This window comes from Bradyrhizobium sp. (assembly GCF_027307225.1).
Classification (GTDB): domain Bacteria; phylum Pseudomonadota; class Alphaproteobacteria; order Rhizobiales; family Xanthobacteraceae; genus Bradyrhizobium.
The window spans coordinates 1-45582 of sequence record NZ_DAHUXJ010000067.1 but is presented as its reverse complement, the minus strand read 5'-3'; the positions used below and the strand labels follow the sequence as shown (position 1 = coordinate 45582).

Below are 45582 nucleotides of genomic sequence, written 5' to 3'. Positions count from 1 at the left end.
AGAGGGCTAACCCGGCAGCAATATCCATGGCATGACCAGGCTGGCGGAACCGTCCACGCTTTCCGGCTCCTCCGAAACTCAACAACGAAGGCGACAGATCACGAGCTACAAAAATACGACATCTTCATCCGCTACGGACAGTCGTGGTTTTCTGATGTCCGGACGCGGCGGAGACACGACATGACCTATGACGGTTTTCAGATCGAGGCTTTTGAGGCCGGCAGGGGCCTCTGGCACGCCCGGATCAGGCGCGAGGACGATCAACCCGTCGTCATCGACGGCGTTTCATTCCCCGAGCTTGAGGCCGGCTTCGCCTGGTCCGATGCGGAAGCGGCCATCGCCGACGCAAAAACCCGCGTCGACTACCTCAACCGGCGGTTCGTCACGTCAGAGAAAAGGCGGGAGACCGCTCATGTATGAATCCCAAACCAGCTCATCCGCCGGCGTACGCTCCAGCTGCCCGGACTGCGACGGTACGCTTCGGGTGCTGCGCGTGATCGGTGGCCGCGCAGGCGCCGAATACTGGACGATGCGATGCACCCGCTGCGGCGGGATTCACCTCGACATCGTCAACGGTCCAGCGCCGACGCCGGCTGCGTAAAGATCGGCCAACGCGGCCTCAACTGGTGAACGTTCGCGCGATCGCGGATCGCGCCTCGTCCTGGATTTGCCGCAAGTGCGCCTCGCTGCGGAAGCTCTCCGCATAGATCTTGTAGACCTCTTCGGTACCGGAGGGGCGCGCCGCGAACCAGCCGTTGTCGGCCACGACCTTGATGCCGCCGAACGGCTGGTTGTTGCCCGGCGCCGCCGACAGCACCGCCGTAACCCTCTCGCCGCCCAGTTCCTTCATGCCAAGTTTCTCAGCCGTCAGCGTCTTGAAGACGCTTTTTTGCTGCGCGGACGCCGGCGCATCGATCCGCGCATAGAAGGGCTTGCCGAGTTCGGTCGTCAGCGTGTCGAACAACTGGCTGGGATCGCGCCCGGTCCGCGCCGTGATCTCGGCGGCGAGCAGGCCCATGATCAGGCCGTCCTTGTCCGTGGTCCACACCGAGCCATCCTTGCGCAGGAACGAGGCGCCCGCGCTCTCCTCGCCGGCAAAGCCGAATCCGCCGCTGACGAGGCCATCGACGAACCATTTGAATCCAACCGGCGTCTCCACCACCTTGCGGCCGATCTTGCCGGCGACGCGGTCGATGATCGCGCTGGATACAATGGTCTTGCCGATCGCGCTGTCCTGGCGCCATTGCGGACGATGTTCGAACAGGAACGCAATCGAAGCCGCCAGAAAATGATTCGGATTCATCAAGCCGCTGGAGCGGGTGACGATGCCGTGGCGGTCGGCGTCGGTGTCGTTGGCAAAGGCGACATCGAACTTGTCGCGCATGTTGATGAGCTGCGCCATCGCATAAGGCGAGGAACAATCCATCCTGATCTTGCCGTCCCAATCCAGCGTCATGAAACGGAAGGTCGGGTCGACCTCGTCGCGGATCAGCGTCGCATTCAGCCGATAGCGCTCGATGATCGGCCCCCAATAGCGCACCGCCGCGCTGCCAAGCGGATCGATGCCGATCTTCACGCCGGATGAGCGGATCGCCTCCATGTCGAGAATATCGGCGAGATTGGCGACATAGGGCGTGACGTAGTCGTAGCGATGCACGTTAGCTGCCTTGCGCGCGCGCTCGTAAGGCATCCGCTTCACGCGATCCAGATTGTTCTCGAGATAGCGGTTGGCGGCGCGCTCGATCGCGCCGGTGACGTCGGTGTCGGCCGGTCCGCCATTTGGAGGATTGTATTTGAAGCCGCCGTCTTCCGGCGGATTGTGCGAGGGCGTGACCACGACACCGTCGGCGAGGCCGCCCTGGCGGCCCTTGTTGTAGGTGAGGATCGCGTGCGAAACCGCCGGCGTCGGCGTGTAGCCGTCGTGGGCGTCGATCATCACCGTGACGCGGTTGGCGGCGAACACTTCCAGCGCGCTGGCGAGCGCCGGCTCGGCGAGCGCATGGGTGTCGATGCCGATGAACAGCGGTCCGGTGAGGTTTTTCTCGGCTCTGTAATCGCAGACAGCCTGACTGACCGAAAGAATATGCGCCTCGTTGAAGGCAAGGTTGAACGAGGAGCCGCGATGGCCCGAGGTGCCGAACGCGACCCGTTGCGTTGCGACCTTCGGATCGGGCTTGCCCACGAAATAGGCCGTCACCAGCCGCGGAATATTGGCGAGCTGTGATGCCGGAACGGGTTTTCCCGCGAGCGGGTGGTTATCGGGCATTTGGGGTCCTTGAGAGTTCTCGACCTTATTGAGCATTCGCCGCCATCTGTCATCGTCATTCCGGGATGGTGCGCAAGCACCAGACCCGGAATCTCGAGATTCCGGGCTCGATGCTTCGCATCGCCCCGGAATGACAGCTTTGGAATTGTCACTGCCACGGCATCTCCTGACAACTGCTGACAACGCAACCGGCCATCGTGCAGGCGGTTCCTCAAACGCAACCGGCCCTTTTCTCAGACCCGGACTCGTCCCATATTCGCCCCATGGCGAAGACTCCCAATTCCCCGAAAAAGCCCGGCAAATCTCCCAAGTCCAAGGCGCCCAATTCCAGGACGCCCAATTCCAAGGCTTCGAGGCCCGAGGTGCAGCCGATCGGTCCCGCGCTGGCCGACCTGCTCAATCCCGCGATCAACCGCGGCGAAAGCGGCATCGGCTCCTCGACCGGCTTGCAGCCGCCGCCGGATAATTCCTGGGATCGCCGCGCCGGGGGCGAGGCCGCCGCGCATCGCGCCCGCGCATCGACCAAGGGATTCGAGGAAGCTCCGCAGCGCGAATTCGCGCCCGCCAATTATGGCACCTCCGCAACCATTCCCACGCTCGACCCCGAACTGGCGCGGCAGCTTGGCCTGCCGACCGCCGAAGACGACGAGGAAGCGCTCGCTCGCCCGCCGCGCAGCAAGATGGAGGCGCTCGGCGTCAAGGCGACCGCAGAAGCGCTGGAATCGCTGATCCGCGACGGCCGGCCCGAGTTTCGCGGCGAAGACGGCGGCACCAAGATATGGACGCCGCATCGTCCGCCGCGTCCCGAAAAATCCGAAGGCGGCGTGCGCTTCGAGATCAAGTCGGACTATGAGCCAAGGGGCGACCAGCCGACGGCGATCGCCGAACTGGTCGAAGGCATCCAGCGCAACGACCGCACGCAGGTGCTGCTCGGGGTTACCGGCTCGGGCAAGACCTATACCATGGCGAAAGTGATCGAGGCGACGCAGCGCCCGGCGCTGATCCTCGCGCCCAACAAGACGCTGGCCGCACAGCTCTACGGCGAGTTCAAGAACTTCTTCCCCGACAACGCGGTGGAATATTTCGTTTCCTATTACGACTACTACCAGCCGGAAGCCTACGTCCCGCGCACCGACACCTATATCGAGAAGGATTCCTCGATCAACGAGCAGATCGACCGCATGCGCCATTCGGCGACGCGCGCGCTGCTGGAGCGTGACGACGTCATCATTGTCGCCTCCGTCTCCTGCATCTACGGTATCGGCTCGGTCGAGACCTATACCGCGATGACGTTCGCGCTGAAGAAGGGCGAGCGCATCGACCAGCGGCAGCTGATCGCCGACCTCGTCGCGCTGCAGTACAAGCGCACCTCGGCCGATTTCTCCCGCGGCACTTTCCGCGTCCGCGGCGATGTCATTGATATATTCCCCGCGCACTACGAGGACCGCGCCTGGCGCGTGAACCTGTTCGGCGACACCGTCGAAAATATCGAGGAGTTCGATCCGCTCACCGGCCACAAGCAGGACGAGCTCGAATTCATCAAGATCTACGCCAACTCGCACTATGTGACGCCGCGGCCAACGCTGGTGCAGGCAATCAAGTCGATCAAGGGCGAGTTGAAGCTGCGGCTCGACCAGCTCAACAACCAAGGGCGCCTCCTGGAAGCGCAACGGCTCGAGCAGCGCACCACCTTCGATCTGGAAATGATGGAAGCCACCGGAAGCTGCGCCGGCATCGAGAACTATTCGCGCTATCTCACCGGACGCCGCCCCGGCGAGCCGCCGCCGACGCTGTTCGAATATGTGCCGGACAACGCGCTCGTCTTCGCCGACGAAAGTCACGTTTCGATTCCGCAGATCGGCGGCATGTTCCGCGGCGACTTCCGACGCAAGGCGACGCTGGCCGAATATGGCTTCCGCCTGCCCTCTTGCATGGACAACCGTCCCTTGCGCTTCGAGGAATGGGACATGATGCGCCCGCAGTCGGTCGCGGTGTCGGCGACGCCCAGCGGCTGGGAGCTGAACGAATCCGGCGGCGTGTTCGTCGAGCAGGTGATTCGCCCCACCGGCTTGATTGATCCGCCGGTGGATATCAGGCCGGCGCGCACGCAGGTCGACGACCTCGTCGGCGAAGTGCGCGCCACCGCGCAGAAGGGCTATCGCTCGCTGGTCACGGTCTTGACCAAACGCATGGCGGAAGACCTCACCGAATATCTGCACGAGCAGGGAATCCGCGTGCGCTATATGCATTCGGACATAGACACCATCGAGCGCATCGAGATCATCCGCGATCTTCGCCTCGGCGCGTTCGACGCGCTGGTCGGCATCAACCTGTTGCGCGAGGGCCTCGACATCCCCGAATGCGCGCTGGTCGCGATCCTCGACGCCGACAAGGAGGGCTTTCTGCGCAGCGAGACCTCGCTGATCCAGACCATCGGCCGCGCCGCGCGCAATGTCGACGGCCGCGTGGTGCTTTATGCCGACCAGATTACGGGCTCGATGGAGCGCGCGATGGCGGAGACCAACCGCCGCCGCGAGAAGCAGGTCGAGTACAACACCGCCCACGGCATCACGCCGGAGAGCGTGAAGAAATCGATCGGCGACATCCTCAACTCGGTGTACGAGCGCGACCATGTGCTGGTCGAAATCGGCGACGGCGGCATGGCCGACGACGTGATCTCGATCGGGCACAATTTCGAAGCCGTGCTGTCCGATCTGGAGACGCGGATGCGGGAGGCCGCAGCCGACCTGAATTTCGAGGAGGCCGCGCGCCTGCGCGACGAGGTCAAACGCCTGCGCGCCACCGAGATGGCCGTGGTCGACGATCCTACCATCAAGCAGCGCGGCGTCGCGACCAAAGCCGGCGCCTATGCCGGCGCGAAGAAATACGGCGAGGCGGCGAACCTGCCGGCGAGCGCGATGAAGAAGCGCGGCGGACCTTCCTCACGCGCTGGTGCCTCTTCTCCCTCCCCCTTGCGGGGAGGGTCGACCGCTGAAAGCGGTCGGGGTGGGGGTTCATCTCGTGTCCACAAACCGCATCTCGACGAAATGCACGGCCCGGAGTCGCTGCCCTATCGCGCGGGCCGCGCGCTGCCCGAAAAGCCGTTCGGTGGTGACAGCCGCGTCATCCAGCCGACGGACTCGCGCCAGTCCGGCCCCGAGTTCGGCCCCTCCCCGCGCTCGACCGGCGGCGCGCCGGGAAAACGGGGCGGGTGGAAGAAGAGGTAACATTCCGAGACAGCCCGATCAGGCTGCCGCCCGTGAGCGGCGGAACCATTCGTCGAAACCGATGCGCCCGAGACGCGCTTCGCCCAACGGCACGAGCGAGCGCTGCTCGACCCGGCCGCCCCAGTACAGGGCCGCAGCGTCGCGAACGACCTCACGCGGATCGCCTGTAGCCTTCAGATAGCGCGCGATGACTTCGTTGAAGGGTGCTCGTTCCGGGCCGGCGATCTCGACAGTGCCGCTACGCGGCGGCGCGAGCGCCACATCGGCAACGATCTCGGCAACGTCGTCGGCCGCGATAGGCTGGAACAGGCCGGGCGCGACCCTGACCACGTTTCCATCGGCACTCGAAGCGGCGATGGCACCGAGGAATTCCAGAAACTGGGTGGCGCGGATGATGGTGTAGGGAATGCCGGAAGCTTCTATCAGTTTCTCTTGCGCAACCTTGGCGCGGAAGTAGCCATTTTCAGGCGTCCGGTCGGCTCCGACGATGGAGAGCGCGACATGATGCCGGACGCCCGCTGCAGACTCGGCAGCGGCAAGGTTGCGGCCGGAGGTCTCGAAGAACTTCAGCACAGCCTCGTCATCGAACGAGGGCGAATTGGCGAGGTCGACCACCACCTGCGCGGCGGCCATCGCCTCGTTGAGCCCCTCGCCGGTGATCGTGTTGATCCCGTTTTTGGGCGAGGCGGCGATGACCTCGTGGCCACCCTGGCACAGAATAGCGACGGCCTTCGAACCGATCAGACCAGTGCCGCCGATCACGACGATCTTCATGGTGGACCTCCATTTTCGATGACTGGAATCCCAGATTAACGGGAAATCTTCAAATGGGTTCGAATGCTCGTAAGAAAAAGCCGCCATAATGCGGCATGGATGTCGTCGATGAGTCAGCAATGCTGATGTGGGACGGACCCCGACGGGCCATTCGCTATCACGCCAATCGCGCATTGCCCGAAAAGCCGTTCGGTGGTGACACCCGCGTCATCCAGCCGACGGACTCTCGTCAGTCCGGACCCGAGTTCGGCCCCTCCCCGCGCTCGACCGGCGGCGCACCGGGAAAACGGGGCGGGTGGAAGAGAAGAGGTAAGCAACCGGCGCTAGCAATCTGAGCAGGTTTGGCTACGCTGCCTCAATGAAACTCGGCTTCGAAGAATCCCAAGCTGCTTATTCTAGCGGCTCGCAAAGCGCCCGCACATGGACCGAAGCTTGGGTCAAGGCGCAGGCCTATTGTCCGCAGTGCGGCAATACAAAAATGTCCCAATTTCCTAACAACAGTCCGGTTGCCGATTTTCTCTGTTCGACATGCAACGAGGAATTCGAGCTGAAGAGCCAGAAGGGGAAGTTCGGACCAAAGGTTGCTGATGGGGCCTACAAGACGAAATGCGAGCGTCTGACCGCAAGCAATAATCCAAACCTGCTGTTGATGAACTACAACCTGCAATCTCTCGCCGTCGTAAATCTTTTCATCGTTCCAAAGCATTTCTTTGTTCGCGACATCATAGAACGGCGCAAACCGCTCGCAGCAACCGCCCGCCGCGCTGGTTGGATCGGATCAAACATTTTGATCGGCAAGGTCCCCAATGCCGGCAAAATTCACATCGTTCAGAACGGTGTCGTTCGTCCGAAGGAAACTGTTCTTCAGGATTGGCAAAAAACGCTCTTTCTGAGAGACGAATCCCTTGAGGTGCGCGGCTGGCTACTCGATGTCATGAAATGCGTGGAGTCTTTGGGCAAGCGCGAATTCACGCTTGAAGACGTTTATGAATTTGAGCGGCACCTTGGTGATCTCTATCCCGGAAACCAGAACGTCAAACCCAAGATACGTCAACAGCTTCAATATTTGCGCGATCGGGGATTCATCGAATTCGTGTCTCGTGGTAATTATCGGTTGCGATCTTAGGAGACCCGCATGGCCTGGTTTCTCAACATCTACCGATGCGCCCGCTGCAAGCGAATATGGACCGACGAATGGTCTTGCACGTGCGACGACGACTGCCCGCATTGCGGCGCGAGACATATGTCGCCCTGCCACAGCGAGGACATGACCGAATTTATTATGCAAGATGGCGATGGGTTTGTCGTTATTCGCTCACCTGAAACAGCCGAGCATGATGCCGACTATCGTGAGTTGGGCCGTTTTCCAACGCGAGAGAAGGCGGAAGAATTTCTGTCTTCGGTGGAAGCTTGATAAGCCGTCCGAGGCGCGAGTGAAACGAAGCCAGCCCGGAATGACAGCGACTCCTCTTGTCGCGTTCCCCGGATGCTGCGCAGCGCGTCAGCGGTGCGCTGCTAAGCCGGGGCCCATCTTTCGACAAACCACGGGTCCCCGGATCTGCGGCGCACCACACCGGACGATGCTTCGCATCGCCGGGAGAGTGCTGCGCCGCGTCCGGGACACGAGACCCCATCAACAACGCGGCTGATTGGGCGGACACCGCTTCGGCGGCGGCGGCTTGGGAGGCGCCGGCCGTGGAGCGGCGCGCGGAGGCGGCGCGGGCCTTGGTGGCGGCGCCGGTCGTGCCATCGGTTGCGGCCGCGGAGGCGGAGCAGCCCGCGGCGGAGGCGGCGCAGGACGTGCAGCCGGCTGCGGCCGCGGCGGTGGAGCAGCCCGCGGCGGAGGCGGTGCCGGCCGCGCTGCGGGTTGAGGCCGCGGCGGAGATGGCGCGGCATGCGGCGGCGGAGCAGCGTGCGGCGGCGGCGCATGCCGAAGCTCCGGCTTCGGCGGCGGAGATGGCGCATGCTGAACTTGCGGCGGCGTCGACGTGGGCCGCGACGGCGCTGCTGCGGCAGGCGGAGTGCCAGGCCGCGCCGGCGGCGTTGCGCCGGGCAGTGGCCCGCGTCGCTCATGCTCCTGCGCGTTAGGCGGCGTCGGCTGGCCTTGCGCCACCGGCGGCCGGCCCGGCGCACCAGGCGCAGGCGCGGCGCGCTCCTCACGCAGATTCGGCTGGCCTGGCTGCGGCGTTGTCGTGAGGCGGTTCGGGGCAGCACCTGGCGGAGGCGGCGGCGCGCCCTTCGCGCCGGGAACGGGCAGCGCGTTGGCTTTCGGCAATTCGTTGGCCTTGGGTAATTCCTTGGGCAATTCCTTGGGCGATTCCTTGGGCAATTGCTGCGCGGGCTGATTGGCGCCCGGAGGTCCTGGCGGAACATGAGCACCAGGCGGAAGATTCGCAGGCGTCACATTGGCAGGCCTCACAACCCCCGGCGCCCTTGGATTGATCGCGGCGCTGGGCGGCGGCGGCAGCTTGCCCTGCTGAATCAGCGCCGCACGATGCGCGACCTGCGGCGGCAAGGTGGGGCCGAGCGTCGTCGGCGCAGGCGTAGCCGTCCTCCGCGGGCCAGCCGCGGCCGCGACCGCAGCCGGTGTCGGCGCGGGATTGTTGATCACCGTGTTGATGACGGTGGTGTTGTGGATGTTGTTGTAGATGATGTTGTTCGGCGGCGGCGCGACATAGGCCGGAGGCGCGCAATAGACCGGCATCGGCACGAAGGCCGGGCGAGGGAGGGCGAATAATCCAATCCCAACTCCCACCCCGATCCCCACGACAACGATCGGCGGCGGCAACACCACGAAATCCGGCGGCGGCGGCGGCAGGAAGTATACCGGGGGCGGAGGCGGCGGTGCGAAATCGAAGCCGGGATCGCCGAAATCGAGCACCGGGCGATCGACATAGGCATATTCGTCCGGCGGCGGGGGCGGTATGTCGTAGTCCATCATGGGAAATGACGGCGGCGGTTCGAGCGCAGCCGACAGGATCTCGAGACGACGCCGCGCATCCCATGCGTGAGGTCCATCCGGATAGCGGCGCAGATAGGTCCAATAGGCATCTGGCGTATCGGCGAGATAGGTGCGGCGCCAGGTGATCGCCTCGCGCCGCGCGGCCAGGATCGCTCTCACGCGCCTGGCCAGGGAGTCGCGGGGATAGGCTGCAAGAAAATCCTCATAGCCCTGGAAGGTGTCGCGCGCGACCGCCGCGCTGAATGCTTCCTGCGCGCCGAGATCGCGCATCGGCTTGTCGCGGATGGCCGCAACTTGATCCGGCGGGCCCTGCACCGGCGGCGCATCCGGCGCCCGGTCGAAGAAGGCGAAAGAAAGCTGCGGATCGAGCTTCTGCGCGTTCCAGGGAATCTGCGCGCCCTTGCTGTTTTCGCTGACGCGCAGGCGCACGCGATCGAACACGTCGGGCAGCGACAATCCGCCGGTGCGGATCATTTCGGCGAGCGCTTGCGCATAGACCCCGTAATTGCCGGTGTCGTTGGGCGCGACCGTGCCCGGCGCCGCGTTGAAGGCCATCAGCATGTTCGGCGAAGGGTCCACCAGCGCGAGGCCGCCGGCGATCGGGTTGCCGCTTTCGATGAAGGGCTGCGCCCTCGCCGCATCGAGCACGATAACGGTGGCCTTCGTGGGAAAGGATGCCAGCTCGCGCGCATAGTCGCTGATCCGCAGGCCTTCGATCGGGATGTCGGTGTCGCGGGTGACCTTCGAATCGACCGGAATGAAATAGTTCTCGCCGGCGAGCTGCACGCCGTAGCCTGCGAGGTAGATCATCGCGACCGTGTTGGCGGGATCGGCCTGCACCTTCGCGACGAAATCACGGAAGCTGTTGCGCAAGGCGTCCGCATCGAGGTCCCGCGCCCCGATCACATCGAAGCCCGCGGCCTGCAGCGTCTGCGCGATCAGGCCGGCGTCGTTGGCGGCGGTGGCGAGCGGGGCTTTTTCGTAATTGCCATCGCCCACCACCAGCGCGACGCGCTTCTGCTGCGGCGGCTGCTGGGCAGCCGCGCGATCGGCAAGACCCGCCAATGCCGGCAAGCTGAGAGAAAGTGAAAACAGAAAGACCCTCGCCCATCGCATGATGTTTTCCCTCATCCTAAAAACGAAAGCAGCTTGAGCAGACGCTCGCTGAACATCGCCTGAACGGCTATCTTAAAGACCCATAAGAAGGCTGCCATCCGAACGTTCGCATGTGCTCATTATCGACAACGAAAGTCAAAAACGCCAATCCGGTCTTTGTCATTCCGGGACTGCGTTCCCCGGATGCTGCGCAGCGCGGCAGCGGTGCGCTGCTGACCCGGGGCCGATCGTCGTTGTTGCGAACCATCGCATGGCTCCCCGGATCCGCGCCGCGTCCGGGACACGAGGAGATTCCGCTTGACAGCATTTGCTTGCCACCACTGATTTGCCCGTCGTGCCAACATGTCGCAGGCGGGTTTGCTTGCGACGACGGGCAAATCACGGGCAATTTTCCGCGCATCCCGCGCCGTCAATGAGGGGCGTTTCGCGATCGTCACAAAACGTTGGCGTGGGATGCGATGGACGTGATGGCGCAACAGACGAATGCGCCGATCACGGACGGCGAAGTCGTGTGGGCCTGATATCCCGACGCCGATATCAAGCCGGCGTGATGCTCCGCATCAAGCCGGCGACGGAGGCAACAAAGCCGGTCTCCGGGGCGAGCACGAAGGAAACCGTTAAAACCAATCGCGCAGGGAATGCCGGATTGTCTCGGCGTACCTGTGGTGAATTGCTCGTACGCTTTTTATTTGCGTGCGAGGCCGCGGGCGCGGCGAGCGCCCGGCATTCCCTGCGCCCCCTGAATTTCCGGGGCGCGCTGACATCCAGCAAAAGCCCGGGCGTTTCACGCCGCGGGAAGGTGGAGGCATGGCTTGCGATATCATCCGCTGTCGGGAATCCAGCATGCGCGGCCGGTGGATTGCCCTAACCCATCTCACGCAATTGGAGGTACAACGTAACGGATTACCGAGTCGGGCCCAACACCGGCGGAGAAAAAAGATGATCAAAGACCTCAACAAAAAACGCGTCATCGAACTGTTTGAGACTTTTTATGCCGGCGATATCGAGGGCGCGCTCGCGCTTTGCAGCGATGACGTCGATTTTTTCTCCAACGCGCCGGTGGATATCCTGCCGCATCTCGGCCATCACCGCGGCAAGGATGACGTCCGCCAGATGTGGAAGACGGTGCACGAGCGCTATTCAAGCATGCGCAACGAGATGCCGTTCATCGTCGCCGAAGGCGATCGCGTCGCGGTTCATCTTCGCGCCTTCTTCGTCAAGCGGCTCAACGACCGCACCGTGCAGTTCGACGTGGCCGTTTTCCTGACGCTGCGCGACGGGAAAATCGTCAGGATTCGTGAAATCATCGACACGTTCGACCTGATCCAGCAGGTGGTCGAGCGGGATTTCATCGCGATGATCGCGGCCAGAGCCAGAGAGAACATCTAAGAGCCGGCTTGCAGGCTGTATTGAACCTCGCAGCCTGTTGTGGTGACCCAACAACGGGCCTGAGAGGCGATCGGCCTTGCGGCCGCCCTCCCCGCACGCCACATTTCGCCGCGGGTGAATATTCATCCTTGGTGGATGGCTGGCGGACAGGATCGATGATTCCGAGGGGCGCATACGGCTTGGCCGGGTTTCTTTTGCTTGCGGCCCTGTCCGGTCTGAACAGCCGGTCCGCCTGCGCCGGGCCCAAATCGGAGCCGAAATCTTTGGAAGATGTGCCTTTGCAGGCCCCTTCAAAGGTCTCGCCCTGGCCTGAAGGCACCGATCAATCGCAGCCGCAGGAGGCGAGCGATCCGCGGTCGGAGGAAGCGGCTGCGCCTGCGGCGGAAAGCCGGACGGCGCCGACCGGGAATACCGATATCGCCGATCTGGACATCGACTGGAGCCTGCTCGACGTCGACGCTTCCACCTTAATGACGACCCATCCGGCAAGGCTGCATCCGCCATCGCGCGCCGCGGCTTCCGGCGAGATGACCTGGTCCGCCCAGGAAAAGGAATATGGCTCGGCGGTTTCGGTCAAACAGCCGATTTCGCCATTTCTGAACACGCAAGTGGGCGCCGACATGACTGTCGTCCGCCAGCCGCAGACCCTTGCGGAGTTGCTGGCCGAGAAGGCCGGCAATGGCGGCAACGAGCCGCAGTCGTCGGGTACCGCGTGGGCGTCGGCCAGCGCGCCGGGCGTGGGCCCGATCTGGGACAAGACGACGGTCGAAGCAAGGATCAATCCCTCGCAGGACCGGGGCAGACTGGGCACCTCCTTGAGCAAATCGCTCGCGCTCAGCGAGCAATACTCGCTCACCCTTCAGAACGGCTACAACATGACCCAAGGGTTTGCGCCGACGCTGGGCGCGGCAGGCCGCTCGACCTATGGGACCGAGCAATCCGCGAAGTTTGGCATCACGGATACCGGTACCAGCTTTTCCGCCGGTCAAAGCCTTTCCACCGCCGACGACAGATGGCTCCGCAAGATCGGCGCCGAGCAGAAAATAGTCGGCGGCTTCAATATTTCGGCCTCGATCGCCGAAACCCCGCTCGGTATCCCCAACAAGAGCGTCGCCGCCGGCTTCAAGCAGAGCTGGTAGAGCGGCCACCGACTGGTCCAGCGAAAGCACCTTCATTGCCGCATATTGGCCGCGATGCGGTCAAAATCGGAAGCCCTGATGCCCCTGTCAACATCGATGTGCGGGGGACACCCGCGGCCGCGATCAACGCGAAACAGGGAAGCAGCCGATGAACGCCATTCGTTCTGAAAAGATTGAGTCGATCGACGAGGACAAGGACTCGGTCGCAGCCTCCGAGGTCGAGGCCGGCATCCGTGACTTTGTCCGCAACGACGTTGCGTACCTGCGTCGTCCAACACCGGCCGGAGGCGCCGAGGTGGCGCTCGATCAGACCGCCGAGACCACCGTTAACAGCGTCAACTCGCTGATCCAGCGGGTGGCAGGCACGTCGCTTGCGGAAATCGAGAACCTGATTTCGGAGCTCGAGGCGCTGCGCGACCTGCTGCATGCCGAAGGGCAGCGCGTTCAGCGCGAGATTTCGGGTTACGCCCAACTCAGCCAGGCGGCGATGAAATCGACCCGCATGATCGCCGACAACGTCGCGCAGTGGAAGCGCACCGCGGACGGACTGCGGCACAGCTGATTCGTCGGATACGAAACTTCGAGCCCGGCCCCTGCGGTCAGGCTCGAAGCCGGCACGGCGTGCGCGCTTTCAGCAGGCATGGTTAGCGGAGCCCGACCTATCGGGCCGCGACCTGCTCGGTCTCGAGCGAATAGGCCCCCTCGGCGTAGCCTTTCACCACCATCGTCGTGGTGAACATCACGGCGATCGTCACCGTCGCAAAGATAAAGCCCAATAATTTCAGTCCGCGGCGATCGGCCATGGCTTACCCCTCAAATCCCGCCCGTTGTTTGACAGGCACTGGTTCAAAATGCGTTAGCGGGGATTTGGTTTCAGCCTTTTTCAGATGCTCTTGTTCCGACGCGGCACGAACGCGATCGCCAGCAGCGAAAAAACGAGTTCGCCGCGCTGGTTGGTTCCGCTGTTGCGAGCTTCGAGGATTCCCCATTCCGGGCGGCTCGCGGAGGTGCGCAGCGCCTCAACCTCGCTGGCGAAGCTGATCGTGTCGCCGGCCAGCACCGGTTTGATCCAGCGCAGTTCGCGAAAGCCCGGGGAAGGCCCCCAGACCGCGACCTCCTCGCCGCGGGCGGTGGCTTCGCCGGCCCGACGCTGGCTATCTGCGATCAGCAATTTCATGCAGGCCGATCCGACATGCCATCCCGAGGCGGCCAGGCCGCCGAACAGCGAATTACGGCCCTCCTCTTCGGAGAGGTGAAAGCGCTGCGGATCGAACTTGGCCGCGAATTTCTTGATCGCTTCGACCGTGAACGTGAACGAACCGATTTCGCGCCGCTGGCCAACGCCAATGTCTTCGAAGAAATTCATCAGCCAACCTTCCCGGACACGGCTTCGCCGCGCCGCTCGACGATGATTGGCGATGTCATCTCGCACAATGCTTGTCCCGAGGCATTGCTCGCGACCGTCTTGAACATGACGATGCCGGTCGCCGGCCGGCTGCGCGAAACGCGCGCTTCCGTCACCTCGACATCGAGCACGATGTCGTCACCGGGCCGGAACGGCGCCAGCCACCGCAATTCGTTGACGCCGGGCGAGCCCAGCGATGCGGTGCGGCCGATAAAGCCGTCGAACATCATCCGCATGATGATCGAGCAAAGATGCCAGCCGGAGCCGGCAAGACCTTTCAACAGCGAACGCGACGCTGCTGCCTCGTCGAGGTGCATCGGCTGCGGGTCGAACTCGGCAGCGAATTCGCGAATTTCCTCGGCGCTGACGCGACGCGAACCGAAACGGCCTAAATGGCCGAGCTTAAAGTCTTCGAAAAACAGTCTGTTCATAGCGGGGGACATTTAGCGGGAAGCCCGATTGTGGCCGCACTTTACGGCAATCTCAACCCAATCCACGCGCATAGCTCGCCTTCGACTTGCCCGAACCTGCATTCGGAGCTAGCCATTTATTCAAAGAGACGGATCGCGCGAATCATTTCGATCTGCCGGAGCTAAACCGATGTTCGATTTTCAGGATCTGTTTCAGTGGGACCGTTTTATCACGCCCACCATCATCAAGACATTTTACTGGCTCGTCATTGCACTCATCTGTCTGTTTGGCATCTCCGGCATTTTCTCCGGTCTGGCCTCGATGGCGATCAGCCCGTTCGGAGGTTTCATCCAGTTACTGGCTTCGATCGCCAGCGTCATCGTCGGCATCATCTTCTCGCGCATCGTGGCGGAATTCGTGCTGATCGTATTCCGCATCAACGAGCATCTCGGCGCGATTCGCGATCAAGGCGCGGGACACTAATTACGGCGCGGATCGGCGGCAAGGCGATCGTTCCACAATCTCAGTTGTTGAACCTGAAATGCATCACGTCGCCGTCGGCGACGACATAGTCCTTGCCTTCCAGACGCAGTTTTCCGGCATCGCGGGCGCCGGCCTCGCCGCCCAGCGCGACATAGTCGGCATAGGCGATGGTTTCGGCGCGGATGAATCCCTTTTCGAAATCGGTGTGAATGACGCCAGCGGCCGCGGGCGCCTTGGTGCCGCGATGGATGGTCCAGGCACGCGCTTCCTTCGGACCCGCGGTGAAATAGGTAATGAGATCGAGCAGCTGATAGCCGGCGCGGATCAGCCGGTCGAGACCGGCCTCCTCGAGGCCCAGCGTGTCGAGGAAATCCTTGCGCTCCTCGCGCGACAAGGTCGCGATCTCGGACTCGATCTTGGCGGAGATCACGACGGCTACGGCGCCTTCCTGTTTCGCGCGCTCGAAAACCTGTTTCGAGAAGTTGTTGCCGTCTTTCGCCGATCCTTCCTCGACGTTGCAGACGTAGAGCACGGGCTTTGACGTCAACAGACCGAGCATATCGAAGGCCCGCTCCTCTTCCGACTTGCGCTCGAGCAACCGCGCCGGCTTGCCATCGCGCAATAGCACCAGCGCGCGATTGACGAGATCGAGTTGTTCCCTGGAGTCCTTGTCGTTTCCTTTCGCCTTCTTGGCGAGGCTATCGACGCGCTTCTCCAGGCTGTCGAGATCGGCCAGCATCAGCTCGGTCTCGATGGTGTCGATATCGGCCAGCGGCGCGATCTTGCCTTCGACATGGGTGATGTCGGAATCCTCGAAGCAGCGCACGACATGCGCAATCGCTTCGGTTTCACGAATGTTGGCAAGAAACTGGTTGCCGAGGCCCTCGCCCTGCGAGGCGCCGCGCACAAGGCCGGCGATGTCAACGAAGGTCAGCCGCGTCGGAATGATCTGCGCGGATTTGGCGATATCCGACAGTCTGTCGAGCCGCAGATCCGGCACCGCGACTTCGCCGACATTCGGCTCGATGGTGCAGAACGGATAGTTGGCCGCCTGCGCCGCCGCCGTCTCGGTCAGTGCATTGAACAGCGTCGACTTGCCGACATTGGGCAGCCCGACGATACCGCATTTAAATCCCACGTGCGCGTCCGTTCCTATTCATGCGGCCTGTGAAGACGATCCCAATAAGGCGCGTTGGTGCCAAATCCCCTGCGCTCCATTTCAAGATGAGTCTTATTTTGGAATTCCGACACGTTCATCAAGAGAAACTGAATATTGTCCGCAACAGTCTCGACGAGCGCTCTAACCCACGGCCACTCAACTTTCGGAAACTGTCTTAGTACAAATCTTTCTACCAATCTTTTGTCGCCAGGATGACCAACACCCAGACGCACACGCCAAAATTCATTTCCAAGACATTCAGAGATTGACCGCAATCCGTTGTGCCCTGCATTTCCGCCGCCAATCTTGACCCGTACCTTTCCGGCGGGAAGTTCGATTTCATCGTGGAATACCGTAATTACAGCGGGATCGATTTTAAGAAAGCTCGATGCCGCTTGAACAGCGCGCCCGGAGTCATTCATGTAAGTGAGTGGTCTAAGCAGGGCGATTTGTTCGCCGGCTATAGATCCCACAGAAAATTCGCCCTGATAAGCGGAGCGCCATGGCGGGAAGCCACAGCGCTTCGCTACCTGCTGCAAGACAACGAACCCAAGATTATGTCGCGTCAATTCGTACTCAGGACCGGGATTGCCGAGACCAACAAAGAGGCGCATGGCGCGGCATCCCGTCTCCTCTTACTTCTTCTTGTCTCCGCCACCGGCCGGAGCCTTGGCGCCAGCCGCCGGAGCCGCAGCACCGGCCGCGGGAGCAGCGGGCGCGGCAGCGCCAGCCGCAGGAGCCGCACCAGCCGCAGGCGTAGCAGCGGCGGCGGCGGTACCAGCCGCCGCGGCGGCCGCAGCCGCCTTCATTTCTTCGGCGTAGCCGGACGGCGGCACGATGGTGACCAGCGTGGCATCCTCGCGCGTCAGCGACTTCACGCCAGCCGGCAGCTTGATGTCAGACAGATGGAGCGAGTAGCTGATCTCGAGAGCGCCAACGTCGGCCTCGATGAATGGCGGGATGTTGTCGACCGAGCATTCCAGATCGATGGCGTGGGTCACGATGTTGACCGTGCCGCCGCGCTTAACGCCCGGCGAAGCTTCGGCCTTCACGATGTGAAGCGGAATGCTGACGCGGATGGTCGCGCCTTCGCCAAGCCGCATGAAATCGACATGCAGCGGGAAATCCCGCACCGGATCGAGATGGAAGTCGCGCGGAATCACGCGGTGCTTCTTGCCCTCCAGATCGATGTCGTAAATCGTGGTCAGGAACCGTCCCGCCAGGATACGCTGACGCAGTTCGCGGTCGTCGACCGAGATGGTCAGGGGGGGCTGGTTGTTGCCATAGATCACTCCGGGCACTCTCCCGGCGCGACGCTCTGCCCGGGCGGCCCCCTTGCCGCTCTGCGGACGCGCGGTCGCCTTCAATTCCTTGACGGTCGCCATCGGCTTAAGTCCTTGTTTTCTAAAAAGTTAAAGGCCGCAGCGCGGCCCGTTTCATGTCCACAGCAAGCCTCCAGGGGTGCGGGGGCTGCGAACGTGGCGGGGTTCTAGCCCCAAAGGGCCGAAATGACAAGGAAATGAAGCAATTTTTCTCGCCTGCCGGACCTGGCCCCAAAGGTTTAGAGAATCGCCCCTTCATCAGCCATGACTCCGCGTTCTCGCGACTTCGCCCGAGCTTTGAGCCGGTCGTTGTCCCTCCAAAGCAGAGGGAGCAGGGAATGCCGGGCGTTTGGCTCGCCCGCAGCCTCGTGCGCAAAAGTAGAAAGCACACGAGTAAGCCACCACAGGTTCGCCGAAACGATCCGGCATTCCCTGCGCAATGGCTTTACGACTTATTCCGCGCTCTCTCTGGCGATCGGGCTTTCTTGTCACCATCCCCGGCGCAACGCGTAAGCGTTGTCGCCGGGTTGACGCCAGCGTCGAGGCGTCAAGACCACGCGGCTTTGTCGTCCGCGAGCGGCGCTTTCGTCTGGTGCGCTACCTGCGGCCATCGCCTCCCGCGCCCAACGTCCGTGACGATCGCGATACGTCCCTCATGGTGGGCACGGGATGCGCGGAAAATGCTTCTGATTTGCCCGACGTCACAAGCAGAATTGCCTGCGACAGATTAACGCGACGGGCAAATCAGTGGAGGCGCGCGAAATTGTGTCAAGCAAAAATGAGTCCGCAGAGTCCGTAGGGCGGATTAGCGACAGCGTAATCCGCCGTTACTCTCTGCGACGTCGGTGTCGCGGCGGGTTACGCTCATCGAGCGTCGACGGACGAGTCGGCTAACCCGCCCTACGAAATCGTCACCATTCGCCGAATTCGCCGGTCTGTTCAGCTTCACCTGCCCAATCGGCGGGGACGATTCCTGCGCGCACATCGCGATGAAAGGATGAGTGCGGCCAATCTCGCACTCTCGCAACCAAACCGTGCTTGAGCGGATTGATATAACAATATTCGAGATGACGGGCGTAATCGGCTTCGTCGCGAATCAGGTGTTCCCAGAAGCGCCTTTGCCAGATGCCACGCTCCTTGCGCGCGACGCGAATGTCGCTGATCCGCTCTCGTTTTGGCAGCGCTTTCGAAAAGTGACTCTTGATAAGCCGCCAGCGGGTCGAGAAGTCGTAGTCATCCGGCGGTAGCGTCCAGAGCGCATGGAGATGGTCCGGCAGCACGACGAATGCGTCGACGATGCACGGTCGGCTTTGGAGTGTCTTCGCGGTTGCCTCACGCAGCGCCACAATGTGATCGACAAGCAGGGTTTGCCGCCTGTCCAACAAGTTGACCGTGAAAAACCAGCAGCCGCCGGGAACGAACGCGCGACGATAATTTGGCATCAGACGCAGGATAGCAGATCTCACGAGAGACCGCAGGGCGATTAGTGACAGCGAAATCCGCCGTTACCCTTCGCGACTCGGCATCGCGGCGGGTTACGCCTTCCGCCTTCGCTCAGCGAGCTTCGGCGGACGAGTCGGCTAACCCGCCCTACGCGCTGCGACACAATGGCACGACGGGCAAATCAGTTGCCGCGCGCCAAAAGCTGTCAGGGGCAATCTTCTCGCGTCCCGGACGCGATGCAGCGTGCAACGCTGCTTCGCAGATCCGGGACCTACGTGTTGACCATGCAAGGACGATGGGCCCCGGATCAGCAGCGCACTGCTGAAGCGCTGTGCTGCGTCCGGGGCACGATAGCGCCAATCATCCATCGAGGCGCGCCAAGGGGCGCACACCTCAGGATGACCGTAATATCTACGCCGTCATCCCGAAGCGAGCCTGGATGGATAAGTGTCCGCGACCCGTGTTGTAGTCGAGATAAATCGGCGACATGCTCGGCCTTGCCAATCCGACCGGCCCCCCTATTCTACAGTTGGACTCGCTTTCTGAGACGAATTAGCCGAATTCGCCGCGCGTTCGTGCATCAACACCGCAACGATAGCGCCGGAAATGAACGTCAGCGCCCCGATCGAAATGATGGCCGCGGAAAACCCGAATGCATCTGCGATCAGGCCCGCCGACAGCGCGCCGATCGCATAACCGAGATCGCGCCAGAAGCGGTACACACTAAGCGAGCGCGCGCGCCAGCTTGGATGCGATGCGTCGGAAATGGCGGCGATCAGGCTCGGATAGACCATTGCGGTGCCAATTCCGAGGAGCAGGCTGCCGATGAGCCACCACTCGAAATGACTCGTGGCTCCGGTGAGGGCCAAACCGGCCGCCTGCACCCACATCCCGCCAACGATCAGGCCCTTGCGTCCCCAGCGGTCCGACAAGGGGCCGGTGGCAACCTGTAGAATGCTCCAGACCGCGGGATAGACGGCCTTCAATATGCCGATACGATCAACCGCGAGACCGAAGGAAGCGAAAAACAACGGGAAGATACCCCAGCTCATGCCGTCATTGAGGTTGTTCACGAGCCCCGCTTGGGACACGGCGAACAGATTGCGGTCCCCGAACGAAGTAAGGAGAAAAATTTCGCGAAAGCTCATCGGCGAGGCCTGCCGCGCATGTCCGGCCGTCTCCAACCGGACATGCTCACGCGTATCTCGCACCAGAAGAACGGAGAGCACGGTGCCGAGGATTGCGTAGCCAACGCCGAGATAGATCGGCACGGGCCGCAATCCGTACGCCAAGGCAAGATATCCCGTCAGATAAGAGGTCACCCCCACCGCGAGATAACCGGCGAACTCATTGAGGCCGACGGCAAGACCGCGCGATTTCGGTCCGACGAGATCGATTTTCATGATCACCGTCATCGACCAGGCGAAACCCTGATTGATACCGAGAAGCGCGTTGGCGGCGATGACCCATTTCCAGCTTGGCGCCCAGATGATCATGAAGGGCACCGGCAAGCCGGCGAGCCAGCCAAGAACGAGAACGCGTTTGCGTCCCCAGGCGTCGCCGAGATTGCCGGAAACCAGATTGGCGCACGCCTTCACCACACCGAAGCTCGCGATGAAGGAGACGACAAGCGTCGTTGAGCCGATTTTGAATTCTTCGATGCCGATCAAGGGTACCACGGTACGTTCAATACCGACCATGCCGCCAACGAACGCGTTGATGAGAATGAGCAGAGCAAATTGCGGCCAGTTATCCTTGAGGCCGAGCCTGATTCCGCTTTCGGAGCCGCCCGAACTGGACACTGCGCTATGCTTCCGACACCGGCCGCCCGGAGTTAGCGGCGCGAAGGCGGGCAGCTTGCGGCGGCGGGGGAGGAATATCCTTCATCATGAAGCTGATGAATTCGCCCTCATCGTCAATTCGGAACGCCCTGTTGTGCCGCTTCTCGAATCCGAGCGTGGATGTGGGATTGGCGCTCAAGCTGCGGCCACAGACCGATCCGGCATAAGCGCCCGGAAAAACTTCGAGATAATCAGGGAGCGCTTTGAGCATCTGAATACTGCGGAAAAGATCCTTTGCACCTTGCTCAGCGCTTACCGCCAACTCGGTGCGCCCGAGATCGCCGACCATCAGCGTATGCCCCGTCGCAACGAACCAGGGCTCGCTCGCTCGCGTGCGGTCCGTCACCAAAAGACAGATGTGCTCGGGCGTATGGCCGGGGGTATGCATTGCCTTGATGACGACGTTGCCGAGCTGAATTTCCTCGCCGTTTTCCACGCCTTTGAAGGGAACAGCGACATCAGCCTTCGAACCGAGGATATATTTGGCGCCGGAAGCCGCGGTGAGCCCCGACCAGGTCGAGATATGATCGGCGTGAACGTGCGTATCGAAGACGTAGTCGATCTTGACTCCGGTTGCGTGAGCGGCCTCAAGATACGTGTCAGGATCGGCCAAGGGATCGATAATTGCCGCGGTTTGCTTGCCACCGCAGCCGACCAGATAGGAGATGCCGACCGGGTCGGTGTGGAGAAACTGACGAAGAATCATGGGGTTGCTCTCCCGGAAAAGGGGTGATAACGTCATTCAATCATTCTGATGAATGATTCATCAAGGAGTGAGAATTGTCAACCCCAGGACCGAAGCAGGCGATTTATGCGAACCTGGCCGCGATTGCGCAGGCGCTGGGCCATGCACACCGCCTCGAACTCCTTGAACATCTTGCGCAAGGCGCGCGCGCGGTCGAAGAACTCTCCGCCCGCGCTCATCTCAGTTTCGCCAATACCTCGCGGCATTTGCAGATTTTGCGTCGTGCGCGTCTGGTCGACACGGAGCGACGCGGAAAACACGTGCTCTATCGATTGGCCGGTGACACGGAGGTCGTCGCAATGATCAAGGCGCTCGGCCAGGTCGGTGAAAAGAACATGGCCGAGGTTGGCCGGATCGTGACCGATTACTTTCAGGCGCGTGACGCGCTCGAACCGGTCTCGCGCGACGATCTGGTCGAGAGGCTACGCGAGAATCTGGTCACCGTGCTCGACGTGCGGCCCGAAGACGAGTTCGCGCTCGGGCATCTTCCTGGCGCTCTCAACATCCCCTTCGGCGAACTGGAACAACGCCTGAGCGAACTTCCAAAAGGCCGCGAGGTGATCGCCTATTGCCGTGGCCCCTATTGCGTCCTCTCGTTTGAAGCCGTGGCCAAACTTAGAGGACGTGGCTATCGCGTTCGGCGTCTCGAAGACGGCTACCCGGAGTGGAAGGCCGCCGGTCTGCCGGTCGAAGTGGTCGGCTGATCGGTTTGGGCGGCCAACCATGGACGAGGCTGATTTCCCGATCATTGGTGAGAAGGATCATTCCGCGCCTTCGGTATTTCGGCCCGAAGCGCTGCTAAGGGAAGCGCGACGCCAGAAACGATTGGATATCATCGCTGTCCCCGAAATCTGCATGCTTGATCCGGACGGCGACGTCGTCCGCTACCTGAAACGAACGGGGGCTTGTCGCATCCACCAGGGCTGGGCCTGCTACCACACCGAGCTTCTTGCCTTCCATCTCGACGGTGTCGGGGAGGTTGGCATCGTCGGCTGCGCGGTGGGTGCTCCATTTGCCGTGCTCGTCGCCGAGCAGCTTTTCGCGTCGGGTTGCCGCCTGCTCGTCAGCGTCACTTCGGCAGGCCAGATCAATCCCGTCGGATCGACACCGTACTTTGTCCTGATCGATCGCGCGCTGCGTGACGAGGGGACGAGCTATCACTACCTGCCGGGCTCGACCTTCGCTAACGCGCCCGATGCGAAGCTGCTGACGCGGGTCGAGGACCAAGTCCGCGCGCTACCGGGTATTGCGCTGCATGTGGGAGCAACGTGGACCACAGACGCGCCTTATCGCGAAACCGAAGCCGCCATTGCGCGGGCCCGCAAGCTCGGCGCGCTCGCCGTCGAAATGGAGGCCGCAGCCCTTTACGCGTTCAGTACGGCAACCGGCCATCCGGTGATCTGCTTTGCGCATGTCACCAACGCCATGGCGCAGACCGAAGGAGACTTCGAGAAGGGCGAGGCGGATGGGACCACGACGACGCTCGCAGTTGCCGCTGCCGCGATCAAAGCATGGTCTTCCCGTAACCGGGACTCTTGAGCGCGATTATGGATGCCCTTTTCGGACGCGCGGTCGCCCCCTGTCCCGCGCCTTAACGCTTCGACTTGAGGGGATGGATGGTTTCGCCGGCCGCCAGCATCGCGACGAATTTTTCGATCCGGGCTACCCGGGTCTCGGGCTTCTTCGCAGTATGGACGCGATACAGGATGGCGTAGCGATTGACGCGGTCGAGCGTCTCGAAAAAGCGCGCGGCCTTGGCGTTTCGCTTCAGCGCCGCACCAAGATCTTCGGGAACCTGCGCCGTGCTTTGCGGCGCATACGCTGTCCCCCAACGTCCGTCCTTTTGCGCCCGTTCGATCTCCTTCATGCCGCTGGGCAGCATCCGTTCCAGCTTGATCAGTTCAAGCGCGCGGGTGCGATTTCTTTCAGACCACTTGCTGGCCTGACGGCGCGGGGTGAAGCGGACCAGCGAATATTGATCGTCAAAGCTGTCGAGCTGGCCGTCGATCCAGCCGTGACAAAGCGCAGTATCGACAGCCTCCGGCCTCGACACACTGGCAATACCGGAGGATTTTTTCGCCAATTTCAGCCAAAGGCCCCTGCAATCCGCGGCCTGCAATACGAGCCAATCGTTCCACGCCTCTTGCGATTTGAACGCGATAATCGGCAGATCGCCCTTGATCTTTGCCATTGCCGTTTCTGACCGGATTGAACGATCTATGCTTTTGCGGGCGTTACGATGAGGTACCGCCGAGCCTGGTTTCGAGGGCTGCGATGCGCGCCTTCAGCGCCTCGTTTTCCTCGCGCGCCAGACGTGCCATGTCCTTGACCGCCTCGAATTCCTCGCGCTTGACCACGTCGAGGTCGCGCAGGATCTTTTCGGCCTGGTTGCGCACCACGGTGTCAACCTCGCGCTTGACGCCCTGGGCCGCGCCGGCCGCATCGTTCATCAAACGTCCGATCTCGTCGAAAAACCGATTGCTGGTCTGGGTCATCGCTCACATCTCCGGCCGGTTTGTACAATCTGAAGAGACAATGGCGATCCATCGCATTCCATGCAAGACCGTCTTGTCCTTGATTCCTTTCGAAAAAGTGCCTGCCAAACCGGCATACGGATGTTAGAAGCAAGTAACTGGTTAAGCTGCAACCGCAAGCGCAAATGCGCTCCCTCTCCCCTTGCGGGCCCCTTGTGGGAGAGGGTTGGGGTGAGGGGTTTGGGTCCATCGTGGGACAAGGACCCCTCACCCGGATCGCATCTGACGATGCGATCCGACCTCTCCCACAAGGGGAGAGGTGAATGGAGTTTGCCTAAACGAACGATTCAACCAAGTCTCATCTCACTTTAGCTCAGCCGCCACGGACCACGATTGCGAATGCACCTTCTCACTATCGCCTTCCCAGACTTCAATCCGATCGCCTTTGCGTTCGGCCCCTTCAAGATCCGCTGGTATGCGCTTGCCTATATCGGCGGCATCGTGCTCGGCTGGATCTATGCGCGTGCGCTGCTCAAGAGCGAGAGGCTCTGGGGCGGGCCGGCGCCGATGACGCTCCTTCAAATCGACGACTTCATCCTGTGGGTGACGATCGGGATCATCCTCGGCGGCCGCACCGGCTACGTGCTCTTTTACAACCCGATGTTCTTCCTCCATCACCCGGCAGAGATTTTGGAGCTCTGGAATGGCGGAATGTCCTTTCACGGCGGCTTTCTCGGCTGCGTCGCAGCCGTCATGCTGTTTGCGTGGAAGAACAACATCTCGATCCTGTCGCTGGGCGACATCACCACCGCGGTCGGGCCGATCGGACTTTTTCTCGGGCGAATTGCCAATTTCATCAACGGCGAATTGTGGGGCCGCCCGGCGGATCCCAACCTGCCCTGGGCGATGGTATTTCCGCACGACGTTCTTCAGCTGCCGCGCCATCCGAGCCAGCTCTATGAGGCCACGCTCGAAGGCGTCGTCCTGTTCACGATCCTTGCGCTGATGATCCGGATGGGCGCGCTGAAGCGTCCCGGCGTGATCCTCGGCAGCTTCATTTCGATTTACGGTATTGCGCGGATCGTCGGCGAATTTTTCAGGGAGCCCGACCCTCAGCTCGGGTTTCTATGGCACCGGCTCACCATGGGCGAACTGCTTTCCGTGCCCATGGTGATTGCCGGAGTGATTATCATCGTGGCGGCGTGTCGCCGAAAGGCGACTGAGCAAGCAACGCCACCGTTGCAGGAAATCTCGTGACCGAATCTTCGCCGCTCCTGTCGGAGATCAAAAAGCTGATCCAATCGTCCGGCCCGATCCCGGTCTGGCGTTACATGGAACTGTGCCTGATGCATCCAGAGCACGGCTACTATCTTTCGCGCGATCCGCTGGGGCGCGAAGGCGACTTCATCACCGCGCCGGAAGTGAGCCAGATGTTCGGCGAATTGCTGGGGCTGTGGGCGGCGTCGGTGTGGAAAGCCATCGATTCACCGCCTCTGCTTCGCCTGATCGAGATCGGCCCCGGCCGCGGCACCCTGATGGCGGATGCGCTGCGCGCGCTTCGTGTCTTGCCGCCGCTCTATCAGGCGCTGAGCATCCATCTCGTCGACGTCAATCCGGTTCTGCGCGAGAAGCAGAAGTCGGCGCTGTCAAGCTCGCGCAGCATCACCTGGCACGACAGCATCGACGACGTACCGGACGGCCCCTCGGTGATCCTGGCCAACGAATATTTCGATGTGCTGCCGGTTCATCAGGCGGTCAGGGCCGAGAACGGCTGGCACGAACGTACGGTCGAGCTTGATGACAGCGGCAGGCTTGAGTTCGGCGTGGCGAGCGAGGCGATCCCGCGCTTCGAGGTGCTGCTGCCGTCATGGGTGCGCGCCGCGCCGCCCGGCGCGGTGTTCGAATGGCGGCCGGATGCGGAGATCATGAAGATCGCCAGCCGCGTCCGCGATCAGGACGGCGCGGCCCTCATCATCGACTACGGCCATCTGCGCAGCGACGCCGGCGATACGTTTCAGGCCATCGCGCGTCACAGTTTCACCGATCCCTTGAAAAGCCCAGGCGAGGCCGACGTGACCGCGCATGTGGATTTTCAGGCGCTGGTGCGCGCTGCCGACGATCTCGGCGCGCGGACCCATGGCCCGGTGCCACAGGGCGATTTCCTCAAGAGGCTCGGCATCGAAAGCCGCGCCGCGAGCCTGATGGCGAAAGCCAGCCCCGAGCTTTCCCGGGACGTCGCCGGCGCGCTGACGCGGCTGGTCGGCGGCGGCCGCGGCGGCATGGGGCAGATGTTCAAGGTGCTTGGCATCTCCGAGCCCAGCATCGCGACGCTCGCTGGCTTCGCCGACGAAATGCCCGCCAAAAAAGAGGCGGAAACGCCATGATGCGTGAGCCATCGCTTATGGCGGCCCGCGGCCTTCTTCTCCCTCCCCCTTGCGGGGAGGGAAGGCCGAAGCGAAGCGAAGGCCAGGGTGGGGGTTTTCAAGAAGAAAGCCTTGTCTATTGGAGATTTTCGACAGAAGAGGCCCCCACCCGACACGCCGTTTCGCTTGCGCTCACGACGCGCCACCCTCCCCGCACTCGCTTCGCTCGCGGGGGAGGGATAAGAAGATGAACGCTATGATGCTGAAATCCTCGCTGCTGTCGGCCATTCCCGGCCTGCACCATGCTTTCTTCAACCGCATGGGCGGGGTGTCCGAGGGCATTTATGCCGGGCTCAATGGCGGTATCGGCTCTCACGACGATCCGGCGCATGTCACCGAAAATCGCCGCCGTATGGCCGCGACGCTACGCGTGCCGCCAGAACATTTTCTCACCGTGTTCCAGACTCACTCCGCCGATGTCGCGGTCGCGTCAGCGCCGTGGGACACCGCTGCACGTCCCAGGGCCGACGCCATCGTCAGTGGCACCGCGGGTCTTGCGATCGGCGTCACCGCGGCCGATTGCGGCCCCATTCTCTTCGCTGATCCCAAGGCGCGCGTGATCGGCGCGGCGCACGCCGGATGGAAGGGGGCGCTGACGGGAATTGTCGAGGCCACGGTCGCAGCGATGGAGAAACTTGGCTCCGATCGCGCCAATATCGTGGCCGCAATCGGCCCGTTGATCCGCCAGCCATCCTATGAAGTAGGCGACGAATTCGTCGAACGGTTTCTCGGGGCTGACGCCGAGAACTCCGTCTATTTCCTGCCCGCGGCGCGCGAAGGTCATGCCATGTTCGATCTCGCCGGGTTGATCCGCAAGCGGCTTGAAAAGTCCGGTGTGCTCATGATCGACGACACCGGGATCGACACCTATTCCGACGAGCGCTTTTTCAGTTACCGCCAGTCCGTGCATCGCAAGGAGCCGGATTACGGCCGCCACGTTCACGCCATAGTTCTTGAGAGCGGCTCAGGATGAATGAGGGATTCGCCCTGCTTGTGACGCCTCCCCTCTGCCCTAGACGTTAATCGATTTTAACGATATCGCTCTGGTGTCAATCCTCCGCACTAAACGCAATGAGTGACCTGTCCGCAATTTTGTTCCGCGTTTTTCGGATAGTGCCGCGTGCCGCGACGGCCGCGGTTCTGGTTGCGGTTGCCTGTGCCCTCGGCGGCTGCGCCGGCGGGTCTGCCAACAACTCGTTTGCGATGGCAAGTAATACGAGCGGTCCGACGATCGCCTTCGAATCCATCGACGGTCCGCCACCGCAGGTATTCGAGCGGATGGTCAGCGTGCTCGACAGCGAATCCAAATTGCGCAGCCTTTCGATCGTGTCCCGCGAAGGCGCCGCCGCCTACCGGGTGCGCGGCTATCTCGCCGCGGAAGTCAGCCACGGCCGCACCACGATCGCCTGGGTCTGGGACGTCTACGACCAGAACCGGCAGCGCGCGCTGCGGCTTTCAGGCGAAGAACCAGCCGGCAAGGCCGGCCGCGACGCCTGGACCGCGGCCGACGACCTGGTGTTGCGTAAAATCGCCCAGGCCGGGCTAAGCGGCCTTGCCAGCATGATCAACGGCACGCCGGCGCCGGACGCGCCTCAACCGGCGCCCGCCGGGAGCCCCTCCCGGCGCGGGCCTGCGATCGCCAGCGCCGACGAGCCGGGCCTGCCAGCTTTGGCGTACGCCAACTACACCAGTCATTAGTCAAAGAAGCTGGGAAACGGCCATTTTTGCCCGGGAAAACTGGGCGGACGGGTTGCCAGCCGGGCTACGGCCTTGATATCACCCCGCTTGTCGAAACGCGCTATTTTGTGGGCATTGCGATATGCTGAACGTTGTCTCCAGCAGGGCGCGGGGAGAAGCCTCGATGTCGGCCAAGAACGGCTCGATCAAGCTTGTCGCCGGCAATTCCAACCCGGTGCTGGCGAAGGAAATTGCCAACTGGCTGGACCTGCCCCTGACCAAGGCGATCGTCCGCCGCTTCGCGGACATGGAAATCTTCGTCGAGATCCAGGAAAACGTCCGCGGTTCCGACGTGTTCGTGATCCAGTCGACCTCGTTTCCCGCCAACGACCACCTGATGGAGCTTTTGATCATCACCGACGCGCTGCGCCGCGCATCGGCGCGCCGCATCACCGCGGTGGTGCCGTATTTCGGCTATGCCCGGCAGGACCGCAAGGCCGGCCCGCGCACGCCGATCTCGGCCAAGCTGGTGGCCAACCTGATCACCCATGCCGGCGCCGACCGCGTCATGACGCTCGATCTGCACGCCGGCCAGATCCAGGGCTTTTTCGACATTCCGACCGACAATCTCTACGCCTCGCCGGTGATGGTGCGCGATATCCGCGAACGGTTCGACCTCGGCAATGTGATGGTGGTGTCGCCCGACGTCGGCGGCGTGGTCCGCGCCCGCGGTCTTGCCAAACGCATCAACGCGCCGCTCGCCATCATCGACAAGCGCCGTGAGCGCGCCGGCGAATCCGAAGTGATGAACGTGATCGGCGATGTCGCCGGCTACACCTGCGTCCTGGTCGACGACATCGTCGATTCCGGCGGAACGCTGGTGAATGCCGCGGACGCGCTACTCGCCAACGGCGCCAAGGAAGTCTACGCCTATATCACCCACGGCGTGCTCTCCGGTGGCGCCGTAACCCGGGTTGCCTCGTCGCGGCTGAAGGAACTCGTGATTACCGACTCGATCCAGCCGACCGAAGCGGTCAGGAAATCGTCGAATATCCGCACGCTGTCGATTGCCGACCTGATCGCCGAGGCAATCGGCCGGACGGCTTCGGAAGAATCGGTATCGAGCCTGTTCGACTGATAGGCGGACCGTCGTTTAGAGCCTATCCGGTTTCGATTGGATCAAAACCGGGACTCTATTTTTTGACGCGTTTTCTTCACGCGAACCGGTTCCCACTTCGCTTGAAAACGCTTTAATAGCACCTGACAATATTGACCTGTCCCGTTCCGCCATGCGCGTCGGGAACCGTCAGGGTCTCCGCGCCACAACTGGAGACATAGGGCCGCGCCGACGGAACGACCGTCGGCGGATATCGATGAGCCCAATCCCACGGGATCACGGCGGCATTGGAGTTACTGATATCGCCCGGCAGCGGCTGGGTTCCATCCAGCACGGCCTCGCCAGTCGGCCCGTAGCCCCCATAGCCGTTGAAGGAATCGTCAAACCCCGGCCAGAAGATGGCGCCCTGCTGCTGGCCGCGATGATGCCGAAAGTGGCCCATGTGGTGGGGTGTCAGATGCGCTCCTCCGTGGAAACCGCCTCTCGAGGCTGCGAACGTTTGGTCGGCAGTCAACAACAACACCATTGCACCGAGAGACGCCGTCAGCATCCCGTACATTCTGAACTTCATGACACGCACCGATTGATGATTGCGGGCAATTTCCACGAGCACGCTAGGCAGTGCGTTTGGCGCCCGCAAACGCATACTTAATTATTAGTTAAATCGTAATCTTAACCGGGAACGGCCACAAGGGCGCAGCGCGGGGTGCTCTCTAGACGATGCCCGCAGCGACCTGACCGCGCAGCCGTTCCAGGCTGAGCAGCGTGTTGGCGCAGGCTTCTGCGACCTCGATGCCCTTGGAAGCAAAATGCCGTCGCAGGAACTCGGCATCGGCCGTATCGCGAAATTGCTGCGGCGTTACCACCGCCGAGAATACCGGGATTTCGGTGCGCAGCTGGACGTCCATCAGGGCCCGGATCACGGTTTCGGCGATATGCTCGTCGTCGACCACAAGTCCGGCGGCGACGATCGCGGTGTAGCGGCGGGTCTTGGCCAGCAGCTGGACGTGCAGGGGAATCTCGAAGGAGCCTGGCACTTCGAACACATCGACATGCGCGCGCGCAATATGGCGCGCCTCGATTTCGGCAAGGAAGGCGCCGCGGCACTCGGCCACAACATCGCTGTGCCAGGCGGACTGCACGAAGGCGACCCGTTGCGGTTTTGCGAAACGCGGATGAACCGGCGGCGATGCGGCGGCTTCAGAAGATCCGGCGCTGGCGGCGCCTTCCTGTGGCGTTTGACTCATGGCGTCTCCTCTACTTTCCGCGACGGGAGTCCGCTACCCACGCATCGTGGAGCGAATTATGGCGAGCGACGCCTTCGCCAGCAAGGACCCTCGCCGCCCGGTCCAGATCACGACCCGGCGCGGAGCGGGCCGGGGCAGCGGGCCTTCAGCCGTTCCCTGGGCCCACAAAAATTAACGATTTGGGCGACGAACGAATCCGATTCCGGTTTGTTCTCCTGCAAAGGTTAACGCGCGCGAAGAGTTGTGGACGATTTCACCATAGGCTGTGGATGGATTCGCCGTGCCGTTGCGCGGATTCCGCAAATCACATCACTTCGTTCGGCAAGCCCTGATCCCGTCGCGAAGGATCATCGGTGAGTGCAGCCGCCGCGGCGCGAAATGCGCGCGCATGCCGGCGCGTTGCGTGCGTATCGCTCGTATCCTGATTTTTGAAAAGGCAAGGTCGAGACGGCATGTCCCTCCTCGAAGGCACTATCGATTCCAGCAACAACCCTCTTGCGGTCGTCGAGCACGTCGCCGCCGATAACAACCTGTCGTTCGAGCGCTCGGGCGACGACGAAATCACCATCGTCTCCAAGGGGAACTGGACCGATTACCAACTCTCCTTCACCTGGATGAACGAAATCGAGGCGCTGCATCTGGCCTGTGCCTTCGACATGAAGATTCCGGAGCCGCGGCGTGGCGAAGTGCAGCGCCTGATTGCCGCGATCAACGAGCAATTATGGGTCGGGCACTTCGACATCTGGACCCATACCGGCATGATCATGTACCGCCAGGCACTGGTATTGCCGGGCGGGATGGCTGCCTCCACGGCGCAATGCGAGACCATGCTGGTCAGCGCGCTCCACGCTTGCGAACGCTACTATCCGGCGCTGCAGTTCGTGGTCTGGGCCGGCAAGTCCGCGGCCGAGGCCATGAGCGCTGCGATGTTCGACACCCAGGGCGAGGCGTAACTGTCGTCCCTGCGGAAAGCAGGGACCCATACGCTGCGGCAGCCGTTGCTGTCGCGACGCTTGTTGTCGATATCTCCATCCACTACAAACGACCGTGGTACGCGACGAGCAAGTGCTCGCGCGGGGGTCCCGGCGTTCCGCCGGGACGGCGACTTTATTTGCGGTGAAAGTGGTGACCAATAACGCCCTGCAAAACATCTCCGGCACCGTCGTCCTCGCCGGCGCAGGCAAGATGGGCGGCGCGCTGCTGTCGGGCTGGCTCGCCCAAGGCCTCGATCCCGGCCGCGCGGCGGTGATCGAACCGCACCCGTCGGACGACATCCGCGCGTACCTGGCCAAAGGCGTGCGCCTCAACCCCTCGCCGAAGGAGACCGGGCCGGCGGCGGCCTTCGTGGTCGCGCTGAAGCCGCAAGCGTTTCGCGAGGCCGGTCCAGGCCTGAAGCCTTATGTCGATGCCGCGACGCTGGTGGTATCGATCATGGCCGGAATGACGATCGCCTCGCTCGGCGAAGTGCTGGGCGGCCATGTCGTGCGCGCCATGCCCAACACGCCGGCAGCGATCGGCCGCGGCATCACGGTTGCGGTCGCGGCGAAGGACGTCAGTTCCGCACAGCGCGATACGGCCGATGCGCTGCTACGCGCCGCCGGCGCGGTCGAGTGGGTCAGCGACGAAAGCCTGATGGACGCAGTCACCGCGGTCTCCGGCTCCGGCCCGGCCTATGTCTTCCTGCTCGCCGAGGAACTGGCGCGTGCCGGCGTTGCGGCGGGATTGCCGGAGCGGCTCGCGACAAAACTTGCGCGCGAAACCGTCGCAGGCTCCGGCGAGTTGTTGCACCGTTCCGATCTTGCGACCGCTACGCTGCGCCAGAATGTCACCTCACCCGGCGGCACCACGGCCGCTGCGCTGGAAGTGCTGATGGGCAAGGACGGCCTGCAATCGCTGATGACGCGCGCGGTCGCCGCAGCCACGCGGCGCTCGAAGGAATTGGCGAAGTAGCGGCGACAGTACTCAGGTCTTGCCGAACTGCTTGGTGAACGCCTCGACATTGACGAGGCCGCGGGCATGGCGACCGTCGCCGATGCGGCGCTTGTCGTCGAACGCTTCCACTTCGAACCGGATCAGGCGCCGCTCCACCGCGACGACCCGTGCGAGCGTTCGCACCGTTGCCCCGACCGGCGTCGCCGCCAGATGGCGGATATCGACCTCAGTGCCGACCGTGACCCAGCCCTGATCGAGGCAGGGTTTGATGGCATCGGCGGAAGCCAGCTCCATCTCGAGGATCATCATCGGCGTCGCAAACACCATCGGCATGCCGGGTACGAAATGCCCGACCGTGCGCTCGACCGGCACGATCAGGCTTCGTTCGGCGCTCATGCCGATCTTGATGACGTCACGTGCGTCCATGTCTACTTCTTCGCGAAGCGTTCGACGAAGCTCTGGCCGCCCTTCATCTTGTGGATCAAGGGCGCCTCGTTGATCTGGATCACGACCGCTTCGGCATCGACGCCGAGGTTCTTCACCAGCGCTTGCGTGATGTCGCGCATCATCCCGACCTTCTGCTCGTCGGTGCGGCCGGCGGCCATGCTGATGGTGATTTCGGGCATAGTTATAACTCCCCTTGCTTTTTTACATCGCCACGCCGTCATTGCCGTGATCCGGCAATCCATCATTTGGTGGATGCGCGGGTCAAGCCCGCGAATGACGAATTCAATTCCAATTTACGTCATGCCTCGCCAGCACCTCGCGCACCTTGGCAACAAGTTCTTCCTCGCGGCAGGAGAACTGCGCAGGACGGCTCTCCCGCCATTCCTGGTTGGAGGCGATCGCCGCCGCGGCCTTCGCACCCTCGATCAGGTCCTTGATTTGCACTTCGCCTCGAGCCTTCTCGTCGCTACCCTGAATTACGACGCAGGGCGCGTTGCGGCGATCGGCATATTTCAGTTGATTGCCCATGTTCTTGGGATTGCCGAGATAGAGCTCGGCACGGATGCCCGCACCACGCAGTTGCGCGACCATCTTCTGATAATCGGCGACGCGGTCGCGATCAAACACAGTCACGACAACGGGACCGGCTTCCGGTCGCGTGTCGAGCTTGCCCAGCATCGTCAGCGCGGCCTGCAAGCGCGAAACGCCGATGGAAAATCCGGTTGCCGGCACGACCTCGCCGCGGAAGCGCGAGACCAGGCCGTCATACCGTCCGCCGCCGCCGACCGAGCCGAACCGCACCGGGCGGCCCTTTTCGTCTTTGGTCTCGAGCAGGAGTTCGACCTCGTAGACCGGCCCGGTGTAGTATTCGAGCCCGCGAACGACGGACGGATCGATGATGATGCGGCCATCATCATATCCTGAGGTCACGACAATCCGCTCAAGATCGCGAAACTCTGCGGCTCCTTCGAGAAAGACTGCACTCTTTCGATATTGCGAGTTTTCCATCGCAGACAACATGTCGGTCGTCTTTGATCCGGTTTCGCCCGAGGAAAGGTGAATGGGAGGATTGAACTGCTCAACTGTCGCTTGCTCAAACGCCCAGCCGCTGCTTCTCAGCGTCAAGAACCACAGAAGGAGATTGACGGAATCGTCATCAAGGCTAGCGCCTTTAGTATAATCGCCGCTTTCATCTCTGCGTCCAGCCTGCAACAGCTCCTTAACACCGGACCTGCCTAGCCGATCGTATTTGTCTAGCGCCCGCAGCACGGTGAGCCTGCGTCCCGCATTCTCATCGCCGCCGAGCCCGATGCTCTCCAGCACCCCATCGAGCAGCTTGCGGTTATTGACCTTCACAACATAGGAGCCGCGGGGAATGCCGAGCGCTTCCATCGTGTCGGCGGCCATCATGCACATCTCGGCGTCGGCCGCCGCGCTCGACTGGCCACCCGCCGCGGTGCCGATGGTGTCCGCATCGAACTGCATGAATTGCCGGAAACGGCCGGGTCCCGGCTTCTCGTTGCGATAGACATAGCCGAAGCGATAGGAGCGATAGGGCAGTACGAGATTCTCGGTGCCGTAGCGTTCAGCGACATAGCGCGCCAGCGGCGCGGTCAGGTCATAGCGCAACGAAATCCACTGCTCGTCGTCGTCCTGGAACGAGAACACGCCCTCGTTCGGCCGGTCCTGGTCGGGCAGGAACTTGCCGAGCGCGTCGGTGTATTCGAACGCCGGCGTTTCCACCGGCTCGAAACCGTAACGCTCGTAGACGGCGCGGATTTTCTCCACCATCTGCCGGGTGGCATTGATCGCGGCGGGACCACGATCTTCCAGCCCGCGCGGCAGGCGCGCCTTCAGCTTTTGCGGCTTTTTCGGTTTGTCGGCCATGATCCGCGCGTTGGTATCAGCCAGAGCGTGAAGCGGCAACCTTGCTTCCTTCCCTTCTCCCCTTGCGGGAGAAGGTGGCGAGATCGACCGCAGGGAGATTGAGCCGGATGAGGGGTCTCTATCCGCGGTTACGGACCCCTCATCCGACGCGGACGTTGTCCGCGCCACCTTCTCCCGCAAGGGGAGAAGGTGAAGAGCCAACCGCGAACTAAAAAACCTTCCGGATCCAGTTGTGCGGGTCGTTGGTGCGGCCGTACTGGATGTCGACCAGCGTCTTGCGCAGCCCCATGGCGACCGGACCGGCGGCGCCGCCGCTGATGACAAAATCGCCGCTCGCCGAACAGACCTTGCCGATGGGCGAGATGACGGCGGCCGTGCCGCAGGCGAACGCCTCTTTCAGCCTGCCGCTGGCGGCATCCTTGCGCCACTGGTCAATCGTGTAGGGTTCCTCGCGCACCACTGTGCCGGAATCCCGGAGCAGCGCGATGATCGAGTCGCGGGTGATACCCGGCAGGATGGTGCCGAGCGGCGGCGTTATGAGCGAACCGTCCTCGAACACAAAGAAGATGTTCATGCCGCCGAGTTCCTCGATGTAGCGGCGCTCGACCGCATCGAGGAAGACGACCTGATCGCAGCCGTGATCGATCGCCTCGGCCTGGGCGCGCAGGCTTGCGGCATAATTGCCGCCGCATTTCACTGCACCGGTGCCGCCGATCGCGGCGCGCGTATAATTCTCCGACACCCAGATCGACACCGGCGCCGGTCCGCCCTTGAAGTAGGAGCCGACCGGGGAAGCGATGACCGAGAAGATATATTCGGCGGAAGGCTTGACGCCGAGAAAGACCTCGCTCGCGATCATGAAGGGCCGCAGATAAAGACTGCCCTCGCCGCCCGGAATCCAGGCGCGATCGATCCGCACAAGCTGCTCGACCGCTTCAATGAAGACATCCTCGGGCAACAGCGCCATGGCCATGCGCTCGGCCGAACTCTGGAACCGCTTTGCATTGGCGTCGGGACGGAACAGGTTCACGCCGCCATCGTCGCGCTTGTAGGCTTTGAGCCCTTCAAAGATCTCCTGCGCGTAATGCAGCACAGCGCCGGCGGGATCGAGCGGAAAGTTCGCCCGCGATTCGATACGCGCGCTATGCCAGCCCTCGCCCTGGCGATAGCGGACAATAGCCATGTGATCGCTGAACACCCGACCGAAACCGGGATTTTCGAGCTTCGCCGCACGATCCTTTTCAGCCGTCGGATTGGCTGCGGTGCGGATTTCGAATTTCAAACTCATTTTTTCTTTCTCGCCCTTGTTACCCTGTCGAAACCGGCACGATTTTGGCGCCGGCCTTTCTCCGGGATTGCCGGCCTGTTGGATCCGGACTTCACCACCGGCTTGATGGCCGGTCTTCCCACAAAGGCTCCGTGAGGACATGCTTTTGTGGAGGGCTGAAGTCCAGTATGGTCGCCGAGATGCCGCTGGACAATCGCACGGTCAACCCATTCGCGAGCCTGCCGTCAAATGCCCGGTATCCCAGGGCTGCCCAGCCCCGCGAGTGCACAAGACGGTCTAATATTTCGTCGCGAACGGCCATTTTGTAACATTGAACCTCAGATATGTCAATATGCCTGACGTAATTTTATCGAACCCGACTGCGACTGCCGGCTCCAAGCCAGCCGAGGGGCGCGTGGCGAATGCGACTTCTTCAGGACTGCGCTGGGACCTCATCGAGCTGTTGTTTTTCGCCTATCGCGACTTCGTCGGCGATGCGGATCACGAGCTGGAAGCGTTCGGCTTCGGGCGCGCGCACCATCGCGTGATGCACTTCGTTCACCGCTACCCCGGCCTCAAGGTCGCCGACCTGCTCGACGTGTTGCGGATCACCAAGCAATCGCTCGGGCGCGTTCTGAAACAACTGCTCGACGAAGGCTATATTGTGCAGAAGGCCGGCAACAACGATCGCCGCCAGCGCCTTCTTTTCGCCACCCCCAAGGGCGAGGCGCTGGTCGGGAAGCTCGCAGGGCTGCAAACCGAACGGCTCAATCGCGCGCTGCGCGGCGTCGAGCCCGCAGGCCTGGAGACGATCCGGCAATTCCTGCGCGCGATGATCGATCGCGACGATCCGGACAAGGTGCTGGAAGCCATTTTCGGTCTCCCGCCCTCCGGCACAAAGGCAAAGGAATAGACGTGGCCGAGGCAGCAGCAACCGCCGCACGAACGCCAACGAAGCCGGCCGACGACGCGCCGCATCTGTTGCTCGTCGACGACGATCGACGCATCCGCGATCTATTGTCGCGTTTCCTGTGTGGCGAAGGCTACCGCGTCACCACGGCGATGAGCGCCAAGGATGCGCGCGCCAAGCTCAACGGCCTGCATTTCGACCTGCTGATCCTCGACGTGATGATGCCGGGCGAAACCGGCTTTGACCTGGCCCGATTTATCCGAACCTCGTCGTCGGTGCCAATCGTCATGCTGACGGCACGCCACGAGGCGGAAAGCCGGATCGAGGGCTTGCAACTCGGCGCCGACGACTACGTCGCCAAGCCGTTTGAACCGCGCGAGCTCTCCTTGCGCATCGGCAATATCCTCAAGCGCACCGCTCCGCCGCCGGTGGAGACGCTGGAGCAGATCGCGTTCGGCCCTTATGTCTATCATCTGGAGCGCGGCGAACTGCGGCAAGGCGAGGAAGTCATCCGCCTCACCGACCGCGAACGGGACATGCTGCGGGTTCTCGCGCTGGCACGCGGCGAAACGGTGCCGCGCAACGCACTCACCGGCGACGGCACCGTGAACGAGCGCGCGGTCGACGTGCAGATCAACCGCCTGCGGCGCAAGATCGAGCGCGACCCGGCCAATCCGCTGTTCCTGCAGGCGGTACGCGGCATTGGCTATCGCCTCGTCGCCTCGCCTTAGTGGAGTGGATTTGACATTCGCTACCCACCTAGCCACGAATTCGCAATGCGAATGTCAAATCCTAAACTCCACTAGAAACATATATCTGCTAGTGGTCCTTTGATTCTAACATTCGCAAAAGGGGCCGCCGAGATGGGGTGCGAATGTTAGAATCGGACCACTAGCCCACTCGCCGATGAGCAAACCAGAGATACAAGTGGAGCTTTGGATTTGACGTTCGCCTCGGAGAATCGCGGCAGGTGGCTGGCGAACGTTAAATCCGCGCCGCTCGACACCGCCCTCACCTTCATCCGCACCGCCGCAGGACGAGTTGCGGCGGCCAATGGCCGGATGGGCAACGCCTTCAAGGGCTGGATGCCGACCGGACTGTTCGCCCGCGCGTTGTTGATCGTGATCGTGCCGATGGTCGTGCTGCAATCGGTCGTGGCCTTCGTCTTCATGGAGCGGCACTGGAATACGGTGACGCGGCACCTGTCAGCGGCCGTCGTGTCGGACGTTGCCGCGCTGATCGACATTTACAAGAGCTACCCGCAAGACAAGGACCATTCGCAGCTTCGGCGTATCGCCCAGCAACGGCTCGGGCTTGTGGTGGATTTTCTTGCGCCGGACAGCATGCCGCCGCCGGGGCCGAAGCCGTTCTTCTCGCTGCTCGACCAGTCGCTGTCGGTGCAGATTTCGCGGCAGATCGCCAAGCCGTTCTGGATCGACACCGTCGGCCGGTCCAATCTGGTGGAGATCCGCATTCAGCTCGATGACTCGGTGATGCGCGTGTTCGCCCAGCGCAGCGCGGCCTACGCAGCGAACTGGGAAATCTTCCTGTTCTGGATGGTCGGCACGTCCTCGATCCTCCTGATCGTCGCCGTCTTGTTCCTGCACAACCAGATCCGCCCCATCCTGCGGCTGGCGGACGCCGCCGAGAGTTTCGGCATGGGCCGCGAAGCACCGAACTTCCGCCCGCGCGGAGCACGCGAAGTGCGCCGCGCCGCGCAGGCGTTCCTCGAGATGAAATCGCGCATCGAGCGTTCGATCGAACAGCGTACCGCGATGCTGGCCGGCGTCTCGCACGATCTGCGCACGATCCTGACCCGCTTCAAGCTCGAACTCGCGCTGATCGGCGACAGCCCCGAAGTCGACGCCATGCGCAAGGATATCGACGAAATGTCGGGAATGCTGGAGGACTATCTGGCGTTTGCGCGCGGCGATACCGGCGAGGTGGCGCAACCGACCGACATGACGCTGGCGCTGGAAGAATTACGCAGCGACGCCGAACGCAACGGCCATACCGCAACCGTCGCCTTCCAGGGGCTTCCGGTGGTGACGGTGAAGCCAGCCGCCTTCAAGCGCTGCCTCGCCAATCTGGTGTCGAACGCCGCGCGGCACGCCAACGGCATTTCGATCACCGGCCAGCGCGACCACCGCTATCTGACCGTGACGGTCGACGATGACGGCCCCGGCATCCCACAGGCCATGCGCGAGGAAGTATTCAAGCCGTTCCTGCGGCTCGACGGTGCCCGCAACCAGGACGAAGGCGGAACGGGACTGGGGCTTGCGATCGCCCGCGACATCGCCCGCTCGCACGGCGGCGACATCACGCTCGGCGACAGTCCGATGGGCGGCCTGCGGGCCGCGGTACGAATTCCGGTGTAGCTGCTACTTGGCGCCGGGCAAGAGGTTGCGGAGTTTCGCCGCGTCCTTGACGTTCAGCTTGAAGCCGCCGCCGGGCATGATGATGTCACCCGGCTTCTGATCCGGCTTGCAGGCGCCGAGCCATTTCGCCTCTATCCTGGTCACGGTGTCGTGCGGCGCAGCCTTGCTGCCGAGATCGCTGTGCGAGGTCGTCGTGACCGTATAGGCGGAATTGAAGTCGCCCGTGACCTCCGAATGGGAGGAGACCGCGACGCCGGCGACGCTGCAGACGGAATCGGTGACATAGCCGGTCGCCGTCTTCTGGATATCCTGCCTGGAGCAGATTTGCTTCGCCATCGGCGAGACCATGTTGTGCATTTCCTTGTCGACGGTCTCGTCGGTGCAGTGCTGCATCGCCAGTTCCGGCATCGCCGAGCCGGCCCTGATCATCTTCATTTCCCAGAGCCCGGCTTTGCGGATCGGCAACTCCTCGGCGCGCACCGCATCGGCGGGCACGGCCAGCAGCAGACATAGACCGAGGCCAACGGCAGCAAGTTCACGCGTCATCGGTCACGCTCCGGCCTCGACGAAGATGAGAGAGCCTCGACGAGGATGAGAGAGGCAATGCTTGCAAAAGATTCAATAGAGGGTGCGCAACGGCCGTTGACTGGCGCCATAGGGCACCCAGCGGCAGGCGAAGGAAACGTAGCCGCCATATTGGGCGTCGACCGCAAGAAATTTCGCCACCTTGCCATAGGAGGCGCAGTGTTCGACCGCGAGCTGACGGGCATCGACGCGCTGGGCCAGCTCGTAGGAGATGATGCCGCCGGTATCGTTGCCTTTGAACGGTGGCACGATATCGGCCCGTGCCGGTGCCCACGACAGCATGGCGGCGGCGCCCATGAGAACAGCGGCCTTGATGATTCGCATCGCTTACTCCGTGTATTTCGGGCAATACCTTAGAGCGCATCGCGGGCCCTGAAAAGCACTAGTGAAGCGACTCTGACGTTCCTTTCAGTTTTGCGGCAACCTCTCCAAGGAACGTCAGAGTCAAAGCTTCACTAGAATCAGACATTTGCTAGTGTCCCTTTGGTTCTGACATTCGTAAACGAACCCGCCGCGACATGATACGAATGTCAGAACCGGGACACTAGACCCCGCACTACCAGGAGTTATTGGCAGGTGTTGCCGCGCTGCACTTGACCTTGGGGAGGCTTCACGGCACGGTTCGTCTCGCTCAATCATGGGGTGGGCCGAAGATGCGTGACCTTTTTTCCTCTGCCAGGAAAGCCAGCCTTGGCGCGGCGCTCGGGGCCGTGTTCGGCCTGTTCGCATTCGGCCAGGCCGCCGAAGCAGCCAATCCGCTCGAACTCAACTTCTGGCTTACCGGCCCGAAATACGAAGGGCGGCTGAAGACCTGCGAGGCGGCGCTGGGCACGATCACATCGCAATTCCAGGAAAAAGAGAGCACCTACTGGAATTCCAGGCTGACGATCACGGCGTACGGCAAAATCCATGAAATCGCCTATCGGCCCTGGCAGTCCGACAACATTCCGCGCCGCTATTGCGGCGGCGACGTCATGCTGAGCGACGGCAGGGTTCACGCCGTACACTACTCGATCATCGAGGACGGCAGCTTTGCCGGCTACGACCAGGGTGTCGAATGGTGCGTCACCGGCCTTGATCGCAACTGGGCCTATAACCCGTACTGCACGGGCGCCAAGCCCTGATTCCAAGGCGTTCCCTCGAAGCATCTTGAGGCGCGGCCGGCAGTCGTCGGTTAGCACATCTATTTTTGTTCTTGAAATGTTCCAGCTGCATGCTACCGTTCCGGCAGGGATCGTGGAGTGAGGGCTTGGCTTATGGTTCGGTTTGGTTTTGGTCCGAAGGCGTGGATTTTTTCGGTCTCCGGCTATCTCGTTGTTGCGGCGGCGATCGGCCTTGGCGCCACCACCAGCGCCTTCGCGCAGGACGGGCGGCAAAACACCCCCGGCGAATTTGATTTTTATGTGCTGTCGCTGTCCTGGTCGCCCTCCTTCTGCGAGGACGCGGCCGAACGCGGCAACAGCGGCCGCTCGCAACAGGTGCAGTGCGGCGGCAGCAGACCCTTTTCCTTCGTGGTCCACGGCCTGTGGCCGCAATATGAGCATGGCTTTCCCGAATATTGCGATCGGGATTCCTGGCTCGACCGCAACATCATGACCTCGATGCTGGACCTGATGCCGGCGCCGGGATTGATTTTCAACGAATGGAAAAAGCACGGCACCTGCTCCGGCCTTGGCCCCCGCGGTTATTTCGAAACCATCCGCAAGGCCCGCGCAGCGGTGAAGATCCCGCCCGAATTCATCAACCTTGCCGATCCGAAAACTGTCGCGCCGGCTGAAGTCGAGGACGCCTTCATCAAGGCCAATCCGGGCCTTCCGGCCAACGCGATCGCCGTGACGTGCAATCGATCGCGGCTGAGCGAAGTGCGCATCTGCATGGGCAAGGATTTGCAGTTCCGCGGCTGCGACGAGATCGATCGCCGCGCCTGCAAGCGCGACCAGGTGACGATGCCGCCGGTCAGGGGCGGGTGATCGGCGCTCCCCGGATGCTGCGCATGCGCCGCGGTTGCGGCGCGGTGCGCTGCTGATCCGGGGCCCACTATCTGCCGCCACCAAGCGTAGGTCCCGGCTCTGCGCCGGGGCATTTTACGCCGCAACGCGTCCGGGACGCTGAGCCTTTGCCCCACGCTGCGTAGTGGCGTAGTGCTGGGCCATGAACTACCGTCACGCCTTTCACGCCGGCAACTTTGCAGACGTCATCAAGCACATCGTGCTGGTTCGCATCCTGCTTTATTTGCAGGAAAAGAACGCCGCCTTTCGCGTGATCGACACCCACGCCGGCGCCGGCATTTATGATCTCACCGGCGAAGAGGCCGAGCGCAGTGGCGAATGGCTCACCGGAATTGCGCGCGTCCTGCAGGCGCGGTTTTCGGAAAACGCGCTGCCGCTGGTCATGCCCTATCTCGACATTGTCCGCTCGTTCAATCCGATAGGCGCGCAGATTGCGGCCTATCCGGGATCGCCGCTGATCTCGCGCGCGCTGTTGCGGCCGCAGGACCGCTTGACCGCCTGCGAAGTCGAAGCCGGCGCGCGAAAGGCGCTGATCGAAGCGTTGCGGCGCGACACCCAGGCCCGCGTGGTCGATCTCGACGGCTGGACGGCGCTCCCCGCCTTCGTGCCGCCGAAGGAGCGGCGCGGCCTTGTCCTGATCGATCCGCCCTATGAGCAGAAGAACGAGTTCGAACGGCTGGCCGAAGGCTTTGCCGAGGCTTACGCGAAATGGCCGACCGGCAGCTATCTGTTGTGGTATCCGGCCAAGAGCCGGCGCGCGACCGACGACCTGGCGCGGCAGGTCACGCAAGCAATCGAACAAGCAAGACCGTCCGGAAAATGTCTGCGCCTTGAATTCAGCGTCGCGCCGCAAATTGCGGATACTGGCCTCACCTCGGCCGGCCTTCTGGTCGTCAACCCGCCATGGACGCTCGCAGCCGAGTTGAAGACGATCCTACCCGAGCTGGAAAAGCCACTCGGCCAGGGCGGCGCCGGACGCTTCCGGTTAGAGATACCCAAACCCTGAGCTCACAACCCCTTGCGCCCTTAAAAGTCCGATAGGCAATTGGCCGGGAACCGTATTATGCTCGTCACTATTGGGATCGGCTTTACGTTCCGCTTCCGCGAATGGTAGCGGCGGAGTGACAAGGCCTCTTCTGATTTTGAGGGAGGGCCCGCATTACAGGCCCTCCTGGATGGCCAATACCCCTGGCGGAAGTGTCCGCAGCGAAGGTCCGGTCGACCACCACGCGAGAGGAGCGTGGCGGCGGAGCAATGCGGGGGGAGGGTTTCCCGATGGCCATGACTGGAACGGTCAAGTTCTTCAACGGAGAACGCGGCTACGGCTTCATCAAGCCCGACGACGGCGGCCGCGATGTGTTCGTTCACATCACCGCCGTGGAGCGCGCCGGTCTGAAGGATTTGACCGAAGGACAGCGCATCACATTCGAGGTCGAACCGGACAAGAAGGGCAAGGGGCCCAAGGCGGTCAACCTCGTGGTCTCGTAAGCCGAGTCAAAAAAGATCCCGGCCGCCGCCGCGGCCGGGAGTTTGTGGTTGGTGCTGTTTTTATTCTTAGAAGCGATAGTTCACGCCGGCACGCAGCAAGCCGAAGCTGTAGCCGTTCTGAGCGCCCGTGATCACGAAGTTGCTGTCGTTCAAGTCGACAAAGAGATATTCGACCTTGGCGCTCCAGTTGCGGGCAAGCCCGACTTCCGCACCCAGCCCGACGGTCCAGCCGGCATTGGTATGGCTCTCTGACAGGCCAAACGTCTGGCCTTGCAATTCGCCGTAGGCGAGGCCGGCGGTGCCATAGAACAGGATGTTGTTGAGGGCGTAGCCGGCGCGGCCGCGGACGGTGCCAAACCACGGGTTGGAGAATTTCCAGGGCGCAAACGTATCGGACGCACCATTGCCCTGAATGTCGGCCTCGACGCCGAACACCCACGGACCGGTCTGCCAGTTGTAGCCGGCCTGCGCACCACCCACGAGACCCGACGGCTTGGTTGGATTGTTGTCGACCGAACCCCAATTCCAGCCGACGTTGCCGCCGAGGTATGGCCCGGCCCAGCTGTAGATGTTGAGCGGCTGATTGACGGTGTAAGGCTGGTAAGGCTGGCCATAACCCAGATCGGCGCCCTCAACCGAAGAAGTCCATACTGCGGCGATCACGGCCGCTGCGACCAAAACAATCCTGCTCATCACGCACACTCCACGCAGAAAGTGCTTCAGCCCCTGGCCATCGGCATGGTTACGGATTTGCACTTTTTTCTCTGCGGATTTATCGAGACTTTTAAGTTAAAGGGTTGTTAAGGCCTGAGACTCGCGGCTTCGTAGCCTTAAGGGAGTGTTACTGGCGGGCGGCGAGGACGACACCTAAATTCCAGGTTCCATATTTCAGGTCCCATGTTTTAGGTCCCATGTTCTAAGGTCCAATGGCTCGCGAATCGACCAATCAGGCAAACAGCACCAACAGGGAGGAGCGCTCCCCATCGCAGCCGGATCAGGCGCCGAATCTCGCTGCCGGCGACATCGATCCTGCAATTGTCGCGACCGACGAAGAGGACGAGGCGCGGCTTCCGGAAGCAGAAGGCGCCGAAGACGGCAATGAGGCCGTCGCCGAAGGCCGGCTGGCGATCGGGCATGCCGCGATCGAGCACGCGGTCAAGCTCGCGCCGACCTCGCCTGGCGTCTACCGCATGCTCAATGCGGCGAACGATGTGCTTTATGTCGGCAAGGCCAAGAATGTCCGCAAGCGGCTTTCTTCCTATGCCCGCGCCTCCTCACCGCTGCCGGCGCGCATCCTGCGCATGATCGCAGCGACCGTCGCGGTCGAGATCGTTTCGACGGCAACCGAAACCGAAGCGCTGTTGCTCGAGGCCAACCTGATCAAGCAGTTGCGCCCGCGCTTCAACGTGCAACTGCGCGACGACAAGTCGTTTCCCTACATTCTGATCACGGGCGATCACTGGGCGCCGCAGATTCTCAAGCATCGCGGCGCGCAAAGCCGGCCCGGACAATATTTCGGACCCTTTGCTTCGGCCGGCGCGGTCAATCGCACCATCACCGCGCTCCAGCGCGCCTTCCTGGTGCGCTCCTGCACGGATGCGTTTTTCGAAAGCCGCACCCGGCCGTGCCTGCTTTACCAGATCAAGCGCTGCGCCGGACCGTGCACCGGGGAAATCGATTTTCCGGGCTATACGGAACTGGTGCGCGAAGCCAAGGACTTCCTGTCGGGCAAGAGCCGGGCAGTGAAGCAGGAACTTGCGGCCGAGATGGAGAAGGCATCCGCTGCGCTCGAATTCGAAACCGCAGCGCTTTACCGCGACCGTCTCGCAGCCTTGTCGGCGATTCAATCTCAGCAAGGCATCAATCCGAGAACGGTACCAGAGGCCGACGTTTTCGCGATCCATCAAGAGGGCGGATATTCCTGTGTCGAGGTGTTCTTCTTCCGCACCGGCCAGAACTGGGGCAACCGCGCCTATTTTCCCAAAGCGGAGAAATCATTCACGCCCGAGGAGGTGCTGGCCTCGTTCCTCGCGCAGTTCTACGACGACAAGCCGCCGCC

Annotated in this window: 49 protein-coding genes; 26 read left to right on the top strand and 23 right to left on the bottom strand. The window is 62.3% G+C overall.

Translation table 11 applies throughout. The features are described 5' to 3' along the window. The first annotated feature begins 180 nt into the window (after positions 1 to 180). Positions 181 to 420, top strand: coding sequence for a hypothetical protein (locus M6D32_RS11610; protein WP_298256146.1), 240 nt, complete (start codon positions 181 to 183; stop codon positions 418 to 420). Further along, the gene (locus M6D32_RS11605; protein WP_298256145.1) at positions 413 to 601 is read left to right on the top strand and encodes a hypothetical protein; all 189 of its coding nucleotides are present in this window, start codon (positions 413 to 415) and stop codon (positions 599 to 601) included. The genes M6D32_RS11610 and M6D32_RS11605 overlap by 8 nt, the downstream gene beginning before the upstream one ends. Before the next feature lie 18 nt (positions 602 to 619). On the opposite strand, the gene pgm is transcribed toward M6D32_RS11605, so the two are convergent. Further along, a complete protein-coding gene (gene pgm / locus M6D32_RS11600; protein WP_298256143.1) occupies positions 620 to 2266 on the bottom strand; it encodes a phosphoglucomutase (alpha-D-glucose-1,6-bisphosphate-dependent) in 1647 nt (548 codons plus the stop codon). 263 nt (positions 2267 to 2529) lie between these two features. On the opposite strand from pgm, the gene uvrB reads away from it, so the two are divergent. Continuing rightward, positions 2530 to 5493, top strand: coding sequence for an excinuclease ABC subunit UvrB (gene uvrB / locus M6D32_RS11595; RefSeq protein ID WP_298256141.1), 2964 nt, complete (start codon positions 2530 to 2532; stop codon positions 5491 to 5493). A gap of 18 nt (positions 5494 to 5511) precedes the next feature. Here uvrB and M6D32_RS11590 read toward each other — a convergent pair whose 3' ends face one another. Next, entirely contained in the window at positions 5512 to 6267 is a 756-nt protein-coding gene (locus tag M6D32_RS11590; RefSeq protein ID WP_298256139.1) for an SDR family oxidoreductase, read from the bottom strand. Between the two features lie 358 nt (positions 6268 to 6625). Here M6D32_RS11590 and M6D32_RS11585 point away from each other — a divergent pair, with 358 nt between their 5' ends. Further along, entirely contained in the window at positions 6626 to 7393 is a 768-nt protein-coding gene (locus M6D32_RS11585) for a DpnI domain-containing protein (protein WP_298256137.1), read from the top strand. 9 nt (positions 7394 to 7402) lie between these two features. Beyond that, the gene (locus tag M6D32_RS11580) at positions 7403 to 7681 is read left to right on the top strand and encodes a hypothetical protein (protein WP_298256135.1); all 279 of its coding nucleotides are present in this window, start codon (positions 7403 to 7405) and stop codon (positions 7679 to 7681) included. Between the two features lie 219 nt (positions 7682 to 7900). Here M6D32_RS11580 and M6D32_RS11575 read toward each other — a convergent pair whose 3' ends face one another. Beyond that, a complete protein-coding gene (locus M6D32_RS11575) occupies positions 7901 to 10345 on the bottom strand; it encodes a caspase family protein (protein WP_298256133.1) in 2445 nt (814 codons plus the stop codon). A 939-nt stretch (positions 10346 to 11284) separates the two neighbouring features. Between M6D32_RS11575 and M6D32_RS11570 the strand changes: the two genes are divergently transcribed. The 3 genes from M6D32_RS11570 (at position 11285) to M6D32_RS11560 (ending at position 13435) form a co-directional block, all read left to right on the top strand. Further along, entirely contained in the window at positions 11285 to 11734 is a 450-nt protein-coding gene (locus tag M6D32_RS11570; protein WP_298256131.1) for a nuclear transport factor 2 family protein, read from the top strand. A gap of 278 nt (positions 11735 to 12012) precedes the next feature. Next, positions 12013 to 12873, top strand: coding sequence for a hypothetical protein (locus tag M6D32_RS11565; RefSeq protein ID WP_298256129.1), 861 nt, complete (start codon positions 12013 to 12015; stop codon positions 12871 to 12873). 148 nt (positions 12874 to 13021) lie between these two features. Further along, positions 13022 to 13435: a hypothetical protein gene (locus tag M6D32_RS11560; RefSeq protein WP_298256127.1), complete on the top strand. Its 414-nt coding sequence runs from the start codon at positions 13022 to 13024 to the stop codon at positions 13433 to 13435. 97 nt (positions 13436 to 13532) lie between these two features. Here the strand turns inward: M6D32_RS11560 and M6D32_RS11555 are convergent, their stop codons facing one another. The 3 genes from M6D32_RS11555 to M6D32_RS11545 form a co-directional block, all read right to left on the bottom strand. Beyond that, positions 13533 to 13676 (bottom strand): hypothetical protein, encoded by a 144-nt coding sequence (locus M6D32_RS11555; RefSeq protein WP_298256125.1) that lies wholly within the window; start codon positions 13674 to 13676, stop codon positions 13533 to 13535. Positions 13677 to 13756: 80 nt separating this feature from the next. Next, the gene (locus M6D32_RS11550) at positions 13757 to 14239 is read right to left on the bottom strand and encodes a MaoC family dehydratase (RefSeq protein ID WP_298256122.1); all 483 of its coding nucleotides are present in this window, start codon (positions 14237 to 14239) and stop codon (positions 13757 to 13759) included. Beyond that, positions 14239 to 14709 carry a MaoC family dehydratase gene (locus M6D32_RS11545; protein ID WP_298256120.1) on the bottom strand — a complete coding sequence of 157 codons (471 nt, stop codon included), beginning with the start codon at positions 14707 to 14709 and terminating at the stop codon, positions 14239 to 14241. Before M6D32_RS11545 ends, M6D32_RS11550 begins: the two co-directional genes overlap by 1 nt. A 169-nt stretch (positions 14710 to 14878) precedes the next feature. Between M6D32_RS11545 and M6D32_RS11540 the strand changes: the two genes are divergently transcribed. Further along, a complete protein-coding gene (locus M6D32_RS11540) occupies positions 14879 to 15172 on the top strand; it encodes a DUF4282 domain-containing protein (RefSeq protein WP_298256118.1) in 294 nt (97 codons plus the stop codon). A 40-nt stretch (positions 15173 to 15212) separates the two neighbouring features. Here the strand turns inward: M6D32_RS11540 and ychF are convergent, their stop codons facing one another. The 6 genes from ychF to M6D32_RS11510 all read right to left on the bottom strand — a co-directional run bounded on the left by ychF (position 15213) and on the right by M6D32_RS11510 (position 21643). Next, positions 15213 to 16310, bottom strand: coding sequence for a redox-regulated ATPase YchF (gene ychF, locus M6D32_RS11535; protein ID WP_298256115.1), 1098 nt, complete (start codon positions 16308 to 16310; stop codon positions 15213 to 15215). 14 nt (positions 16311 to 16324) lie between these two features. Next, a complete protein-coding gene (gene pth, locus M6D32_RS11530; protein ID WP_298256113.1) occupies positions 16325 to 16945 on the bottom strand; it encodes an aminoacyl-tRNA hydrolase in 621 nt (206 codons plus the stop codon). A gap of 21 nt (positions 16946 to 16966) precedes the next feature. Further along, positions 16967 to 17716 carry a 50S ribosomal protein L25/general stress protein Ctc gene (locus M6D32_RS11525; RefSeq protein WP_298256111.1) on the bottom strand — a complete coding sequence of 250 codons (750 nt, stop codon included), beginning with the start codon at positions 17714 to 17716 and terminating at the stop codon, positions 16967 to 16969. Between the two features lie 848 nt (positions 17717 to 18564). Next, positions 18565 to 19095 (bottom strand): transposase, encoded by a 531-nt coding sequence (locus M6D32_RS11520; RefSeq protein ID WP_298256109.1) that lies wholly within the window; start codon positions 19093 to 19095, stop codon positions 18565 to 18567. Positions 19096 to 19614: 519 nt separating this feature from the next. Further along, positions 19615 to 20898, bottom strand: coding sequence for an MFS transporter (locus M6D32_RS11515; protein ID WP_298256107.1), 1284 nt, complete (start codon positions 20896 to 20898; stop codon positions 19615 to 19617). Between the two features lie 4 nt (positions 20899 to 20902). Further along, the gene (locus tag M6D32_RS11510) at positions 20903 to 21643 is read right to left on the bottom strand and encodes an MBL fold metallo-hydrolase (protein WP_298256105.1); all 741 of its coding nucleotides are present in this window, start codon (positions 21641 to 21643) and stop codon (positions 20903 to 20905) included. 74 nt (positions 21644 to 21717) lie between these two features. On the opposite strand from M6D32_RS11510, the gene M6D32_RS11505 reads away from it, so the two are divergent. Beyond that, complete coding sequence (locus M6D32_RS11505; protein ID WP_298256103.1) at positions 21718 to 22386, top strand: metalloregulator ArsR/SmtB family transcription factor; 669 nt, start codon at positions 21718 to 21720, stop codon at positions 22384 to 22386. Positions 22387 to 22405: 19 nt separating this feature from the next. Further along, positions 22406 to 23221: a nucleoside phosphorylase gene (locus M6D32_RS11500; protein ID WP_298256101.1), complete on the top strand. Its 816-nt coding sequence runs from the start codon at positions 22406 to 22408 to the stop codon at positions 23219 to 23221. Positions 23222 to 23273: 52 nt separating this feature from the next. Here the strand turns inward: M6D32_RS11500 and M6D32_RS11495 are convergent, their stop codons facing one another. Both M6D32_RS11495 and M6D32_RS11490 read right to left on the bottom strand, forming a co-directional pair. Beyond that, entirely contained in the window at positions 23274 to 23873 is a 600-nt protein-coding gene (locus M6D32_RS11495) for a YdeI/OmpD-associated family protein (RefSeq protein WP_298256099.1), read from the bottom strand. Positions 23874 to 23916: 43 nt separating this feature from the next. Continuing rightward, positions 23917 to 24177 carry an accessory factor UbiK family protein gene (locus M6D32_RS11490; RefSeq protein ID WP_298256097.1) on the bottom strand — a complete coding sequence of 87 codons (261 nt, stop codon included), beginning with the start codon at positions 24175 to 24177 and terminating at the stop codon, positions 23917 to 23919. Positions 24178 to 24555: 378 nt separating this feature from the next. Here M6D32_RS11490 and lgt point away from each other — a divergent pair, with 378 nt between their 5' ends. The 5 genes from lgt (at position 24556) to M6D32_RS11465 (ending at position 29394) form a co-directional block, all read left to right on the top strand. After that, entirely contained in the window at positions 24556 to 25413 is an 858-nt protein-coding gene (lgt, locus tag M6D32_RS11485; protein ID WP_298256095.1) for a prolipoprotein diacylglyceryl transferase, read from the top strand. Further along, complete coding sequence (locus tag M6D32_RS11480; protein ID WP_298256093.1) at positions 25410 to 26540, top strand: SAM-dependent methyltransferase; 1131 nt, start codon at positions 25410 to 25412, stop codon at positions 26538 to 26540. Before lgt ends, M6D32_RS11480 begins: the two co-directional genes overlap by 4 nt. Positions 26541 to 26775: 235 nt before the next feature. Further along, entirely contained in the window at positions 26776 to 27552 is a 777-nt protein-coding gene (gene pgeF, locus M6D32_RS11475) for a peptidoglycan editing factor PgeF (RefSeq protein WP_298256150.1), read from the top strand. A 98-nt stretch (positions 27553 to 27650) separates the two neighbouring features. Then, entirely contained in the window at positions 27651 to 28277 is a 627-nt protein-coding gene (locus tag M6D32_RS11470) for a hypothetical protein (RefSeq protein WP_298256091.1), read from the top strand. 163 nt (positions 28278 to 28440) lie between these two features. Continuing rightward, a complete protein-coding gene (locus M6D32_RS11465) occupies positions 28441 to 29394 on the top strand; it encodes a ribose-phosphate pyrophosphokinase (protein ID WP_298256089.1) in 954 nt (317 codons plus the stop codon). A 112-nt stretch (positions 29395 to 29506) separates the two neighbouring features. On the opposite strand, the gene M6D32_RS11460 is transcribed toward M6D32_RS11465, so the two are convergent. Next, entirely contained in the window at positions 29507 to 29944 is a 438-nt protein-coding gene (locus M6D32_RS11460) for a hypothetical protein (protein ID WP_298256087.1), read from the bottom strand. Positions 29945 to 30086: 142 nt separating this feature from the next. Continuing rightward, positions 30087 to 30620, bottom strand: coding sequence for a 6,7-dimethyl-8-ribityllumazine synthase (locus M6D32_RS11455; protein ID WP_298256085.1), 534 nt, complete (start codon positions 30618 to 30620; stop codon positions 30087 to 30089). A 452-nt stretch (positions 30621 to 31072) separates the two neighbouring features. Between M6D32_RS11455 and M6D32_RS11450 the strand changes: the two genes are divergently transcribed. Together M6D32_RS11450 and proC are read left to right on the top strand one after the other, a co-directional pair. Beyond that, a complete protein-coding gene (locus M6D32_RS11450) occupies positions 31073 to 31573 on the top strand; it encodes a YbjN domain-containing protein (protein ID WP_298256084.1) in 501 nt (166 codons plus the stop codon). A gap of 163 nt (positions 31574 to 31736) precedes the next feature. Further along, a complete protein-coding gene (gene proC, locus M6D32_RS11445; protein ID WP_298256082.1) occupies positions 31737 to 32570 on the top strand; it encodes a pyrroline-5-carboxylate reductase in 834 nt (277 codons plus the stop codon). A gap of 12 nt (positions 32571 to 32582) precedes the next feature. Here proC and M6D32_RS11440 read toward each other — a convergent pair whose 3' ends face one another. The 4 genes from M6D32_RS11440 to M6D32_RS11425 form a co-directional block, all read right to left on the bottom strand. Then, on the bottom strand, positions 32583 to 32978 hold the full coding sequence (locus M6D32_RS11440; RefSeq protein ID WP_298256080.1) for a thioesterase family protein: 396 nt from the start codon (positions 32976 to 32978) through the stop codon (positions 32583 to 32585). Between the two features lie 2 nt (positions 32979 to 32980). Continuing rightward, the gene (locus tag M6D32_RS11435) at positions 32981 to 33178 is read right to left on the bottom strand and encodes a tautomerase family protein (RefSeq protein ID WP_298256078.1); all 198 of its coding nucleotides are present in this window, start codon (positions 33176 to 33178) and stop codon (positions 32981 to 32983) included. Positions 33179 to 33281: 103 nt separating this feature from the next. Beyond that, the gene (hisS, locus tag M6D32_RS11430; RefSeq protein ID WP_298256076.1) at positions 33282 to 34886 is read right to left on the bottom strand and encodes a histidine--tRNA ligase; all 1605 of its coding nucleotides are present in this window, start codon (positions 34884 to 34886) and stop codon (positions 33282 to 33284) included. Positions 34887 to 35094: 208 nt separating this feature from the next. Beyond that, positions 35095 to 36174, bottom strand: coding sequence for a branched-chain amino acid aminotransferase (locus tag M6D32_RS11425; RefSeq protein WP_298256074.1), 1080 nt, complete (start codon positions 36172 to 36174; stop codon positions 35095 to 35097). A 331-nt stretch (positions 36175 to 36505) separates the two neighbouring features. On the opposite strand from M6D32_RS11425, the gene M6D32_RS11420 reads away from it, so the two are divergent. From M6D32_RS11420 to M6D32_RS11410, 3 genes are all read left to right on the top strand, one after another. Further along, positions 36506 to 37066, top strand: coding sequence for a MarR family transcriptional regulator (locus tag M6D32_RS11420; protein ID WP_298256072.1), 561 nt, complete (start codon positions 36506 to 36508; stop codon positions 37064 to 37066). A gap of 2 nt (positions 37067 to 37068) precedes the next feature. Next, on the top strand, positions 37069 to 37794 hold the full coding sequence (locus M6D32_RS11415; protein ID WP_298256070.1) for a response regulator transcription factor: 726 nt from the start codon (positions 37069 to 37071) through the stop codon (positions 37792 to 37794). A gap of 243 nt (positions 37795 to 38037) precedes the next feature. Beyond that, positions 38038 to 39441, top strand: coding sequence for an ATP-binding protein (locus M6D32_RS11410; RefSeq protein ID WP_298256148.1), 1404 nt, complete (start codon positions 38038 to 38040; stop codon positions 39439 to 39441). A 3-nt stretch (positions 39442 to 39444) separates the two neighbouring features. Here M6D32_RS11410 and M6D32_RS11405 read toward each other — a convergent pair whose 3' ends face one another. After that, positions 39445 to 39987 (bottom strand): DUF3617 family protein, encoded by a 543-nt coding sequence (locus tag M6D32_RS11405; protein WP_298256068.1) that lies wholly within the window; start codon positions 39985 to 39987, stop codon positions 39445 to 39447. Between the two features lie 72 nt (positions 39988 to 40059). After that, entirely contained in the window at positions 40060 to 40350 is a 291-nt protein-coding gene (locus M6D32_RS11400) for a hypothetical protein (protein WP_298256066.1), read from the bottom strand. A gap of 329 nt (positions 40351 to 40679) precedes the next feature. Between M6D32_RS11400 and M6D32_RS11395 the strand changes: the two genes are divergently transcribed. The 4 genes from M6D32_RS11395 to M6D32_RS11380 all read left to right on the top strand — a co-directional run bounded on the left by M6D32_RS11395 (position 40680) and on the right by M6D32_RS11380 (position 43523). Further along, complete coding sequence (locus M6D32_RS11395; protein WP_298256064.1) at positions 40680 to 41150, top strand: hypothetical protein; 471 nt, start codon at positions 40680 to 40682, stop codon at positions 41148 to 41150. A gap of 117 nt (positions 41151 to 41267) precedes the next feature. Then, positions 41268 to 41996, top strand: a complete 729-nt coding sequence (locus M6D32_RS11390; protein WP_298256062.1) for a ribonuclease T2 — start codon at positions 41268 to 41270, stop codon at positions 41994 to 41996. A gap of 181 nt (positions 41997 to 42177) precedes the next feature. Beyond that, a complete protein-coding gene (gene rlmJ, locus M6D32_RS11385) occupies positions 42178 to 43041 on the top strand; it encodes a 23S rRNA (adenine(2030)-N(6))-methyltransferase RlmJ (protein WP_298256060.1) in 864 nt (287 codons plus the stop codon). A gap of 269 nt (positions 43042 to 43310) precedes the next feature. Continuing rightward, positions 43311 to 43523 carry a cold-shock protein gene (locus tag M6D32_RS11380; protein WP_016844477.1) on the top strand — a complete coding sequence of 71 codons (213 nt, stop codon included), beginning with the start codon at positions 43311 to 43313 and terminating at the stop codon, positions 43521 to 43523. Positions 43524 to 43589: 66 nt separating this feature from the next. Here the strand turns inward: M6D32_RS11380 and M6D32_RS11375 are convergent, their stop codons facing one another. Beyond that, the gene (locus tag M6D32_RS11375) at positions 43590 to 44216 is read right to left on the bottom strand and encodes an outer membrane protein (protein ID WP_298256047.1); all 627 of its coding nucleotides are present in this window, start codon (positions 44214 to 44216) and stop codon (positions 43590 to 43592) included. Between the two features lie 233 nt (positions 44217 to 44449). On the opposite strand from M6D32_RS11375, the gene uvrC reads away from it, so the two are divergent. Continuing rightward, positions 44450 to 45582 (top strand): excinuclease ABC subunit UvrC (uvrC, locus tag M6D32_RS11370; RefSeq protein ID WP_298256045.1); only part of this gene is annotated, 1133 nt, incomplete at its 3' end.

Coding starts and splice junctions, on each gene's coding strand:
- M6D32_RS11610 (WP_298256146.1), top strand. CDS start 181: ATGACCTATGACGGTTTTCAGATCGAGGCTTTTGAGGCCGGCAGGGGC.
- M6D32_RS11605 (WP_298256145.1), top strand. CDS start 413: ATGTATGAATCCCAAACCAGCTCATCCGCCGGCGTACGCTCCAGCTGC.
- pgm (WP_298256143.1), bottom strand. CDS start 2,266: ATGCCCGATAACCACCCGCTCGCGGGAAAACCCGTTCCGGCATCACAG.
- uvrB (WP_298256141.1), top strand. CDS start 2,530: ATGGCGAAGACTCCCAATTCCCCGAAAAAGCCCGGCAAATCTCCCAAG.
- M6D32_RS11590 (WP_298256139.1), bottom strand. CDS start 6,267: ATGAAGATCGTCGTGATCGGCGGCACTGGTCTGATCGGTTCGAAGGCC.
- M6D32_RS11585 (WP_298256137.1), top strand. CDS start 6,626: ATGAAACTCGGCTTCGAAGAATCCCAAGCTGCTTATTCTAGCGGCTCG.
- M6D32_RS11580 (WP_298256135.1), top strand. CDS start 7,403: ATGGCCTGGTTTCTCAACATCTACCGATGCGCCCGCTGCAAGCGAATA.
- M6D32_RS11575 (WP_298256133.1), bottom strand. CDS start 10,345: ATGCGATGGGCGAGGGTCTTTCTGTTTTCACTTTCTCTCAGCTTGCCG.
- M6D32_RS11570 (WP_298256131.1), top strand. CDS start 11,285: ATGATCAAAGACCTCAACAAAAAACGCGTCATCGAACTGTTTGAGACT.
- M6D32_RS11560 (WP_298256127.1), top strand. CDS start 13,022: ATGAACGCCATTCGTTCTGAAAAGATTGAGTCGATCGACGAGGACAAG.
- M6D32_RS11555 (WP_298256125.1), bottom strand. CDS start 13,676: ATGGCCGATCGCCGCGGACTGAAATTATTGGGCTTTATCTTTGCGACG.
- M6D32_RS11550 (WP_298256122.1), bottom strand. CDS start 14,239: ATGAATTTCTTCGAAGACATTGGCGTTGGCCAGCGGCGCGAAATCGGT.
- M6D32_RS11545 (WP_298256120.1), bottom strand. CDS start 14,709: ATGAACAGACTGTTTTTCGAAGACTTTAAGCTCGGCCATTTAGGCCGT.
- M6D32_RS11540 (WP_298256118.1), top strand. CDS start 14,879: ATGTTCGATTTTCAGGATCTGTTTCAGTGGGACCGTTTTATCACGCCC.
- pth (WP_298256113.1), bottom strand. CDS start 16,945: ATGCGCCTCTTTGTTGGTCTCGGCAATCCCGGTCCTGAGTACGAATTG.
- M6D32_RS11525 (WP_298256111.1), bottom strand. CDS start 17,716: ATGGCGACCGTCAAGGAATTGAAGGCGACCGCGCGTCCGCAGAGCGGC.
- M6D32_RS11520 (WP_298256109.1), bottom strand. CDS start 19,095: ATGCCAAATTATCGTCGCGCGTTCGTTCCCGGCGGCTGCTGGTTTTTC.
- M6D32_RS11510 (WP_298256105.1), bottom strand. CDS start 21,643: ATGATTCTTCGTCAGTTTCTCCACACCGACCCGGTCGGCATCTCCTAT.
- M6D32_RS11500 (WP_298256101.1), top strand. CDS start 22,406: ATGGACGAGGCTGATTTCCCGATCATTGGTGAGAAGGATCATTCCGCG.
- M6D32_RS11495 (WP_298256099.1), bottom strand. CDS start 23,873: ATGGCAAAGATCAAGGGCGATCTGCCGATTATCGCGTTCAAATCGCAA.
- M6D32_RS11490 (WP_298256097.1), bottom strand. CDS start 24,177: ATGACCCAGACCAGCAATCGGTTTTTCGACGAGATCGGACGTTTGATG.
- lgt (WP_298256095.1), top strand. CDS start 24,556: ATGCACCTTCTCACTATCGCCTTCCCAGACTTCAATCCGATCGCCTTT.
- pgeF (WP_298256150.1), top strand. CDS start 26,776: ATGATGCTGAAATCCTCGCTGCTGTCGGCCATTCCCGGCCTGCACCAT.
- M6D32_RS11470 (WP_298256091.1), top strand. CDS start 27,651: ATGAGTGACCTGTCCGCAATTTTGTTCCGCGTTTTTCGGATAGTGCCG.
- M6D32_RS11465 (WP_298256089.1), top strand. CDS start 28,441: ATGTCGGCCAAGAACGGCTCGATCAAGCTTGTCGCCGGCAATTCCAAC.
- M6D32_RS11460 (WP_298256087.1), bottom strand. CDS start 29,944: ATGAAGTTCAGAATGTACGGGATGCTGACGGCGTCTCTCGGTGCAATG.
- M6D32_RS11455 (WP_298256085.1), bottom strand. CDS start 30,620: ATGAGTCAAACGCCACAGGAAGGCGCCGCCAGCGCCGGATCTTCTGAA.
- M6D32_RS11450 (WP_298256084.1), top strand. CDS start 31,073: ATGTCCCTCCTCGAAGGCACTATCGATTCCAGCAACAACCCTCTTGCG.
- M6D32_RS11440 (WP_298256080.1), bottom strand. CDS start 32,978: ATGGACGCACGTGACGTCATCAAGATCGGCATGAGCGCCGAACGAAGC.
- M6D32_RS11435 (WP_298256078.1), bottom strand. CDS start 33,178: ATGCCCGAAATCACCATCAGCATGGCCGCCGGCCGCACCGACGAGCAG.
- hisS (WP_298256076.1), bottom strand. CDS start 34,886: ATGGCCGACAAACCGAAAAAGCCGCAAAAGCTGAAGGCGCGCCTGCCG.
- M6D32_RS11425 (WP_298256074.1), bottom strand. CDS start 36,174: ATGAGTTTGAAATTCGAAATCCGCACCGCAGCCAATCCGACGGCTGAA.
- M6D32_RS11420 (WP_298256072.1), top strand. CDS start 36,506: ATGCCTGACGTAATTTTATCGAACCCGACTGCGACTGCCGGCTCCAAG.
- M6D32_RS11405 (WP_298256068.1), bottom strand. CDS start 39,987: ATGACGCGTGAACTTGCTGCCGTTGGCCTCGGTCTATGTCTGCTGCTG.
- M6D32_RS11400 (WP_298256066.1), bottom strand. CDS start 40,350: ATGCGAATCATCAAGGCCGCTGTTCTCATGGGCGCCGCCGCCATGCTG.
- M6D32_RS11395 (WP_298256064.1), top strand. CDS start 40,680: ATGCGTGACCTTTTTTCCTCTGCCAGGAAAGCCAGCCTTGGCGCGGCG.
- rlmJ (WP_298256060.1), top strand. CDS start 42,178: ATGAACTACCGTCACGCCTTTCACGCCGGCAACTTTGCAGACGTCATC.
- M6D32_RS11380 (WP_016844477.1), top strand. CDS start 43,311: ATGGCCATGACTGGAACGGTCAAGTTCTTCAACGGAGAACGCGGCTAC.
- M6D32_RS11375 (WP_298256047.1), bottom strand. CDS start 44,216: ATGAGCAGGATTGTTTTGGTCGCAGCGGCCGTGATCGCCGCAGTATGG.